The sequence below is a fragment of the Actinoplanes sp. GCM10030250 genome (genome assembly GCF_042666575.1).
Classification (GTDB): Bacteria; Actinomycetota; Actinomycetes; order Mycobacteriales; family Micromonosporaceae; genus Actinoplanes.
In genome coordinates this window covers 1-57,355 of the sequence record NZ_JBHTDO010000007.1, presented here as the reverse complement: position 1 = coordinate 57,355, position 57,355 = coordinate 1, and the positions used below count along the sequence as shown (strand labels likewise).

The window sequence follows — 57,355 nt, the reverse complement described above, 5'->3', positions numbered from 1 at the left end:
CAGCGCGGCGACCCCTACGTGTGGTCCGAGGAGGGCCCGGATCAGTACGACTGCTCGGGCCTGATGTACGCGGCCTACCGCTCAGTCGGCTTCTCGCTGGTCCGCGTCTCCCGCGATCAGTACTACCAAACACGCAACAAGGTGGTCGACCGCTACTCGCTGCTCCCCGGTGACCTGCTCTTCTTCAGCTCGTCCAACAGCTGGACCGGCATTCACCACGTCGCGATGTATGCGGGCGACGGCATGATGGTCGAGGCACCGCGGACCGGTCTCAACGTCCGGCTCGTACCGGTGCGGTGGAGCCGGCTCTTCCAGGCCACCCGGGTGTTCGGCTCGGTCGAGGGCGGATCGGAAGCCCCGGACCTCGGCGCCCCCGATCCGGAGGAGCCGGGTCCCGCGGCGCCGAGCCCGTCACGCACCAGCTCGCCGACGCCGACGCCGAGCAAGAGCACGACCAAGCCGCCCACCCAGCCGAGCCCGTCCAAGTCGGCGTCGGCTTCGGCCTCGGCGAGCGCATCGGCCAGCGCCTCCGCTTCGGCGAGCGCGTCGGCCAGCGCTTCCGCCTCGGCAAGCGCGTCGGCCAGCGCCTCGGCTTCGTCGACGACGCCGGCCACCACGCCGGTTCCCGATCAGACGACCAGCAAGCCGACGCCGGAGGAGACCACGAAGGCGCCGACCGGTTCGACCTCCTCGTCGAACGCGGCGGAGGCGACGGTGACCTCAGCGGCCGCGACAAAGGCGTCGTCGGCGAAGGCGTCCTCCCCGTCCGCTTCGCCCAGTGGTGGGTCGTCCGGCGATTAGTCCGGATATCGAGTAATCCACTAACCGGATAATTGTCCGAATCGGCCAGATGCCCGCCGGACTCGGGTTCCGGCCCGGCCGAGCCTGGTGCCGGGTGTGTTCACACCGGCTGATGTGGCACGGTTAAGGTCAGCGCCCGACGTCCGAACCGTCGGCAGCGGTGGTCGGGAGGACCCATGGACGAGCAGCAGGCGACCCGGGACGGCGAGATCGGAACGCCGTCCGCCGCGGGGCCGTCCGCGAGCGACAGTGAGGGCTTCGCTCCGCCGCCGCCACCCGCTCCGGGTGCGCTGTGGGCAGCCCCCAAGTCCGCTCCACCCGCCTCAGACAAACCTGCTTCAGATAAACCCGCCTCCGAGCCGGCGGACTCCGATGCCCCGGCCTCTGATCCGGCTGCCTCTGATCCGGCTGAGCATGCCGTCGCGAAACCCGTTGCCGACATGCCACCGGCGCCGAAGATTTCCGCCTCGGCCCCGGTGTCGAGCGCACCGGCTTCGACCGCACCGGCTTCGACCGCACCGGCTTCGAGCAACGGCGGATCCGCGCGCCCGATCTCCGCCGTCCCGGGCCTGGGTGCGGCGCGCGCTTCGGTGCCCGGTGCGATCCGGCCCGACTCCGGTGAGGTGCACTCCGCCGGCCGGCCGGCCGTCTACGGGGCTGCGGCCAAGCCCGCGGCTCCCGAGACCAGCCCCGAGCCGGCACCGGACCCCGCCGAGCCCGCTCCGCAGCCGGAAAAGCCCAAGCCGACCGAGCCGAAGCCGACCGAGCCGGAGCCGATCAAGCCGACGCCGAGTCCGATTCCGCCCACTCCCGAACCACCTGGACCGGTCCCACCAGGCCCTGGGCCGAGCCCTGTGCCGCCTGGTCCTGGGCCGAGCCCTGTGCCGCCCGGTCCCGGTCCGAGCCCTGTCCCACCCGGTCCTGGTCCGAGCCCCGTGCCGCCCGGTCCTGGTCCGAGCCCGGTCCCGCCCGGTCCGGGTCCTGCTCCGGCCCCGTTCGTTCCGCCTCCCATGATCGGGAGTGCGCTGCCCGCCTACACTTTGCCGCCCAGCGCCGGCCCGGCTGGTCTGCCACCCACGTCGTTCGGTAAGCCACCGGCGACCCGCTCCTCCCAGCCGGAGAACATCGACATGACCCAGCCGGTTCCCGACATGACGCAGCCGGTGCCAACCGGATACCCGACACCGTCCACCTACGGTCCGGCGCAGACCACCCCGGTGAACCCGGTGCCCGGTGGCGTGCCGCAGCAGCGTGGGCAGGGGACGGTTTACAGCACCGGCGGATATCCGTCGATCGACATGACGATGCCGGTCTCCGACCCGCTGGAGAACTCCGGTTCGCTGACCGGCCACATTCTGGCTCAGGGCTGGTACGACGCGCCCGTCGAGCAGCGCCGCAGCAATTTCAAGGTGGTCGTCGCCATGCTGGCCGTCCTGGGCCTGCTCGTCACGGTGAGCCTCATCTTCGTGTTCACGGCGGGTGACGCCTTCACCAACATGATCAAGAATCTCACCAGCTGATCCGCCGCTGAGCGGACGCTGACCGTACGGACGACCCCGGACCGGTGACCCCGGAATTTTGCCGCTCAACGTCCTGCGGCCTAAGCTGGCGAGGTTGCGCTCCGGGGTGAGCCTGCCCACTACCCGCCGGGAATGCGGTCGGTGGTGCAGACGTTGCCCCGTACACTGATGGTAGTTATTGAAGCGGCGTGCCCACCCGGTGCACGCCACGGGCGTTCTTGCGGGCATTTCAGCGAGCGGTCTTCAGGGCCGCGGCGGGCCATTTCGCGAGCATGCGCCCCCGTAGAGAGGTTCTCTTGACCACTTTCGCTGATCCCAGCACGTTCCCGTCCGTACTCGAGACCCCCAGCACCGAAATCCCGGAGCCGGAGACCGCGGCCGCCCCCGCCGCCCCGGTGCAGACCTTCGCCGATCTGGGTGTTCCCGCCGAGATCGTCCGAGTCCTCACCCGCGAGGGCATCACCACCCCGTTCGAGATCCAGTCGGCCACCGTTCCGGACGCGCTCGCCGGCCGTGACGTGCTCGGCCGCGGCCAGACCGGCTCCGGCAAGACCCTCGCCTTCGGCCTGCCGGTGCTCGCGCGCACGGCGCAGAGCGGCAAGGCTCGCCCGCACCACCCGAAGGCCCTGATCCTGGTTCCCACGCGCGAGCTGGCGATGCAGGTCGCCGACGCGCTGATGCCGATCGGCCGTTCGGTCGGCGTGTTCCTGAAGACAGCTGTCGGCGGCGTGCCGTACGACCGTCAGATGGACGCGCTGCGCCGTGGCGTCGAGGTGATCGTCGCCACTCCGGGCCGGCTCGCCGACCTGATCGAGCGCGGCGCCTGCAAGCTCGGCGACGTCGAGGTCACCGTACTCGACGAGGCCGACCAGATGGCCGACATGGGCTTCCTGCCCGAGGTCACCGACCTGCTGTCCAAGACGCCGGAGAACGCGCAGCGCCTGCTGTTCTCGGCCACTCTGGACGGCGACGTCGACACGCTGGTCAAGCGGTTCATGCACAACCCGGTGACCCACTCGACCGCGCCCGCCGAGGCGAGCGTGTCCACGATGGATCACCACCTGCTGCTGATCCCGCCGGCCGAGAAGTTCCCGATCACCGCGTCGATCGCCAACCGGGAGGGCAAGACCATCGTCTTCGCCCGCACCCAGATGGGCGTGGACCGGCTGGTCGAGCAGATGGCGGCGGTCGGCGTGCGCGCCGGTGCGCTGCACGGCGGCAAGACCCAGCGGGTGCGTACCCGCACGCTCGCCGAGTTCAAGGAAGGCCGGACGAACGTCCTGGTCGCGACCGACGTCGCGGCCCGGGGCATCCACGTCGACGGCATCTCGCTCGTGGTCCACGTGGACCCGCCGAAGGACCCGAAGGACTACCTGCACCGCGCCGGTCGTACGGCTCGGGCCGGCGAGTCCGGTGCGGTCGTCACGCTGGTTCTGCCGAAGCAGCGCCGGACCACGCAGGCGATGATGTCCAAGGCGGGCGTCAACCCCGGTGAGTACCGGGTGCGGCTCGGCGACGAGAAGCTCGCCGAGGTCACCGGCGCCCGGGAGCCGAGTGGCATCCCGGTCGTCGAGGAGCCGGAGTCCCGCCGTGAGCGTGGCGGGGACCGTCCGCGCCGGTTCGGGGACCGCCCGCAGCGTTCCTACGGTGACCGTCCGCAGCGTTCGTACGGTGACCGCAACGGCAGCGACCGCAGCTTCGGTGACCGCCCGCGACGTCCGTACGGTGACCGTCCGACCGGTGACCGGCAGTTCGGCGGCGACCGCCAGTTCGGTGACCGCCCGGCTCGCAGCGATGGCGACCGTCAGTTCGGCGGGGACCGCCCGTCCGGCGGCGACCGTCCGGCGAGTGACCGTCCGGCCGGCGGCGACCGCCAGTTCGGGGACCGTCCGCGCAGCAACTACGGTGACCGCCCGGCGCGTACCGAGCGGACCGGCGGCGGCGAGCGCCACTTCGGCGACCGTCCGTTCGCTGACCGCCCGGTCCGTAACGGTGACCGCCCGACCGGCGACCGCCCGATCGGCCAGCGGCGCGACAGCCACCGCACGGACCGCCGGGAGGGCCCGTCGGGTCGTTTCGGGCAGTCCCGCCCGGCCCGGAGCTACTGATCCGGCAGGCACGCCACTGATCTGACGACGCAGGCCCCGACACGCAATCGCGTGGCGGGGCCTGCTTCAGTATCGGCGGCCCAGAAGCAATGCTCCCGGAGGCAGCGGCAGGCAGAGGCAGCGGCAGGCAGAGGCAGCGGCGGCGGAGGCAGCGGCAGGCAGAGGCAGCGGCAAGCAGTGGCAGGCGGAGGCAGCGGCAGGCGGGGGCAGAGGCGGGTTTGTTGATTCAAGGGCGCCCACCCCCTCACGCCCGGCAGTCGCGGCATGGTCGGAACCGGGCAACCACCTCGCGTGGGCAGTGGAGAGCCGTTCGTCCGGCGTACAAAATCCGGATGAAGCGCAAGCTGCCCACCCAGCGCACCAAAAGCGGGAAAGCGGGTACGTTACCGGCATGCCGCTGCCTACCGCGCTGTTCTGGGAGCGCCGGGATGTGTCCGGTGCGGAGCATGCACTTCTCGAGTCACGGACCGGGCTTTACGCGCACGGCACGGCCCTCGCGGCCGGGCCTGTGCCGTATGCGTGTCATTACGAGCTGCAGACCGATCCTGATTGGGTGACCACCCGTCTGGACGTTCGCGCGGAGGGTGCCGGCTGGGCGCGGAGTGTGCGGTTGGAGCTGGCTGCCGGGCGCTGGCGGATCACTGCCTCCGAGCAGGGGGATCTGGACGCGGCGCTTGTCGCTTCCGGTCACGCTCGCGCCGGGCTGCCGGGCAGTGAGGATCCCGATCTGCTCTACGGTGCGTTCGACGCGGACCTGGGTGGCTCGCCGCTGACCAACACGCTGCCGATCCGTCGTCTGCATCTGGGCACGGCGGAGACCGGGGTCGCGCACCGGCTCAATGTCGCGTGGGTGCTGGTGCCGAGCCTGGAGGTGGTGCAGGCGGACCAGATCTACACGCCGCTCGGCGACAATCGGGTGCGGTTCGCGAGCGAGACGTTCAGCGCGGACCTGATCCTGGACGACGAGGGGTTCGTCGAGGAATATCCGGGCCTGGCGCGAAGGGTCAGACCCGGCTCTTGATCCAGCTCAGGCACCCCTTGTCGACGGTCTTGAACGGCTTGCCGTAGGCGGCCCTGGAGGCCTCGTCCGGCTTCTTCCCCTGCCGCAGGATCAGGTCGGCGAACTTCATCAGCCGAGGCTCGCCGAACTTGGTGGCCATGCACGCGCTGGCGTAGTGGCCCATCGCGTAGAGCGTGTTGACGGTCAGATCGTCGGACTTGTTGGTCAGCGAGGGCACCGCGATGGTCTTGGGAGCCCCGCGCTCACCGAACGCTTCGGCCAGGACGTAGCGGTTGTAGGTGTTCTGCGGCTTCTTCGGGTGGGCGCCGATGTACTCGGCGAGCCCTTCGACCAGCCACTGGTCGTCGTCGGTGTCACGGTTGGTTATGCCGGCGAGGGTGGCCACGTGGCCGAGCTCGTGCTGGACGATGACGGAGACGTCCTGTTCCTCGAGGACCTTGCTGATTCGCAGGACGACGTCGGTGCCGACGGTGTTGAGCGGTACGGCGTACCCGATGGCCCATTTGATCTTGTTGCCGCCGTACCAGGACTTCCAGGCCTTGTCGTCGGCGAGGTAGACCCGATAGCGGGCACCCTGCTTGTTGCCGATCATGGCGGCGTAGCGGTCGACGACCCGGGCGGCCTTCTCGGCGATCGGCAGGAACCTCTTCAGCTGTTTCTTCTGGCTCCCGGAGGTGGCCAGGACGACGCGTTCGCCCTGCGCGAAGGCCAGCTGCTGCTTCTGCCAGGGAGGGTTGACCAGGTAGTCGACGTTGCCCTTGTCCAGCGCGGTGATCACGTACTTGTCGCCGCGCAGGGTGAAGGTGATCACCTGGGCGATGCGGGGTGGCCCGTCGTGGCCACCGGCACGCCAGGGCGGGCAGGAGCCGCCCTTGAAGCAGTACGAGAGCGTGGCGTCGACCCGGACGCTGCCCGCCGCCGCTTTGTCCACGTGCGGCTTGCCGTGGTACTCGACGTGGCCGACCCCGAGACCGTGCAGGTTGCGGTAGATCGTGCGGAACGCGGCCACGATGGCGGGCTGCTTGGAGTCGATCGGCGCGAGCCACGCCTTCTCGTCCGCGGCGGTGAGCGCGGCCGCCTGCGCCTCGAGCCGGGTGAGGGACTGCTCGAACGGTGTCGGCGGGCGGGTCACGGCCGGGGCCGGCACCGCTTCGGCCGGTTCGTCCGGGCCCGGCCACAGGATCACTGCGAGGGCGCCGCCCACGACGAGGACGGCGGCCAGGAGGGCGGCGGCCACGGCCGACCTCGAACGTGAGTGATCTTCCACGACCGTGGATCTAATCACGGCCTGTCGATATGGGCTATCCCGGCCAGCCGCCGTCGTGCAGGAAGCGCTGAACCACTGCCGAATACGGTGCCAGGTCCAGGCCCTGCCCGGCGACCCAGTCGTCGGAGTAGTAGGTGCAGGCGTAGCGCTCGCCGCCGTCACAGATCAGCGTGACCACGGAGCCGGTGCGCCCGGCCGCGAGCATCTCGGCGATCACCCGGAACGCGCCCCACAGGTTGGTGCCGGTCGAGCCACCCACCCGCCGGCCCAGGACCTCGGAGCCGGTCCGCATGGCGGCGAGCGACGCGGCGTCCGGGACCTGCATCATCCGGTCCACCACCGAGGGCTGGAACGAGGGTTCCACCCGCGGGCGGCCGATCCCCTCGATGCGGGAGCCCTTGCCGGTCACGAGGCTGTAGTCACCGGCGAGGTAAGCCTGCCAGAAGGCCGACCCGTCGGGGTCGACAACGCACAGCTTGGTCGGAAATCGGCGGTACCGGGCATATCGGCCGATGGTCGCACTGGTGCCGCCGGTGCCCGCACCGACCACGATCCACGCCGGTATGGGATGCCGTTCCAGCTCCAGCTGGCTGTAGATCGACTCCGCGATGTTGTTGTTGCCCCGCCAGTCGGTGGCCCGCTCGGCGTGGGTGAACTGGTCCATGAAGTGGCCGCCCAGATCCGCCGTGAGCCGCCGCGCCTCGGCCACCACCTGGGTCCCGTCGGCCACCAGGTGGCACTTGCCGCCCTGGAACTCGATGAGCGAGATCTTCTCCGTGGAGGTGGCCGACGGCATCACGGCGATGAACGGCAGACCGAGCATTCGGGCGAAATACGCCTCGCTCACCGCAGTCGATCCGGACGATGCTTCCACGATCGTCGTCCGGGGCCCGATCCAGCCATTGCAGAGTGCGTACAGGAAAAGCGATCGTGCCAGGCGATGTTTGAGTGAACCCGTGGGGTGTGAGGACTCGTCCTTGAGATAGAGGTCGATGCCCCAGGACCGCGGCAGGGGGAACGGCAGCAGGTGTGTGTCGGCGGACCGGTTGGCGTCCGCCTCGACCATGGCGATCGCGTCGCGGGCCCAGTCGCGGGAGACGCCGTCGGAGCGGTCGAGCGAGGTGGGCTCCATGTCAGCCGAGACCGGGCTGGGGCCGGTGCTCCCACTTCGTGGAGAGCGCTATCGCGGTGCGCGTCGATGCGACACCCGGCGTCCGATTGATCCGCACGATCAGCTGCTCCAGTTCCGCGATCGTGCCGACCCGCACGATGAGCTGGTAAGACTCCACGCCGGCCATGAAATAGCAGCTCTCCACCTCGGGCATGGCACGGACGGCGGCGAGCACGTCGTCGGTGTCCGCACCGGAGTCCTCGATGATGCCGATCAGCGCGGTGACGCCGAGCCCGATCGCCTCGTGATCGATGTCCGCCCGGTAGCCGCGGATCGTTCCGGCGGTCTCGAGCTTACCGACTCGCTCGTGCACGGCGGGTGCGGAGAGCCCGACCTTGCGGGCGAGTTCGGCGTACGACGAGCGAGCGTTCTCTCGTAGCAGGTCGATCAGCCGGAGGTCGATGGAGTCCATGGTTCAAACCCTAATCGGGTGGAGCTCCCACCTTCACGCCCGGTAGCGGCGAATGGGCAGCAGGATAATGACCACTGTCGCAATCGGGGCTTTTTCCGCATTTCACGGACTTGGTTCAGGGGCGGTGCTCTAATGGCTTTACGTCCAGATCGAGCACGCCGCCACTCACCGTGACCACGGCCGCTCCAGATACCAAACCGAGGAGGGGGTTGTGGACACTGGAGATCGTCTGCTGACACCGGGCGAGGTGGCCGCGTTGTTCCGCGTCGACCCCAAGACGGTGACGCGTTGGGCCGCAGCCGGGCGCATCGGCAGCATCCGCACTCCGGGTGGACACCGCCGATTCCGCGAGTCCGAGGTACGCGCCCTGCTTGAGGGCGATGGCGTGATCGAGGAAATGCGCGAGGACGACGCTGCCAACAAGCCGCGTAACAACGGCCCGAGCAATCCGGGTGCGGGCTACGGCCCGCCCAACGGATTGCGCTGAGAGCGTCCCTCACCCAGATCGCCGGTCCATCTTCGGAAAAGCGTGTGGGGTACGCCTAAAGCGTCCACCACCTTGCCGGCGACAAAATCGATCAGCTGTTGTGCCGTCGCGTCAGCACCGGACCCGTAAAAGCCCGGGCTGGCCGGCAGCACCACCGCCCCAGCATCGTGCAGAGCGATCAGGTGCTCCAGGTGGCTTCGCGTCACCGGTGTCTCCCGAGGCACGACGACAGTTCGCCGTCGTTCCTTCAGGTTGACCTCGGCAGCGCGTTGCAGCAGGTCCTTGGAGAGCCCGATCGCGATGCCCGCACACGCCGCGGTACTCGCCGGCACCACCACCATGCCGCGCGCCGGGTACGAGCCACTGCTCGGCCCGGCCGCCAGGTCCCCGGCAGGCCAGTAGGCCAGATCGCCGAGGTCCCGGCCGAGCCACGCCGCCACGTCGTCCTTCCAGTGGGCGTCGCGGACCGTCGCGCCCGTCTCATCCAGCAGGGTCAGGCGGGCGGCACGGGAGACGACCAGGTCCACCGGCTCGCCGGCGTCCAGCAGAGCGGTGAGCACCGATTTCGCATACGGGGTGCCGGAGGCTCCGGAGACGCCGACGATCCAGGGTTGACGCATACCTCAAGTGTGCCTGGCGTCCGGGCCCGATGAGGGCGCCGGGCTGGTGACCGCAGGGGTGTCCGGGCGCTCGGCCGCAGTCCGGCCGGCGAACACCAGCGCGGCGATCGCGGCGACCACGGCCAGAGCGGTGCCGGCAGCCCAGGCCGCGGTGCGGCGGCGCTTGCGGCGGCGGCCGGCCACGATGATGTCGTCAACGCCGTAGCGCAGGGGCGGCGCGTCCTTCTGAACCCCCTGCAGGTCAGACATTCGCATGACGCATCGCGTCCGCGAGCCGGTCGTGCACCGCCCCCGTCTGGTCGGGCACGACCGGCTCCGGCAGATCGATTCCGCCGGCCCACTGCTCACGGGATATTGACGAGAACGAGGGCATGCCGGGTTACATCCGGACCGATGCCGGGAAGGCGTCGTCGACCGGGTACCAGGTGGACGGGTCGGTCAGGTCGGCCTGCAGGATCGAGTCGAAGATCTTCCGGAGCTCCGGCGCATCGATGCCGCGTCCGAAGACCTCCAGCCCGTACCTCTTGTCACCGGTCAGCATCGTGCAGCTCCCCGCCGTGCACGCCGGCTCGACCGATGTCTCCGGCAGGTCCTTCACCGGCGCGATCCTGATGCCGATCACCTCGTCCATCCTCGTCGAGGGAATCGACCGATCGGGGTCCGCAAGCAACGCCTCGGCCGCTGCGGCAGGCAGGAGGTAGGCGAGGGAGTCCGCCGCGCCGGACCGGCGGGACGCCGACACGTTGACCAGCCGATAGTCGTCCGGCACGTAGGACACCCGGAAGCCGAGCCGTGCGGGCTCCCCCGCACCGAGCGTGAAGCCCTCGGCGATCCGGCGGACGTCGGCGCGGCTGCCGCCCAGAAGTAGGTCCACCATGACTACCGTGCCGTCGGCGTATGTCCAGGCCAGTGCCTCGCCGCCGTAGCCGGTGGCCAGATAGGCGGCCGTCCGGCCGTGGACCGGCTCGGCCGCGGTGACCTTTCCTCCGTGGAGGCGGGCGAGCTCCGCACCCGGCGGGTACACGCTCAGGGTTCCCGCCTCCTTACCGTCCCGGTTGATGGCCGCGGACATCCGGCCCAGCCGTACCGTCTCCGGGTCCATCACCCGGTACTCCCCGGCGGTGTAACCACGGAACGGGAAGGTGAAGGAGTAGCGCGGCACCGGTGCGGCGGTCGCCGTGGCCGGTGACACCACCTGCCGCTCGCTGTTCCCGAGCAGGACCTGCGGCACCCCGATCGCCAGGGCCACCGCCACCAGCGCCGCGAACCCCCACTCGGTGGTCCTGCGCCGCACCCGGCGCTGTCCCGCGGCGACCATGTCGTCCACGTCGAAACGCGGCGGTGGGCCGCCCTTCCTCGCCTCCTCCAGCAGCTCAGACAGTGGTTTCATAGCGGGCCTCCAGCTCGGTGCCGAGGATCTGGCGCAGCGCACCGAGGCCGCGCGAGGTGTAGGCCTTGACCGTGCCGGCCGGGCAGCGCAGTGCCTCAGCGGTCTGCTGCACGCTGAGCCCTTCCAGGAAGCGCAGCACCAGCACCGCGCGCTGGCGGGGTGGCAGGCCGGAGAGTGCCTCACGCACCCGCAACCGCTCGTCCACGACGTGGGTGCCGTCCGGCTCCGCCGGGTCGGGCATGGCGTGGCTGTGCGACTGCTCGCGCCGCCACCACGGGCGGCGGGTCTCGTCGATTGCGGCCCGCACCACAGCGGTACGCGCGTACGCGTCATGGTTGCCGACGCGGTTCCACTTCGCGTACAGGCGGGCCAGCGCGGACAGGACGGCGTCCTCGGCCACCTGCCAGTCGCCGCACGTGAGATACGCCAGCCCGCGCAGCGACTCCATCCGCGCGCCGACGAACTCGCGGAACTCCGCCTCTCGATCGCTCACGCCGGTTAGACGGAGGGTCGCCGGAGATCGGTTACAGCAGGACGAGATCGAGCAGGGCGAAGACGAACAGCGCGATGCCGATGAAGCCGTTCGCCGTGAAGAACGCCCGGTTGACCTTGGACAGGTCGTTCTCGGTCACCACCACGTGCTGGTAGACGAGTCCGCCGGCGGCGAGGAGCAGGCCCAGCCACCACAGCCAGCCCAGCCCGACGAGCTGGCCGAACCAGACGAACAGGGCGAACGTGACGACGTGCGTGACGGTTGAGATGTGCAGGGCGGTACGCACGCCGAAGCGGGCCGGGGTCGAGTGCACACCGATCCGGCGGTCCACCTCCACGTCCTGGCAGGCATAGATGATGTCGAAACCACCGATCCAGAGCCCCACAGCGACGCCGAGTACCCAGGCCGGCCCGGAGCCCTCGAACGTGCCGGTGATGGCCAGCCAGGCGCCGACCGGGGCAACCGCCTGGGCCAGGGCCAGCACGTAGTGCGGGAAGTTCGTGAACCGCTTGGCGTACGGGTAGACGACCAGCGGGATCACCGCGAGCGGGGAGAGGAGCAGGCAGAGCGGGTTGAGCAGGCCGGCCGCGACGATCAGGACGACGAGCGAGACCAGCGCGCCGGTCCAGGCCGTCCGCACGCTCACCGCGCCGGTGACCAGTTCCCGGTTCTGGGTCCGCGGGTTCAGCGCGTCGATCTTGCGGTCCAGGATCCGGTTCGCCGCCATCGCGAACGTGCGCCCGGCCACCATCGCGATGGTGATCAGCACGAGGTCGCCCCAGTGCCGGCCGGTGCCGTCCCGGTCGATCGCCACCAGCGCCGCCAGATAGGCGAACGGCAGGGCGAAGACCGAGTGCTCGATCATGACCAGGCGCAGGAAGGACTTGACCTTCCCAGGCTGCTCGACCGTTGTCACAACCCGTATTCCTTCCACCGCTTGTCGACGAGCGACACGACCTCGGGTGCCATCACCATCTCCTCCGGCCACCCCCGGGTGTATCCCTCGGCGGGCAGCTTACGGGTGGCGTCGACGCCCGCCTTGCCGCCCCAGAACTGCTGGTAGGACGAGTGGTCCAGGTGGTCCACCGGCCCCTCGGTGAGCAGCAGGTCGCGGGCGTAGTCGACGTTGCCGAAGGCCCGGAACGCGACCTCCTGATAGTCGTGCACGTCGCAGTCCTCGTCCACCACCACGATGAGCTTGGTCAGCGACATCAGGTGGGCGCCCCAGATCGCGTTCATCACCTTCTGCGCGTGCTTCGGGTAACGCTTCTTGATCGACACGATGGCGCAGTTGTGGAACACCCCGGCGGCCGGCAGGTCGTAGTCGACGATGTCCGGGATCATCATCTTCAGCAGCGGCCGGAAGATCCGCTCGGTGGCCTTGCCCAGGCCGTGGTCCTCCTGCGGCGGCTGCGACGTGACGATCGAGTGGTAGATCGGCTTCTTCCGCATGGTCATGCACTCGATGTGCAGCACCGGGAACGGCTCGACCGGCGTGTAATAGCCGGTGTGGTCGCCGAACGGGCCCTCCGGCATCCGCTCGCCCGGCTCCAGGTATCCCTCCAGGATGATCTGCGACTCGGCCGGGACCTGCAGCGGCACGGTCACGCAGTCGACCATCTCGACCCGCTCGCCGCGCAGGTAGCCGGCGAACAGGTACTCGTCGATGTCGGACGGCAGCGGGGCACTCGCCGCGTAACAGACCACCGGGTCGGCACCGATCGCGATGGCGACCGGGAGACGCTGCCCGAGCCGCTCGGCGACCGCGTGGTGCGCTGTGGAGTCCTTGTGGATCTGCCAGTGCATGCCGAGCGTGTTCTTCGAGTGCTGCTGGAGGCGGTAGAGGCCGAGGTTGCGCTTGCCGGTCTCCGGGTGCTTGGTGTGGGTCAGCCCGAAGTTGTGGAAGACGCCGCCGTCACCGGGCCAGATCTGCAGGCCGGGCAGCCGGTCCAGATCGACCTCGTCGCCCTTGAGCACCACCTCCTGGCAGGGGGCGGTCTTGACCTTCTTCGGCGGCAGCGACTTGAGCTGCAACACCTTGCCGATGCCCTCACGGATTCCGGACCAGCCGACCGGCAGCTCCGGCTTGATCATCGCGCCGATCCGGTCACCGACCTCGTCGAGCGTCTCCACGCCGAGCGCCATGGCCATCCGCTTCTCGGAACCGAACAGGTTGATCGCCACCGGCATGTCGCCGCGCGTCGGGTTCTCGAAGAGCAGCGCCGGGCCACCGGCCCGCACGGCGCGCGTCACCACCTCGCTGATCTCCAGCGTCGGGTCCACCGGCACGGTGATGCGCCGCAGTTCACCGGCCTCCTCGAGGGCGGCGAGGAAGCTCTGCAGATCGGCATGGGGGAATCCACGGGACGCCATGACCCCAGTCTGGCACCGGGACCCCGCCACACCCCGCGCAGGCCCGTCACTCGTGATCGGTTTCTCGCGTTGAGCGAGGCGTGAGACTCCGCAACGTGGCCCGGTGGTTCGCCGCGACCGGGCTCGTCGCCGGCCTCGCGATAACCGCACCGGCGAACTCGGCCCGGTCGTCGCGCCTGCCGGAGTGCTCTCCGGGCAAGCAGTCGACCCGGCCACCGACCGGTCCGGCCGGGCCGAAGGCACCGAAAGCGTGCCGGGCCGCCGGCCGCATCCTCGAGTCGGGGGTACAGGTGAAGCGCCCCGGCGCCTTCACCCCGAGCGGCTACCACCACCTGGGCGCCGGGACGAGCGGGCAGTGGAGCGGGGTGTCCGGCCGCTTCTCGGTCGTCGACGGCTCGGTACGCCCGCACACCTACGACTTCGTGGCCGGCCGCTTCATGGCCAAACGGGACATGGGCCTGGGCCGGATCTCGTGGCTCGAGGCGGGCTGGGCGGAGACCGGCTGGGCCACCCCCGGCCGCCAGCACATCTACACGTTCAACACGAACACCAACGTCTGGCAGTTCTACGACCAGTACACGGTCCGCCCCGGCGACCAGATCTGGCTCGACCTGAACTCCGACGCGAACGGGGTCTGGCGCGCCTGGCTCTGGTGGAACAACAGGTGGAACCTGCTGACCACGCAGCAGCTGCCGATCGGCACGAACGCCAACATCGAGCAGTACGTCGAGGTGCACGTCGACTCCAGCCGCCCGACGCAGATCGACGTGCCGAAGGTCACCGTGGACAACGTCCAGCTCCGCCCGCCCGGCGGAGGGCCGGCCCGCTTCTGGCGCGAGGACGTCGGCACGCTGACCGGCGCGGAGGCCGATCAGCAGCAGCGCCGGGGCGGCTTCTGCCTCGACTGGGTCACCCGTTACGACACCTGGACCGCGGGCGACTGCTCCTGACACGGCTGAACCGAACCGAGGCGGGCGGCCGTACCAGCATTCGACGACACCGAGTAGTCACCATGAGTGACACTTGATCTGGTAACACACAAGGTGCACAGTCGTGCCGCGGTGTGCTCGCGCATTCGGCGCGGAACCGCAGAAGTGGAGCAGTAAGCGGTGCTTCAACGGGAAATCTACGACGAGCGGTACCTCGGGACCGGCTACGACGAGCGGTCGTCTGTCCGTGTTCTCACCGCGGAGGCATCCGCTCTCCGCTGTGCCGTGCAGAGGGCCGTCGAATCGCTGCCGGACTCCACGGCGCTGTCGCTACTGGACTTCGGTTACGGCACCGGACGGGTCACCAACACCTTCGCCGCCGAGTACCCCGTCGAACTTGGCGCTATCCGGCGTGATCTGCGGGTGGTGGCGTACGACGTCTCCTCAGTGGGGCTACGGAAAGCGACGACAGAACTCGTCAAGAGGCACGGCTTCGACGTGACACACCCGCTGGACTTCCATCCCGGCGCAACGGAGGGCTACATAGCCGGCTCGGTCTCTCGCCTCACGGAGGGTTGCACGGTGACCGTCACTTTCGTCCACGGCACCGAGCGGGCCGACCCGGACGAGGTACGCACGCTGGTCGAGAAGGCCAACGACGGTCAGCCCTTCGCCCTCACGACATCGTGGTACAGCGCACTCGCGCACATCCCCACAGCAGCACGACGGGCGGCTTACTTCCAGATGCTCGATGCCGTTACCGACAGTCGCGGCGAATTGTTGATTGCTCCGTCGGTATCCGGCGACCTGGTGCAGTTGCAGGCCGAGTGGACGAACCGGCTGCGCGCCGGCGACGTCGGAGAGTATCCGATCGAGCAGCCCGGCGACGTCATCTACGAGACCGAGATCGGCCAGAAGAACTTCTACCACGTCTTCGGCGCCGACCTCGCGGGCCTGCTCGACAGTATCGGCGGCCCCGGCCGGTACACCTGGATGGAAGCCATCCGCATGCCTGACCCCGAGTTCGACTCCAAGGCAGCCGAGCTGGACAACTACCGCCGAGTCCGCGAGTTCAACGAGCGGTTGGGTCGTCAGCGGTGGCAGGCAGAGGAATACCTGCAGGTCCACACCGCGCTGGCGGTTCGGAGCGGGAATCCTCATGGAGGGGCAGGCGCCCTGGCCGGCTCAGCGACGATGGGACCACCGGCAGGGGCCGGAGAGTGACGACGGAGCTGATCAGCGGCTGACCCTGCCTCACCTCCACCCGGAACAGGCACTCGAAGTCACGGAACTGAGAGGTCAGGCGAAGAAACTCGGGGTCGCGCGGCAGCCGGGCTGCCGCCCAGGTACCGAAGCCGTAGATGCCGGCCATGACGAACAACCGCCGATCCGGCGCGTACGGGTTCTGCCCGCGAATGAGAATGCCGAAGTCATGATGGAACCTCCGCGCAATGGGTGTGCCCTCAGGCCCGCGCGCGATGAACCAGCTCCGGTCGAAATCCCGGGGCTCGCCCCGCTCCAGCGGGTCGACATCCCATTCCGCGCTGTAGACCTCGCCCGTCGTCCGATCCTCGATGACCATCGCCTTGGCATCCACCCTGAACCCGCTGCCGATTCTTTCCAGCACGCCCGGCGTCAGACTGTTCACTTCGTCGAGTCCGAGCAGTATCAGGTTCTCCCGGACCTGCTCATCGGAGAAGTGGGATGCGTAAGCGATTCTGGGAGTTGAGCCCAGCTTGCCGAGCACCGTCGCCACTTCGTGCATCGCGTGGCTGTCACCCAGCCCGATGAAGTTCGATGGCTCCAGATAGTTGAACCTGGTGAACTCCCCGATGAAGAGGTAGATCCGGCCACGCAGCAGCTTGCGGCCCCAGAACGAACGGCCACGCCACGACCTGATCACTCCCAGCGCGGCGCGGGTGCTCACCCCGGCGACGAAGACGATGACCGCCGCCGCGATATTGATGACAAGGTCGTGCACACCGTCCATGGCCACCTCGAAACAGCAGCTCGGCGCGCGGCGTCCGAGTCACCTCACGCGTGTTCCCCACTGAACCATCACGCGATGTATCGATAGAGTAACCCAGAGTGGCAATGAGTCTCCGCGGCTGATCAGCCGGCGTTCGCGTACGAGTGCAGGCCCTCGAAGAACAGGTTGATGCCGAACAGGTTCATCAGCATCGTCACGAAGCCGAGCAGGGCGATCCAGGTCGCGACCGTGCGCTTCACGCTGGGCGTGGCCCGGGCGTGCAGGTATGCGGCGTAGACGATCCAGGAGATGAACGCCCAGACCTCCTTCGGGTCCCAGCCCCAGTACCGGCCCCAGGACGCCTCGGCCCACAGCGGACCGGCGATCAGCGCGCCGAACGTGAAGAGCGGGAAGGCGAAGGCGTGCAGGCGGAAGGTGAGCCGCTCCAGCATTCCGGCGTCCGGCACCCGCTTGCCGAGCGTGTACGGGAAGCGGCGCTTGCCCTCGTCGTACCCGTTCTTGATCAGGAACATCACTGCCGGTACGGCGCCGGCCAGGAAGATGCCGGACGAGATGATGATCGTCGAGACGTGGAAGATGTACCAGTACGAGTTGAGCGCCGGCACCAGCGGGCCGACCGGGGTGTAGGCGACCAGGCCGGCGGCGCCGAGCAGCACGACGAGGCTCAGCGAGGCGAACAGGCCCAGGTGCCGGACGGCCGGCGTACGCAGCAGGACGGTCACCCAGACCGCGGAGCCGATCAGCGTCACCGACAGGATGTACTCGTACATGTTGCCCCAGGGCATCCGGTCGGCGGCGATGCCGCGGGTGACCGTCGCGCCCAGGTGCAGGGCGAGTGCGATGAGGTTGAGGACGACAGCGATGCGGCCAGCCAGCTCACCCTTGCCGGGCTTCGCCGGCGCCGGGACCTTGATCACGGGCGGCCCGGACTCCAGCGGGGCGCCGGAACCGACCAGCTGCCTCGCCGGCCGGGCCGCGGCCTTGCCGATCCGGCTGCGCTGGCCGAACGCGTACTCGCCGGCGTAGCAGACCATCGCGGCCAGATAGGCCAGCACGGTCAGCGCCATCAGCTGGTTCGACAACTCCGCCATCAGGGCGTCCCTTCTTTCACGTCTCGGCTGAGCGCCGCCGCCTCTTCGGTGAGCGCCGCGAACTCGTCGGCGAACCCGGGGTGGTCGGTGCGGGGCAGACCACCGGCCTCGATCACGCTACCCCTCGCGTCCGGGCCGTCCGCCGCAAGCACCCGGAACCAGACCCGGCGCCGCCGGACGTAGAGCGACAGCATCAGCCCCATCAGACCCAGCACGGCTCCGACCAGCATCAGGACCTTCGTCGGGTCGTGGCGGACGGAGAGCGTCGCGACGTGCCGGGTACCGACGAACTCCAGCTTGGTGCCGTCGTCCAGGGTCCAGGTCTCACCGGGGCGCAGCACGTACGGGCGGTCGCCGCTGACCTTCGTCAGCTTGCCGCCGGCGATCTGGTCCCGGTCCAGCGCGTAGACCGAGCCGGGGATGCCCACGTCCAGCCCGAGGTCACCACGGTAGGCGGAGAGGTAGAGGACCGGGTTGTTCTCGGCCGGGAACTGGGACCGGGCACTCCCGTCGGTCCCGCCGGTGGGCAGGTAGACGCCCTCGAAGCCGACTTGGAGCCGGTTGTCGCGCTGGTTGGTCTTCGGGTCGATGTTGACGTCCGGGAACTGGACGACACCCTCGCTCGTCAGCATCCCGTCGGTGGGCAGGAACGGAACGATCTTGGTCTGCTGCACGCCGTACCGGTCGGTGAAGCGCAGCACCGGCGCGTACCCCTGGCCGATCAGGTTGACCGTCGCCCCGTCGAGCCGCAGCGGGTCGTTGACGGTGAACGAGCGGATCTCGTCGGGTCCGCCGTTCTCGCTGACGGCCACCGTCGCCATGAACGACTTCGGCTGGCCGGTGGCCTGGAAGGTGGCGTCGAACTCGGTCATCTTGAAGCAGATGTTCGGCAGGTCGGCCGGCGTCACCCGGGGGCCGAGCGTGAAGTCGTCGAACTGCGTGACCGTGTTGCAGAAGCCCTGCTCCGGGCCGGCCACCAGCAGGCGGTTCGCGTGCCAGCCGTACCAGTGCCCGAAACCGACGCCGACCAGGACCGCCAGCATGGCGAAGTGGAAGAGAAGGTTGCCGGTATCCTTCAGGAGGCCCTTCTCCGCGGCCACCGTCCATTCGCCGCCGGGCAGCTCACGCAGCCGGGTGCGATAGCGCCGGCGGCGCAGGAGACGCGCGATGTCGCCGGCCGCCACGGCCGGATCCACCGGCCGCGCAACCCCCGGGGAATGCTGCGGCAGGCGGTCCATCCGCTTCGGAGCATCAGGCGGTACGGTTCTCAGCGCCCGAATGTGATCACGTAACCGCGGCAGGACGCAGCCGACGAGTGACGTGAAGAGCAGCAGGTAGATCGCCGCGAACCAGGGTGACGCGTAGACGTCGAACGCGCCGAGCCGATCGATGACGGGTGCCAGGTCCGGATGCTTGGCGAAGTATTCCGCGACGTTCTCCCGGTTCACCGACCGCTGCGGGAAGACCGAGCCCGGCACCGCCGCCACGGCGAGCAGGAAGAGCAGGATGAGCGCTGTACGCATGCTGGTCAGCTGCCGCCACGAGTTGCGCAGCACCGCCAGCACCGGGTTGGGACGGCGTGGCGGCGGCGCCGCGGGCGCGTCCGGCCGGTCCTCGACCACTGTCACAGCAGCAGCTCCCCACCGAAGTTGAGGGTGGTCATGAGCCATGCCAGGAAGTAGTTCCACTGCCCGGTGATCAGGGCCAGCCCGGTGACGATGAGCAGGGCACCGCCGACCCGGGTCACCCACCGGCTGTTGCGGCGGATCGCCTGGAAGACGCCGAGCAGACGGCGGAAGAAGAGCCCGAAGATGATGAACGGGATGCCGAGTCCGAGGCTGAACGCCAGGGCGAGGATCACCGCGCGGTCGGTACGCCCGCTCGTGGTCGCCAGGGCGGTCACCGCGGCCAGCGTCGGGCCCACGCACGGGATCCACGAGACCGCGAAGATCGCCCCGAAGACCGGCGCGCCGAGCAGCCCGGCGGCCGGCAACCTGCTGATCCGCGCCTCCTGCTGGAAGCCCGGGATCCAGCCCAGGTAACCCAGGCCGAGCACGATGATCAAGACGCCGAGCACGATGTTGAGGGTGTCCCGGTGCGTCAGCAGGGTGAAGCCGATGTTGGCGACAAGCGTGGTGAGCAGGGTGAAGACCACCGCGAAGCCGAGCACGAACAGGCTGCTGCCGAGCAGCACCCGGCCCTTGAGGGCCAGCGTCCGGGAGCGGCTCACGGTGGCGACCGCACCGGGCTCCTCCGGTTTGGCGGTGGTGCCGATCGCCGCTTCCAGGTCGCTGCCGGCGAGCCCTGTGACGTACGACAGGTAGCCCGGCACCAGGGGCAGCACGCAGGGGGACAGGATGCTGACCAGGCCGGCGATGAGCGCCGCACCGATCGCCAGCAGCAAAGGGCCGTTGAGGGCCGTCTCCTTGAACGCTTCGCCCATCAGGGGTTCTCCTCCGCTGCCACCCGCTCCACCAGGGGCTGGAGCTCGCCCAGCGTCGTCGCGCGGCGCAGGGCGACCGCGATCCGGCCCTGACGGTCCAGGATCAGTGTGGCCGGGGTGCTGGTCTGGGTCACGTCGAACTTCAGCGCGACCTTGGCGTCGAAGTCGAAGAGGCTGGGGTACGTGACCCGGCCGCGCTCGAAGTTGATCGCCGCGTCCCGGTCGTCCCGCGAGTTCACGCCGATGAACGCGACACCCTTGTCCCTGGTCGCCTGGAAGGTCTTCTCCAGGTCGTCCGCCTCGGCCCGGCACGGCGAGCACCACGAGCCCCAGAAGTTGACCACGACGACCTTGCCGGACTCGGCGGCGAGGTCGTACGTCTTCCCGTCCAGCAACTCCCCGGTCACCGCGGGAACCTGTGGCCGGTCCGCCGGCGCGCACTCGATCACCAGGTCGGCCGTGGTATCGCACTTCTTCGCCCAGTTCTCCTCACCGCTGCACGCGGTCAGGACACCGGCGGCGACAACCGCGGCAGCGACGGCGACGAGGCGGCGCACGTCACGCCCCCTTGGCGGTTCTGGCCGTGGCGGAGAGGGCGACCAGGTGGGCGGCGGGTTCCGAGTAGTCGATACCGACCACCTTGGACCCCTCGAACCGGAACGAGGTGAGGCTCGCCAGCCCGCACTCGCGGCGGCGCGGGTCGTGCCAGAGGCGTTTGCCCTCCACGTACCGGCGGAGTGTCCAGATCGGAAGCTGGTGTGAGACGCAGACCGCCTCGTGTCCCTCGGCGGCGACGCGGGCGGCCTGCACCGCGGCGAACATCCGCTGCGCGATCACCAGATAGGCCTCGCCCCAGGACGGGGTGATCGGATCACGCAGCACCCACCAGTGCCGCGGGTTGCTGAACGCGCCGTCGCCGACCGAGACCTTCTTGCCCTCGAAGAAGTTCGCGCTCTCGATCAGGCGGACGTCCGTCGCGGTCTCGAGCTTGAACTCCGCCGAGATCGGGGCGGCCGTCTCCTGAGCACGCTCGAGCGGGCTCGCGACCACGTGCGTGATGTCATGGCCGGCCAGCGTCTCGGCTGCGGCCTTGGCCATCTGATGTCCCAGCTCGGAGAGGTGGAAGTCGGGCAACCGGCCGTACAGGATCCGGTCCGGGTTGTAGACCTCACCGTGCCGGAACACGTGAACCGTGGTCTTGGTCTGGTCAGACAAGTGGCACCCCCGCCGCCGCCCGGGCCGCGTGCGGAACCGCAGCGGCGATCTGCTCCAGCGCCGCGTCGTTCAACGCGGTCGAGACGAACCACGACTCGAAGGCGCTCGGCGGCAGGTACACACCGTGCGACAGCATCGCGTGGAAGAAGGCCTTGAACGCCGCGGCGTTCTGCGCCTTCGCGGTGTCGTAGTCGACGACTTCCGCATCGGTGAAGAAGACCGAGAACATGTTGCCCGCGTACGACAGCCGGTGCGGAACTCCCGCCGTGGTCAGCGCCTCGGAGACGACAGAGCCGACCGTGTTCGCCAGGTCGTCGAGCCGCTTGTAGACGGCGTCGTCGGCCAGCCGCAGCGAGGCGAGGCCGGCCGCGCAGGCCAGCGGGTTACCGGAGAGCGTGCCGGCCTGGTAGACCGGGCCGGCCGGGGCGAGCCGCGACATGATCTCGCGACGGCCGCCGAACGCCGCCGCGGGCAGGCCGCCGCCCATCACCTTGCCGTAGGTGAACAGGTCCGCGTCGACCGGATCCAGCCCGGTCCAGCCGGCGGCCGAGACCCGGAAACCGGTCATCACCTCGTCCACGATCAGCAGCGCGCCGTGCGCGTGGGCGATCTCGGCGAGCCTCTGGTTGAACCCGTTCAGCGGCCGGACCACGCCCATGTTGCCGGGGGCGGCCTCGGTGATGACGGCAGCGATCTCACCGCCGGCCCTCGCGAAAGCCTCTTCCACCGCGGCCACGTCGTTGTACGGCAGCACGATCGTCTCCGAGGCCGCCGCACCGGTGACACCCGGCGAGTCCGGCAGCCCCAGCGTCGCCACGCCCGAGCCGGCCGCGGCGAGCAGCGCGTCGACGTGACCGTGATAGCAACCGGCGAACTTCACGACCTTCGGCCGGCCGGTGTAACCGCGGGCCAGCCGGATCGCCGTCATGGTCGCCTCGGTGCCCGAGTTGACCAGGCGCACCTCGTCGATCCCGGTACGCCGGACGATCTCCTCGGCCAGGTCGACCTCACCCGCCGTAGGCGTACCGAAGCTGGTGCCCAATGCCGCGGCACGCTGCACCGCCTCGATGATCTCGGGGTGGGCGTGCCCGTGAATCAGCGGTCCCCAGGAGCAGACCAGGTCGACGTAACGCCGGCCGTCGGCGTCGGTCATCCAGGCACCGCTGCCGGACGCCATGAACCGGGGAGTGCCGCCGACCGCCCGGAACGCACGCACAGGTGAATTGACCCCGCCCGGCACGATGGCCTGGGCGCGGTCGAACAGGGCCTGGGAGACCGGGGCGTCCTCCGGGTACGGAAGACCCGCGGTGGGATATGTCGTGGTCACAGCGGTTCCCATTCTGTCAGCGGCGTGCGACGGGTGTTCCTGGAGGGTTCTTCACATCACCGGATGATCTCCCTCCGCGCCCGGCCTGACCGCGCCTGACAGGCCGAGTCGCCCTGAAGAGGATAGGCTGAGGCGCGTGGAACGACCGGAGCTGTCCATCGCGGTTCAGCGAGCCCCCGACGAGGTGACCATTCAGCTCACCGGGGAAATCGACGTGCTCACGGTCACGGAGCTGTCCACGATCGTCAACGATCTGCTGCCCGAACCGCCCGCCCGGATCGTGCTCGACATGGCAGGCGTCACGTTCTGCGACTCCCAGGGTCTCGGCACCCTCGTCGTGCTCAGCCGCAAGGCACAGCACGCGCAATCGGTGCTGTCCCTCAGCAACGTCGGCGAGTTCCTGATGCGTGTGCTCGACATCACCGGGCTTCGCAGCGCGCTGATGATCAGCAGCACCGCCTGAGCGACTCGGCATATCGCCGATGCTGCCACAGCACCGCTGATGGGTTCCTGTGAGCTACGTCGGCTGTGGAGCCCGGCTCGTCCCTCGTCGTGAGCCCGCTCGTCAGGAGAAGCCGCCGGTGATGGTCACCGTCTCCCCGCCGGCTGTCGTGGCGACCGCGCGATAGGTGTCCGGGTTCGCATCGCGCCCGCCGTCGGCGAAGGTGTACCGGGCGGAGAACGTGTAGGTCCCCGGCTCCACGTTGTCTCCGGACGAGAGCAGGAAGCGGTGCACGAGAGCATCCGGCTCCTCGGTGACGGTGCTCGTCACGCTCGCACCGGGCACCTGCTGGCTGCCGCCACGAGAGACAAGTTCGGGGGTACGGGTAACCCGGATCGTGACTTCGAGCGCGGTGAGCCGCTCGGTCGTCCTGACAGTCACCACGCTGCTGCCCTGCCGGCGGCCGTCAGGGGCGATCGTCCCGTTCGCCCGGACCGGTTCCTTGGCCCGCTGATCCGCGGGCGGCGGTCCGCTGAACCCGGATGCGGACGGTGCGACGGACTTCGAGGTACTGCGGCTGGGCGGCTGCGTCGTGATGCTGGTGGCGCTCGACGATGCCGGAGTGGTCGGTGTGGCCGACGACGGTGCCGGTGCGCTGGGTGTCGGCGCGACCGGCACGGTCACCGTCGGTACGGGTGGTTCGGGGCGGGGCTCGCCGTCTCCGGCCAGGGCCCACTGGGCGAACCCGCCACCGCCCAGGACCGTGGCCACGGCGACTGCCGCGGCGGCGATCCGGACCCGTGATGCGGGCCGGCGATGGGTGAGGTGGCTGCGCATCGCCGTCTGGGTGATCCGGTCGAGCATGGCCTCACGGTCCGGCAGGTGCGCGGCTGCCTCCACGCGCAGTGCCGCGCGCAGCTCTGATTCGATGAGCGTCATCGCGCCGCCTTCCCACCGTCGATTCGTGCCATGGCGACGCTGCTGCCCGTCTCCTGCGAGGGCCGTGGCCGCCGAGTTGCACCCCACGGCTGTGGCCGCCGAGTGGAACTCCGGCGGCCACGGAGGATCACTTGAAGGTGATGTCGGACTCGGCGTACTTGCAGAACGTGCCGTCCGGGCCGGTGCCGATCTTGGTCGGCTCCTTGCCGGTGTTGTTGCCGGTGAACTTGACGCAGATGTCCAGGCTCTTCTTGCCCACCACGGTGATCTTCGACAGCGTGGCCGAGTCGCCGTAGTTCTGGTTGATGCCGACCAGGCTGCCGGCCGGGGCGGTGGCGACCACGTTCTGCACCACGACGGCGCGTTTGTGCTGCGTGGTGCAGTTGCCGCAGGAGCGGTAGAGCTTGCCGAAGTCGGAGACCTGGAAGTTCTTGATGGTCAGCGTGCCGCCGCCGTTGTGCTGGAAGACCTTGTCGTCGGCACCCTTGGCACCGCCGCCGTCGACGGTGTAGGCCGCCGAGGTGCCGCCCTTGAAGGTGGCGGCGTCCTCACCGACGTTCTCCCACCACACGTTGATCAGCGTGCAGGAGCCGGAGCAGTGCACCCCGTCGGCCGCCGGCGCACCGAGGATGACGTTCTTCAGGACCGCACCGTCGGCGAGCTTGAAGAGCGGGTCCTGGCCCTCGTCCTGGCCGTCGCCGCCCAGGGCACCGCTGCCGAAGTAGCGGACGTTGCCGCCGTCGAGTGTGCCGGAGACGGCGATCGTCGAGGTGACCGCCTTGGTACCGGTCGCGGCCGGCCACGCGGACGACGGGGAAGACGTGGCCGTGGGGGTAGACGTGGCCGTGGGGGTAGACGTGGCCGTGGGGGTAGACGTGGCCGTGGGGGTAGACGTGGCCGTGGGGGTCGGCGACGCCGTAGCGGTCCTCGAAGCGGTCGGGCTCGCCGCCGCGGAGGACGTGGAACCCGCGCCGAGCGCCGCCACCGAAACATCGTCGAACTCGGCCGACGCGTAGCTGGTCATCAGGGCGATCCGGCCGGTGCCGGCCAGCGCACCGGCGCCGGAGGCCACCTTGGCCCCGTCGACGTAGCCGGTGATCGTGCTGCCCGAGACGTCCACCTTCAGCGTGTGCCATGCGGTGAGGTCGCCGACCGGGGCCGAGCCGATCGCGGTGACAGTGCTGCCCTTCACCGCCTGGAGTTCGGCCTTTCCGGCCAGAAGGGCGAGCCGGTACATCGTGGAGGAGCCGCCGGCCCGGGCCGCGATGCCGGCCAGCCCGGATCCGAGACTCAGCGGCTTGACCCTGGCCTCGACCGAGTAGTTCGCCCACGAGGTCTCGCCGGCGAAGACGCGGGCCAGCTCACTGTCGGCCTTGGCCTGCTGGTAGACCTTCGAGCCGTCGGACACCACCGTCCAGGACCCGCCCGACTTCGACCAGTTGCTCGCGCCGCTCTCGAAGTCGTCGCTGAACATGGTGCCGGCGGAGGCGGGCGGAACGAGGACTGCGACCAGCGCGGTGACAGCGCCGGCCGCGCCCGCCGCACCGAGGCCGGTGACCAGGCGACGCCGCCGCCGGCTGGGGGTTGCGCTATGCCGCATGTTGCTCCTACTCGGGGATCAAGATCGCATGATCAAGCGATCACGCCCCGGTAGTGGTGCGGCTGCCCAGCAAGGTTGTTCAGCGTGACCCAGGTCACACCCGATGCCTCAGCTCCCCCAACGAGCCTTCTCCAGCAGGTCCAACGCCTCGCCCGCGGCCTCCTCGCCGCCGGCCCGGAGCACACGCGCGGCCTCGTCCACCGTCTCGGTGAGCCGCTGCCACTGCGCCTCCCGTTCCCGGGACGCCTCGGCCTGTGCCTTCAGCTGCTGGTTCTTCGTCCACAGCTCCACGAAGATCGACACCTTGGCGCGCAGCACCCACGGGTCGAACGGCTTGGTCAGGTAGTCGACGGCGCCGACGGCATAACCGCGAAGTGCCAGCTGCGCGTCGCGGTCGGCCGCGGTGAGGAACAGGATCGGCACGTGCCGGGTCCGCTCCCGCCGCTTGATGTGGCTCGCCGTCTCGAAACCGTCCATGTTGGGCATGTGCGCGTCGAGCAGGATCACCGCGAAGTCATCGGTGAGCAGCTGCTTCAGCGCCGCCTCACCGCTCTCCACAGCGACGGCGGTCACCGGCAGGCCCTGAAGAATCGCCTCCAGAGCCAGCAGGTTGTCCCGCCGATCGTCGACCAGCAGCGCCTTGGCGCCCTCACCCACGCCCGTTCACCTCATTCACCGGTAGCTCCTTCCGCATTCACCCAGCGCGCCATGAGCTCGATCAGTTCGTCGAGGTCGACCGGCTTGGTGATGTAGTCGCTCGCGCCGGCGGCGAGGGCCGACTCCCGGTCACCGGGCATCGCCTTCGCCGTCAGGAACACTACCGGCAGGTCCTGGAAACGCTGATTGCGCCGGATTCCCCGGGTCGTCTCGTAGCCGTCCTGATCCGGCATCATCGCGTCCATCAGCACGATGTCCACCTCCGGATGCTCGGCCAGGATCCGCACGCCGTCCACCCCGTTGTCGGAGTAGAGGACGTTCAGCCCGTGCATCTCCAGAGCGCTGGTCAGGGCGAAGACGTTGCGCACGTCGTCGTCGATGATGAGCACTGTGGAACCCTCCAGCTTGCGGCCGCCCGGCGGGACGACGGGCTCCTCCTGGTGTGGCGACCCGAACTGCGGCATCTCCATCAGCGGCATGTCGAGCGAGGCGACCGGCCGCACCGCCACCGCCTGGGACGGGACCGCGGGCAGCGCCGGCATCGGGATCACGTCCGGCACGAGGGCTTCCGGCATGTAGAGGGTGAACGTCGAGCCGCCGTTCGGCACCGACGCGACGGTGATCGTCCCGCCGAGCAGCGCGGCGAACTCGCGGCTGATCGACAGGCCCAGGCCGGTTCCGCCGTACTTGCGGGTGGTGGTGCCGTCGGCCTGCTGGAACGGCTCGAAGATGATCGCCAGTTTCTCGTCCGAGATGCCGATGCCGGTGTCGGTCACCGCGAAGCCGATCACCTGACGGCCCGAGATCGGCATCGGCATTTCCAGGTCCGGATCCGGCGAGGCCGGGAAGATGCTCAGCGTCACCGAACCGCTGTCGGTGAACTTGACCGCGTTCGACAGCAGGTTCCGCAGGATCTGCTGGAGCCGCTGCGGGTCGGTGACGATCGAGTCGGGCAGCTCGGGCGCGACGTCCACCCGGAACCGCAGGCCCTTGTCCTCCGCCTGCGGGGCGAACGCCTGCTCGACATAACTGCGGATGCCGTCGAAGTCGACCACGTCCGGCTCGACGTCCATCCGGCCGGCCTCGATCTTCGACAGGTCGAGGATGTCGTCGATCAGCGAGAGCAGGTCCGAGCCGGCGCTGTGGATCGTACGAGCGAACTCGATCTGCTTCCCGGTGAGGTTCTGCTCGGTGTTGTCGGCGAGCAGCCGGGCCAGCAGCAGCAGTGAGTTGAGCGGCGTACGCAGTTCGTGGCTCATGTTCGCCAGGAACTCGGACTTGTACGTGTTCGCCCGGGACAGCTGCTGCGCCTTCTCCTCCAGGCCGAGCCGGGCGAGCTCGATCTCCCGGTTCTTCAGCTCGATGTTGGCCTTCTGGTCGCTGAGCAGCTTGGCCTTGTCCTCCAGCTCCGCGTTCGTACGCTGCAACTCGGCCGACTGGTCCTGCATCTCCCGGGCCAGGCGCTGCGACTGGGCCAGCAGCTCCTCGGTACGCCGGTTCGCCTGGATGGTGTTGAGCGCGACGCCGATCGTGGCGACCAGCCGCTCCAGGAACGTCAGGTGCAGCCCGGAGAACGCCGCCACCGACGCGAACTCGATCACGCCGAGCATCTCGCCCTCGAACAGCACCGGAAGCACGACCAGGTCGTTCGGCGGCATGGCGAGCATCCCGGAGCGCATGGTCAGTATGCCGTCGTGCGTCGCGCGCACCCGGATCGTCCGGCGCGACACCGCCGCCTGCCCGACCAGGCCCTCGCCCGGCCCGAAGGTGACCTCGTAGTCGCGGGCCACGTACCCGTACGCCGCGGCCAGTCGCAGCCGGGTGACCGCCTCCTCGTTGTCCACCAGGAAGAACGCTCCGAGCTGCGCGTCGACCAGCGGCGTCACCTCGGTCATGATCATGCGGCAGACCTCGCCGACGTCCCGCTGGCCCTGCAGCAGGCCACCGATGCGGGCCAGGTTGGAGTCGAGCCAGCCCTGCTCCGCGTTCGCCTTCGTGGTGTCGCGGAGCGTGACGATCATCCGGTTGATGTTGTCCTTGAGCTCGGCCACCTCGCCCTGCGCCACGACCGCGACGCTCTGCGTCAGGTCACCGCGGGTCACGGCGGTGGACACCTCGGCGATGGCGCGCAGCTGGATGGTGAGCGTCGAGGCGAGCTGGTTCACGTTGTCGGTGAGGTCGCGCCACGTACCAGAAACGCCCTTGACCTGGGCTTGTCCGCCCAGCTTGCCCTCTGAACCGACCTCGCGCGCCACACGCGTGACCTCGTCGGCGAACGACGACAGCTGATCCACCATCGTGTTGACGGTGTTCTTCAGCTCCAGGATCTCGCCGCGGGCGTCGACGGTGATCTTCTGGCCGAGGTCACCCTTGGCGACGGCAGTGGTGACCGAGGCGATGTTGCGGACCTGGGCGGTCAGGTTGGACGCCATGTAGTTGACGTTGTCGGTCAGGTCGCGCCAGGTGCCGGCGACGCCGCGGACCTGGGCCTGGCCGCCGAGCTTGCCCTCCGAGCCCACCTCGCGCGCCACACGCGTGACCTCGTCGGCGAACGACGACAGCTGGTCCACCATCGTGTTCACCGTCGACTTCAGCTCCAGGATCTCGCCCTGCGCGTCGACCGTGATCTTCTGCGACAGGTCGCCCCGCGCCACGGCCGTGGAGACCTGGGCGATGTTACGAACCTGGCTGGTCAGGTTGGAGGCCATCGAGTTGACGTTGTCGGTCAGGTCACGCCACGTGCCCGCGACGCCGCGGACCTGGGCCTGGCCGCCGAGCTTGCCCTCGGTGCCCACCTCGCGGGCCACGCGGGTGACCTCGTCGGCGAACGAGGACAGCTGGTCGACCATCGTGTTGACAGTCGATTTCAGCTCGAGGATCTCACCGCGGGCGTCGACCGTGATCTTCTGCGACAGGTCACCCTTGGCGACGGCCGTGGTGACCGAGGCGATGTTACGCACCTGGCTCGTCAGGTTGGACGCCATGTAGTTGACGTTGTCGGTGAGGTCGCGCCACGTACCAGAAACGCCCTTGACCTGGGCTTGTCCGCCCAGCTTGCCCTCTGAACCAACCTCGCGCGCCACACGCGTGACCTCGTCGGCGAACGACGACAGCTGATCCACCATCGTGTTGACGGTGTTCTTCAGCTCCAGGATCTCGCCGCGGGCGTCGACGGTGATCTTCTGCGACAGGTCACCCTTGGCGACGGCCGTGGAGACCTGGGAGATGTTGCGGACCTGAGCGGTGAGGTTCGCGGCGAGCTGGTTGACGTTCTCGGTGAGGTCGCGCCACGTACCAGAAACTCCCCTGACCTGGGCCTGACCACCCAGCCGGCCCTCGGTGCCCACCTCGCGCGCCACACGCGTGACCTCGTCGGCGAACGACGACAGCTGGTCCACCATCGTGTTGACGGTGTCCTTGAGCTCCAGGATCTCGCCCTGCGCGGCCACCGTGATCTTCTGCGACAGGTCACCTTTCGCCACCGCTGTGGAGACCTGGGCGATGTTTCGCACCTGACTGGTCAGGTTCGACGCCATCGAGTTCACCGAGTCAGTGAGGTCCTTCCAGGTGCCCGCCACGTTCGGCACCTCGGCCTGGCCGCCCAGCTTGCCCTCGGTGCCCACCTCGCGCGCCACCCGGGTCACCTGCTCGGCGAAAAGGCGCAGCGTGTCGGTGAGCCCGTTCATCGTGTCGGCCAGCTCGGCGACCTCGCCGCGGGCCGACACGGTGATCTTCTGAGACAGGTCACCGCGGGCCATCGCGGTCGCCACCTGCGAGATCGAGCGCACCTGGTGTGTCAGGTTCGACGCCATCGTGTTCACCGAGTCGGTGAGGTCCTTCCAGGTGCCCGCGACGCCCCGCACGTCGGCCTGGCCGCCCAGCTCACCCTCGGTGCCCACCTCGCGGGCCACTCGGGTGACCTCGTCGGCGAACGACGACAGCTGATCCACCATCGTGTTCACCGTGCGGCCGATCCGGAGGAACTCACCGCGCAGCGGCCGGCCGTCCATCTCCAGCGCCATGTGCTGCGACAGGTCACCCTCGGCAACCGCCACGATGACCCGGGAGATCTCCGTCGTCGGGCGGGCCAGATCGTCGATCAGCGAGTTGACCGAGCGGACGCTGTCCGCCCAGGAGCCGTCCAGGCCCTCCTCGTCGAGCCGCTCGGTGAGCCGGCCGTCGCGACCCACGATCCGGCTTATCCGGCGCATGTCCAGGTTCTGCCGCTCCTGCAGGGAGACGACCTCGTTGAACGCCTCAGCGACCGCCCCGGCCACCCCGCCCCGGCGCGGCAGCCGGACCTTGAGATCACCGCGTCGCACACGCCGCAGGGCATCGGTGAGCTCACCGAGCAGAACGGTCTCGTCGGGCACGCCGACGCTGGCCTCTTTCGCCGCAGTCATGCTGTCCTCACTCGCTGTCCAACTGAGGTTTGCTCAGGACCTGCCTCGGGTCGCGTCCAGCCGAACATCAGCACTTGAAATCCACCCGTCCTGAACAAACCCCATCGCCGGGGGGTTACCTATCCTCCCTCGCCCGACCGGGTCAATGCGAGAGACGACTTTGTGCATACACCCGTCCACGGGAGAGGATGCATGGGTGCCAGCCGAGGTCGGAACCAGGACGAGCATCCCATCAGGGGCCCCGTCCGAGGCACTCGTGCGCCGGACCCGGCTCCCCAACGACCGCCGGACACCCGCGGCGGCCCGCGCGCTGGTCCGTGCCGTGCTCGAGGAGACCGGGCTCGACGCCCTGCTGAACGAGGCTCTGCTGCTCACCACCGAGCTCTCCACCAACGCCGTGGTGCACGCCAACACCGACCTGGAGATCGAGGTCACCGCCGACCCGGGTGGGCTCACCGTCACCGTCACCGACTTCGCCACCGGCCCGGTCGAGCAGCTCGCCGTCGGCCCGCGCAACGAGAGCCCCGACATCGGTGAGGTCGCCGAGCGGGGCCGCGGCCTGCTCCTCGTCGACCACTTCGCCAGCCGCTGGGGCACCGTGCACGCGGGCGACGGCAAAGGGGTCTGGTTCCGCCTCGACCAGCGGGACACCGGCCCCGGCGGAGCCCAGATCCAGATGCCCGCTCCGGCCGAGGCGCCCAGCCTCGGCGCGCTCACCGGGCTCCTGCGCAGCGGCTCCGACCGGCAGACCGACGAGGGCATCGGCGAACTCGCCGCCGACCTGCTGGCCCGCCTCGCCCGGCTGACCGGCGCGGCCGGCAGCATCATCCGGCTCGACCGCGGCGACGGCATGGGACGGCAGCTGCTCGCCCGGTACGGCCGGGCCCCACGGGACAACGCGGACACCATCCGGGTCCCCCTGACCACACAGCGGCCGTATGCCGGTGAGCTCGAACTGGACGCCTCCCCCGACGGATACGCCCAGGACCTCGCCACCATGGTCGCCGAACGGTTCTCCCTGCACCTGGAGAACGACCGGCTCCGCCGCGCCGACATCCGCCGGCAGACCTGGATCACCTTCCTCGCCGAGGCCAGCGAGCTGCTCGCCCAGTCCCTCGACGTCAACCTGACGATGGCGCTGATCCCGCAGCTCGTGGTGCCCCGGCTCGGACAGTGGTGCGCCGTGCACACCACCGACGCCTGGGGCCGGCTCCAGCTCGCGGCCGCCACCCACGCCGAGGAGTCGACCCTCGCCCAGCTGCACAACGTGCTCGCCGAGTCCGGCCCCGAGTCGATCCTGGCCCGGCTCGAGGAGGCGTCCCGGCTGGGCACCCAGGTGATGTTCGGCGCCCCGATGGAGGGCTACGCGGTTCCGCTCGTCGCCCGGGGCGCCCGGCTCGGCACACTCGCCGTCGGCCGGCACCCCAAACACCGGCACGACGCGGACGAGGTCGCGGTCCTGGAGGACGTCGCCCGGCGCGCGGCGCTCGCCATCGACAACGCGCGCATCCACGACGAACGCCACCGGGTCGCGCGGACCCTGCAGGCCTCGCTCCTGCCACCGGCCCTCCCCCACGTCGACGGCATCGGCTTCGCCGCCGAATACGTACCCACCGGCTCCGAGGTGGGCGGGGACTTCTACGACGTCGTCCCCTTCGGCGAACAACAGTGGCTGGTCGTCGTCGGCGACGTCTCCGGCAAGGGCGTCCAGGCGGCCACCGTCACCGGCCTCGTCCGCGACGTCATCCGCATCCTGGTCGACGACGGCAAGGCGATGAGCGAGATCCTGTGGCGGGTCAACCGCACCCTCGTCCAGCGCGGCGGTGGCAGATATTGCACACTCGCGATGGCCTCTGTCACCCGGAAGGGTCCTGATCAACTCAGCGTCTGCCTGCATCTCGCGGGGCATGACCGGGCGGTTCTGGTCCGGGCGGACGGCAAGACGGGGTTCGTCGGTGAGGGTGGCACGGCTCTGGGACTGCTGGAAACGATCACCTCGCCGGATGTGGTGGTGACGCTCGGCCCGGGCGACTCGCTGATCTTCTACACCGATGGGGTGACTGAGCGGCGGCGGGGGCGGGAGCTGTTCGGGCCCAGCCGCCTTCGGGAGGCCGCGGCGCCGCTTGCGGGGTATCCGGCTGATGTGATGGCGGCCCGGTTGCGCTCCACCACGATCAACTTCTCGGTGGAGGAGCCTCGCGACGACATCGCGATTCTGGTTCTTCGCAACGACGCATAAACCCCTTTTTTCGTACGATGGACGCAATGTCCCGGCGGGCCCTCCGAGCGGGATCGTCCGGGCGGTTCGTCGGGCTCTCGTGCGGCGGAGCCAGGCACACGTTGTCGCGGCGCCACGGGTGTAGGCGCACACGTTGAGGTGGCGGCGCGGCTAGGCGCACTGAGGTGGCGGCGCGGCTAGGCGCACACGTTGAGGTGGCGCGACGGGTGTAGGCGCACACATTGGGGTTGCGTGCGCGTTTACCCACGTCATTGGCCCTGTCAGCGCACACGCAACCTCAATGTGTGCGGCTACCCCCGCGGAATCCGTGCTGAGCTCAACGGGCCGGCTCACGGGATCGCGGGGTGGAGGCGGCGGAGCGGGGGTTTCGGCGGGTGGACTCGGATTCGGTTCTACTGTCCTGATCGATCCGCCCTTTTTGTCGGCTGTCGCATGGCATCGTGTGGGTCATGGCGAAGACGCAGTACTACACCGCCACCAGCATCGACGGCTTCACCGCCGACAAGAACAACTCGCTGGACTGGCTCTTCGAGGTCGACGAGGGCACCGAGAACCCGTTCGGTGAGTTCTTTTCCGGTGTCGGCGCGTTCGCCATGGGCGCGAGAACCTACGAGTGGGTGCTGGAGAACGACAACCTGCTCGAAGAACCGCAGAACTGGCACGACATGTACGGCGACGTGCCCTGCTGGGTCTTCACCCACCGTGATCTCCCGCCGGTCGAGGACGCCAACGTCTTCATGATCAGTGGTGACGTACAGCGGGTGCACGAAGCGATGCTGGTTGCCGCTCAGGGCAAGAACGTCTGGCTCGCCGGCGGAGGCGACCTGGTCAGCCAGTTCGTCGCCGAGGGACTGCTCGACGAGATCATCCTCGGCATCGCGCCGGCCATCCTCGGTGACGGCATCCCCATGCTGCGCCGCCGCGTCCACGTCGACGACCTGATCCTCACCGGCGTCCGAGAGGTCGGCCAGTTCGCCTACCTCACCTACGCGGTCGGCGACGTGGCCCGCCTCGGCCGCCACCTGGCCGCCGAATCAGTGACCACCATCCCGGCAATCCGCTGACACACCACCACGCGACTCCCCCGAGCCGTCATCGAGCAGGTGCCGAAGACCGGCACAGAACTCAGAAGAGTTCCTGCCGGCGGGCCATCTCGATCTCCGTGGCGAGTTCGGGGGGTGCGGCCACCACGACCAGCCGCCCCCGCCGCGCCAACAGCACCTGGCGCACCGCGTCCACGATCTCTGCGACCCGGGCCCCGCTGAGCCCGCGCGGCAGAACCGCGTGCACCATCCCCACCCCGGCCGACCCGCGGATCGGCACCGCGGCCCCGGCGCTGTCCCGCAGCGCATAGGCCACCGCCTGCAGATCCCGCGGGCGCACCGAGATGCGCAGGACCACGTCGTCGCGCTCGAACGGGTACCGCCCCCACCACGACGGCCCGGCCGGTGCGATCACCGCCTGGGCGCCCCAGGACCGGGCGATCTTCTCCGCGTTCGCCGACGCTGACGCGGGGCTTCCCTCCACGAGCAGAGCCAGCATCCCGCCGCCCTCGACCGGCAGGTCGACCTCGACGGCGCTGGGCTCCTGCTCCTGGAGGACGACCTGGGCGACCAGCTCGCTCACCTCGGCGGGCGTCGACACCGACCGGCCCACCCAGAGGCGCGCCTCCGGCAGCGGCTCGAGGCGGAGCACCGCCGCGGTGATCACCCCGTCGATCTCGGCTATACCGGGGCGCCCGTCCTCACCGTCGGACTCCGCGGGGACGCCGGCCCGGTCCACGTACTCGATCTTCTCGGTCTGTGCGGCGGGGCTGCCGAACCGGTGCCGCAGCGGCCCGGACTCGTTGACCGCGAGCATGCCGCCGATCGTGGCTGTTGCCGAGGGCGGGTCGACGGCGAGGCGCTGCCCGCGGAGGGCGAGGGCGGCCTGCACAGCCGAGACCGGGGTGCCCGCGGCGATCACGGCTGTCGAGCCGTGGTGGTCCCACATGCCGTTGAGCCGGCCGGTGTCGAGGATCAGGTCGATGGCTTCCGGAGGCGTACCCCAGTCGATTTTGCTGCCTGAACCGCGCGCCCGGACGCTCAGGTCTCGCTCGACCGCGAGCCGAAGGCTCTCCGCGACCGCGCCCCTGGTCGCCGGGACCGCGACCAGACCGGCTCGCCGGCCCGCCACCTGGTCGGTTGCTCGCGCCGGGCGCGCGAGACCCGGTCCGCAGATGTCCACGAACGCATCGAGAAGAGAGTCACCCACGCCCGAAGCCTCCCCACAAGATCGCAGCGTCCCACAAAGCCCAGCCCACAAAGCCCGGCCCACAAGGCCCGGCCCAGAAGCAGCCCAGAATGATCAGAGCTGCAAGATCAAAGGATGGAGATCCCTGAAGATCGTCCACTCTGGCACATCGTACACATGTTCGAATGCCCGAGGTCGACCCGTGTAAGAAACTCATCGCGGACCAATCGGCCGGTAACGTGTTCACGGTGACAATTGACGGCCCACCCACCGCTCACCAGACGCCCTCCGAGCGCACCTTCCACGGCGATACGGTCACCGACGAGTTCGCCTGGTTGATGGCCAAGGAGGACCCCGCGACCATCGCCTATCTGGAGGCGGAGAACGCCTGGACCGAGCAGGCGACGGCGCACCTGGAGGGCCTGCGCGAGACCGCGTTCCAGGAGATCAAGAGCCGGACTCAGGAGACCGACCTGTCGGTGCCGAGCCGCAAGGGCGACTTCTGGTACTACACGCGCACCGTCGAGGGCAAGCAGTACGGGATTCAGTGCCGCGTCCCGGTGCGCCCCGGTGAGACGGCCCCGCCGCTGGACGACGAGGAGAAGCCGGGCGAGGAGAACCCCGGCGGGGAGAAGCCCGGCGAGCAGGTCCTGCTGGACGGCAACGAGCTCGCCCAGGGCAGGGACTTCTTCGCCATGGGCACGTTCGACGTCAGCCCCGACGGCGACTGGCTCGCCTATTCGACCGATTTCGCCGGGGACGAGCGGTTCACGCTGCGGGTGAAGAACCTGCGGACCGGCGAGGTGCTGGCCGACGAGGTGGCCGACACGTTCTACGGCAGTGCCTGGTCCGCCGACGGCAGCGTGCTCTTCTACATCACCGTCGACGAGGCCTGGCGGCCGTACCGGGTGTGGCGGCACGTGATCGGCACGCCGGCGACCGACGACACCCTTCTCTACGAGGAGCCGGACGAGCGTTTCTGGGTCGGTGTCGAGCTGACCCGCAGCGAGAAGTTCATCATCATCGACACCCAGAGCAAGATCACTTCTGAGGTACGGATCATCCCGGCCGACGAGCCCACCGCCGAGCCGGTCGTGCTCGCCGAGCGGCAGCAGGGCGTCGAATACTCGGTGGAGCACCACGGCCACCGCTTCCTGATCCTGCACAACCGGGACGCCGAGGACTTCGCGCTGTCCTGCACGTCGGTGGACAACCCGGGCGAGTGGGTCGAGCTGATCCCGCACACGCCCGGCACCCGGCTGGAGTCGGTCGACGCGTTCGCCCGGCACATCGTGGTGTCGCTGCGCCGCGACGGGCTGACCGGCCTGCGGGTGATGACCGACGGCGGCACCGACGCGTACGACATGACGTTCCCCGAGCCGCTCTACAGCGTCGGCCTGAGCTCCAACCCGGAGTACGACACGAGTTCCGTGCGTATCGGGTACACGTCCATGGTCACGCCCGACTCGATCTACGACGTCGACCTGGTCAGCCGGGCGATGACGCTGCGCAAGCAGAAGCCGGTGCTGGGCGGTTACGACCCGGCCGACTACGAGCAGTTCCGGGAGTGGGCGACCGCCGCCGACGGGACCAGGGTGCCGATCTCGCTGGTGGCGCGCAAGGGCGTCGTGCGGGACGGTTCGGCGCCGGCGCTGCTCTACGGCTACGGCTCCTACGAGCACTCCATCGACCCGTACTTCTCGATCGCCCGTCTCTCGCTGCTGGACCGCGGCGTGGTCTACGCGATCGCGCACGTGCGTGGCGGCGGCGAACTCGGCCGCGGCTGGTATGAGAACGGCAAGATGCTGACCAAGAAGAACACCTTCACCGACTTCGTGGCCTGCGCGGAAGCCCTGGTCCGCAGCCGGTGGACCTCAGCGTCGCGGCTGGTCGCCCGGGGTGGTTCGGCCGGCGGCCTGCTGATGGGCGCGGTCGCCAACATCGCGCCGGAGGCGTTCGCCGGGATCGTCGCCGAGGTCCCGTTCGTGGACCCGCTCACCTCGATCCTCGACCCGAGCCAGCCACTGACGGTCACCGAGTGGGAGGAGTGGGGCAACCCTCTCGAATCCGCCGAGGTCTATGCGTACATGAAGTCCTACAGCCCTTACGAGAACGTGGCGAAGCTGGCGTACCCCAAGATCTTGGCCGTGACCAGCCTCAACGACACCCGCGTGCTCTACCACGAGCCGACCAAGTGGGTGGCGCGCCTGCGCGCGACCGTCCCGCAGGGCGAGTTCCTGCTGAAGACCGAGATGGGCGCCGGCCATGGCGGCCCGAGCGGCCGCTACGACTCCTGGAAGGAGGAGGCCTTCGTCCTCGCCTGGATCTTGGACGTGGTCAAGGCCGTCTAGAAAAGGCGGGGGTACGGTCAACGCCGCTCTCCTCAGCCGGACATGTCGGAGCGCCCACATCGGGTGGGATGTGGGCGCACGCCTCAGCCGACCCTGAGTTCCTCGAGATCCGTGCTCGACCGCAGCACCAGCAGTCCGATTCCGGCCACCCCCACCATGATCACCGCCGCGCCACTGCCGAGCAGCAGAAGCTCGCGCACCGGCACCGGAACGGGCATCACCACCAGCGGGTCCACGACGACGTTCGCGCAGGTGGCCGGCTCACCGGCGCAGGACTCCCCGATCGACCCGCCGCCCACCTCAACATCGGTGATCAGCGACCGGCTGAGCGCCACGCCGGATCCGATCGCGAGCAGCAGCGCCGGGACCAGCGGCGCGAAGGTCTGCCCCAGTACAGCGGCGGAGAGCGTCCGGCGCGGAACCCCGGCCGCGGTGAGGGCGGCGTGCGTGCGCCGCCGCGCCACGATGCTCTCGGCGAGTGCGACCAGCAGGCCCGCCGCCGCGATCACCACGGCCACCGCGACCGCGACCATGATCAGGTTGACGGCGCCGAGGTAGAAGTCCGGGTCCTCCGCCGTCCCGTACCCCTGTGAGCCGGTCAGTTCGTTGTACCGCGTGTGCGCCGCGAAGTCGGTCCGGAACTGCGACCGCACGGCCAGCGCCAGGGTTCCGGCGATGACGATCGGGTGAGGCAGCACGTCGGTCGGCAGCAGCAGCCGGTTCTGCGCGTCGCGCATCTCGAGCGATCGCCGCAGCAGCAGGTGAATCCCGAAGCCGCCGAGCGAGCCGAGCACGCTGGTGACAGCTGTCTCCACACCGCCGATCAGCACCGCCTGGCGCGGGGTGGCGCCGTTGAGCCGCAGCGCGGCCAGCCGGCGGTCCCGTGCCGGGGCACCGAGCACCGCCTGGACCATCGCGCCCAGCACCTGCTCGCCGCTGAGCTGGTCCAGCGCACCGGTCGGCTCGTCGGCGAAGACCACCCGCGGCTCGGTGACCATGGCCCGGGCGACCGCGCAGCGCTGCTGCTGCCCGCCCGACATCGTGCTCGGCCGTTTGTCGGCCAGCTCACCGACCCCGACCCGGTCCAGCCAGACTATCGCCGCCGCCCGCGCCTCTCGCCGCCGGCGAACCGGCGAGAAGCAACGGGAGCGCGACGTTCTCCGCAGCGGTCAGCTCCGGCACCAGCTGACCGAATTGGAACAGCACGCCGAACTCGGTACGCCGCAGCCGCGACCGGGCCGCCTCGGACCACGACGAGATGTCCTGGTCGCGGTAGCGGACCTCGCCGGAGCCGGCGTCAAGGAAGCCGTCGATGTCCCACCGGAGGTTCAGCTGCGGCGCAGCGCGACGACCGCGATGTCGTCCGCCTTCTCGCCGGCCCCCGCGAGCTGCGTGAGCAGGCGACGGCAGAACACGTCGAGGTCCGCTTCCACCTCGCCGGCGCAGGAGGCCAGTGCCGCCAGGCCCTCGTCGATGTCGGCGTCCCGGCGCTCGATCAGGCCGTCGGTGTAGAGCACGAGCGTCCCGCCGGGCGGCAACGTGTACTCCAGTTCGTGGCGCGGCGGCCCGTCGATGCCGAGCAGCGTCCCGCGCGGCTCCAGGAAGTGGACCTCGCCGTCGACGTGCACCAGCGGTGGCAGGTGCCCGGCACCGGCCATGCGGATCCGGCCGGTCGCCGGCTCCATGGTGAGCAGGCAGAGCGTGGCGGAGTCCTCCGGCAGCACGGTGCGCATGAAGCGGTTGGCCAGCTCCAGGACCGCGCCCGGCGGGTGACCCTCGACGGCGTACGCCCGGACGGCGTGCCGCAGTTCGGCCATCACCGTGGCCGCGTGCAGCGAGTGCCCGGCCACGTCACCGATCGCCACCATCAGCTGGTTGTTGAGCACGGTCAGCTCGTAGAAGTCGCCGCCCACCTCGGTCTGCGCGCCGGCCGGCTCGTACAGCACGGCCCGCTCCACACCGGGAACGTCGGGCAGCTGCGACTGCAGGAGGCTGCGCTGGAGGGTGACCGCGATCCGGTGCTCCTCGTCGAACGACCGCTGCGCCTCCACCGCCGCCGCGACCGCCTGGGAGAGCTGCCGCAGCACCGGGAATCCGGGCGTCTGCGAGCTGCCCGGTGCGGCCACGTAGACCGGGGGCCGGTCGATCCGCAGCCGCGCCGCCGCGACTGCCACCGTCTCGCCCTCCGGCCACTGCGCGACGTCCCAGTCAGCGGTCTCGTCGGTACGCACGAGCGACCCGACCGCCACCCGATGGCTGGGCACCGCCCACCGGCGTACCGCGGCGGGTTTGCCGACCGCGGCCAGACTCTCGCCCTCGGAGGTCTCCGCCACCACCGCGACCGGGCCGCCGAAGATGTCATTGGCGCCCTCGGCGGCCGCCGCCAGCAGCGCGGGAAGGGTGGAGGCCGAGTTGATCGCCAGGGTGGTCTCGGCGAGCCGGACCATCCGCTCGGCGAGCAGTTCGGCCCGCTGGCGCGCCCGGTAGTAGCGGAGGACCGCCTGCGCGGTCGCGATCAGCTCGTCCGGCTCGATCGGTTCCACCAGGTACGCGTCCGCGCCCCGGTTCAACCCCTGGGTCCGGTCGTTGACGTCCACCGCGTGCGCCGAGACGTGGATGACCGGCAGTACGCCGTACCGCGGGTCGGTCTTGATCCGTTCGCAGACCTCGAAGCCGCTCATGTCCGGCAGCTTTACGTCCAGCACGACCAGATCGGCGTCGGACTCGAGCAGCCGGCTCAGCGCCTCACCGCCGGTCTCCGCCTCCAGCACCGAGAACCCGGCCCGGGTCAGCCAGCTGACCAGGAGGTACCGCTTGGTGGCGCTGTCGTCGACCACCAGAACGGTGGCCCGCCCGTGGGTGTCCACCGGCCGTGTGCCGCGGGTCGTCTCGTTCATGACTCGGCCGGCAACTGCAGGGTGAAGACGCTGCCCGAGCCGGGTACCGAGTCGACCCGCAGGCCGCCGCCGAGGATGCCGGCCAGCCGCCGGGCGTAGGGCAGGCCGAGGCCGGTGCCCTTGCCGCTCACCGGCTTGCTGCCCGGCACCTGGTAGAACTCCTCGAAGATCCGCTCGTGCAGCTCCGGCGGGATTCCCGTACCGGTGTCCGAGACGATGAACTCCAGGTCGCCACCGCTGGGGCGCACGCTCAGCCGCACCTCGCCGGACGCGGTGAACTTGAGGGCGTTGGTCAGCAGGTTGCGCAGTACCTGGGCGAGCAGCACCTCGTCAGAGCGGATACCCGGCACGGCCGGCTCCTCGACCACGAAGTCCACCTCCGAACGGGTCACCAGCGGGCGCAGGGTGCCGCGCAACTGGCCGAACATCGCCCTCAGGTCCACGTCGGACCAGTTCGGCTCCATCCGGCCGGCTTCCGCCTTGGCCAGGTCGAGCAGCCCGTTCACCAGGGTCAGCAGGTCGCTCGCCGAGGTGCGGATCAGCTCCACCTGGCGGTCCTGCTCCTCGGTGAGGTCGTCCGAGCCCGAGTCGGTGAGCAACCGTCCCAAACCGATGATCGCGGTGACCGGGGCACGCAGCTCGTGGCTGACGTTCGCCAGGAACCGGCTCTTCGCCTCACTCGCCGCCCGCAGCTGCACCGACTTCTCGTCCAGCTCCGCGTAGAGCGCGACCACACCGCGGTTCGTCTCCTCCAGCTCCTCGGAGAGCTGGTTGTAGAGGGCCATCACGCCGCGGTTCGTCTCCTCCAGCTCGGCGTTGAGCCGGGCCAGGTCGTCGCGCTGCGCACGCACCTCGTCCAGCGCCGCGATGAGCTGCTGATTCTGCACCGCGAGCTCGTCGAGGGGGGTGCCGGGCACGTGCTGGGCCAGCCCTGCGCGGATGTCGTCCATGCGGCCGGGAGTCAGCCGAGGTGCACCCGGCGGCAACCGCCGAGCCATCCGGACGACCGTACCGGAACCACCATCGTCGACCTCCATCGTGTCGACCAGACGGCCGACCTGCTGCAGCTGCTCCGCCAGCCGGCCCGCCTCGCCGGGAGCGGGGTGCTCCATCGTCACCTGAAGGGTAGGTACCCCGTGGAGGTCGACGGTGAACGCCACCTCGGTGTCCTGCCCCGCGGCGAGCAGCACACGGCCGACTTCGCTGAGCGCGGTCGCCACCCGGGTCTGGTCCTGTGTCTCCAGTCCGACCGCCCGTGCCACTTCCCGTCCGAGCTGCCGGACCGCGAAGACGTCCTGCGCGACCCGCAGACGCATCCGCATCAGCGACTCGGCGGCGCCGGTCATGACGATCGCGCCACAAGAACGCCGGCGTCGTCACGGCGGGTCCCGGCGTCGCGCAGCACGGTGGCGGCGATCACCTCGGGAGACCGGCTGAACAGGCCCGGGTACTCGGCGGGCCGCCAGCGGTCGACCACGCCGTCGCTGTGCATGAGCACGATCGAGCCGGGAGCCAGCGGGTAGTCGTACTCCCGGATCTGCCGGCGCTGGTGCCCCGCGATGCCGGGCATCGAGACCATGCCGCGCCGGGTGCCGTCCGGCCCGAACACCGTGCCGGAGATGTTGCCGAGGCCGGCGTAGTGGACCAGGCCGGCCTCGCGGTCCAGTTCGGCGACCGCGAGTGCGGCGCCGCGGGTGTGCCCCAGAGCCCGGTGCAGTGCCTCCACGACCACGGCGGGCGGGGCGGCCGGTGTCTTCAGGAACTTGTGGACCGCTTCGGTGGAGGCCGCCGCGGCCAGGCCACCGTGCCCCAGGCCGTCACAGACCAGCAGTTGCCGGCGGCCGTCGGCCTCGCGGACGGCGAACGCGTCACCGCTGACCGTCTCACCGGTGATCGGCCGGGTCAGTCCCGCGGCCCAGGAGGGCTCCGGCGGATCGGTCGGCCACACCTGCACGGCCAGAACGGTGCCCTTGCCCGGAATCGAGTGCAGATCGGACCGGCTGGCCTGGCGCAGGATGGCGCCGAGCCCGATGCCTAGAGTGCCCGCCGTGGAGTGGCCGTCGCCCAGCGCCCGCTCGACGTCGGCCATACCGGGCCCGCTGTCGATCACGATCAGCTCGACGCCGGCCTGCTCGGCGGTCCGCACCGTCCGGACCAGGACCAGGCCCTGATCGGCGTGCTTGACCAGGTTTCCGGCCGCCTCGGCGGCGACTATCGCCAGGTCGGCGATGCGCTTCTCCGGCATGCCGAGCGCACCGGCGAGCCGTTCGGCCGCCCGCCGTACGGAAGCAGCCGTCTCGGCGGCCTCGACCCGGAACCAGACCCCAGCGTCCAGGAGTCCCTCGGGTAACGACGCCACCGCGCCTCCGCTCATCGGCACCACTTGACAACGGTAATGGTCGTACCCTTACCCGGCTCCGTCTGGATGTCGAACTCGTCGACGAGACGACGCGCACCACTCAGGCCGAGACCCAGACCGCCGCCGGTGGTGTACCCGTCGGTCAGTGCCAGCTCCAGATCGACGATTCCCGGACCCTGGTCGGCGAAAACAATACGGATGCCGGACCGGCGATCGTTGTGGACCCGGGTCACCTCGACGAAGCCGCCGCCGCCGTACACCAGCGTGTTGCGGGCCAGCTCACTCGCGGCGGTGACCAGCTTGGTCTGGTCCACCAGCGACAGCTTGACCGCTACCGACACCGTACGCACCAGTTGCCGGACGCGGACGACATCCTGGTCGGTGACGACCGGGATCTGCTGGCTCTCCTCGTTCACGGCGTGGTTACCGCTGCCGGGTCGGCCTCATCCTCGTCGTCGTCGAACTCCAGGTCGGCCTCGCGGTTACGGGCGAGCATCTCGATGCCCAGCTCGACGTTGAGCGCCGTCCGGATGCCGGGCAGCGACAGGCCCAGCTCGACCAGGGTGATCGCCACCGCCGGGCGCATGCCGACCACGACGGTCTCGGCGTCCAGGACCCGGGAGACCGAGGCGATGGTCGCCAGCGTACGGCCGACGAACGAGTCCACGATGTCGAGCGCGCTGATGTCGATGATCACGCCGTGACAGCCGGTCGCCACGATCCGGTCGGCCAGGTCCTCCTGCAGCTGGAGTGCGACCTGGTCCTCCATGTCGATCTGGATGGAGACCAGCAGGATGTCGCCGATCTTCAGGACCGGGACGCGCTCCACCTCAGCGCTCCGTTCGCTTGGACGCCACGACCCTGTAGCTGGTCCGGCCGAGCACGTAGCGCAGCGCGTCGGCGAGCGAGGCCTTCGTCGCGATGTCGCCGAACTCGATGCCGAGCGCGACGATGGTCTGCGCGATCTGCGGCCGGATGCCGGAGATGATGCAGTCGGCGCCCATCAGGCGGGCGGCCACCACGGTCTTCAGGATGTGCTGCGCCACCTGGGTGTCGACAGCGGGCACGCCGGTGATGTCGATGATCGCGTACGGCGAGCCGGTGTCCACCAGCGTCTGCAGCAGGCGCTCCATCACCACCTGGGCCCGAGCCGAGTCCAGCGTCCCCACCAGCGGCACGGCCACCACGCCGTCCCACAGCTTCACCACCGGTGTGGAGAGCTCGAGCAGCTGCTCGGCCTGGTCGGCGATGAGCGCCTCGCGAACCCGGACGTAGCTGTCGAACGTGAAGAGCGCGGCCCGGTCCACGAACGCGGAGAACGCCACGTAGTCACGGAGAGTGGCGACGTTACTCTGGTCGCCGAGCACGGCCAGCATCGCTTCCTTGAGCGCGTAGACGCTCGTGGCCGTCTCAGTGGCACTGAAACCCTGCCGGGCGCGGCTGCTCGACAGCTCGCTCAGCTGAGCCCGCAGCTCGGTGGCCGCCTCGTCGTTCAGATCCCTGGATCCCGAGCCGATAGCCTGCTGGAAGCTCTTATGCAGGTCGGCGGTCTGCCGCTGAAGTTCGGCACTACTGAGCCGGCCCTTCAGACCGGCAGCGGACAATTCGGTCCAGCGGGCCGCAAGCGGCTCCGCGTGACGCTCCAGCAGGTCGGCGAAGCGATTCGCCTCCTCCGGACTCAGCGGCATCGCTTGTCTCCCCACCACACGATCAGTTCACAACGGCCGGACTTTACCATCAGAGGGTTCATTACTTGCTGTAGACCAAGTAATGGCTCGATCAAGGTTCGTCCCGTTCTGCGCATCCCCCGGTACGTGGAGTACCGTTCAGCAATAACTGGAGGTCGGCGAATGTCCCTGACGGTACAAACGGAACAACGCGGCGACGTAGTAGTCGTGTCAGTCGCCGGTGAGCTGGACATGGCAACCGCCCCCCAGCTCCAGGATCAGATCAGTGATCTGTTGGAGAAGGGCCGGACCCGCCTGGTCTTCGACCTCGCCGAGGTGTCGTTCTGCGACTCCACCGGGCTGTCGGTCTTCGTCCGGGCGAAGAACAGCACTGACGACGCCGGCGGCACGGTCCGCCTGGCCGCCCCGCAGCGTGGCGTGCTGCGCATTCTCGAGGTGAGCGGGCTGGTCGAGGTGCTGCACACGTACCCGTCGGTCGACGAGGCCGTTGCGGCCGACGAACCCGCGCTCGACTGACCTCGATATTTCCCGGGCCGACCGGTCGGCGTAGTTTGTCGCCGACCGGCGGCGGGCACCCGTTGCCGGACGACAACCGCCCCCCGGGAGAGTGCCCGTGAGCAAGATGTTCCAAGGTTTCAAAGACTTCATCATGCGTGGCAACGTCGTCGACCTCGCGGTCGGCGTGGTCATCGGTGCCGCCTTCACCACCGTGGTGACAAGCTTCACCAACGCCTTCCTGAAGCCGTTGATCCAGCTGATGGGCGGCGGCTCCGGCCTCCAGGCCGGCAAGTTCACGGTCGACGGAGTCGACTTCGACTATGCGTCCTTCATCAACGCGTTGATCACCTTCGCGCTGACCGCGGCCGTCCTCTACTTCCTGGTCGTCTTCCCGCTGAACCGGCTGGCCGAGCGCCGCCGCCGCGGCGAGGAGCCGCCGCCGAAGTCGCCCAGCGAGGAGGTCAAGCTGCTCACCGAGATCCGTGACGCGCTGCTGCGCGATCAGGGCCACCAGGTTCCCAACAGCGCCCTGGACGAGGTGCTCGGCCGGCACCACCAGGAACCGCCCCGCTGACCCGGGTCAAAAAGATCCGCCCTCCCGGCACTGTTCGAACAGATGTTCGATACAGTGCCGGGATGGAGCAGCGAAAGCACTGGTGGAACGGCAAGTGGGGACGTCTCGCCCGCAAGGATGTGTACCTGCGGACGAGCGGCGACCAGTGGTATGTCGAACAGCGCGCCGGTGGCTCCGACGGCGTCTCCCACTTCTTCGAGTACGACAGTGAGGACGCCGCTCTCGACATGGTGCGTGCCCTGCTCGCCGGGCCGGACGAGTGGCGCGAGCTCTCCGTCCGACCACCCGCCCGCTGAACCCGCCCAGCTGACGCTAGGCCGCGCGGCGATCCTCGTGCGAGGCGGTCAGCGGACCGGACGGCGGCGGCAACAGCCGCAGCCCCGGTCGTGGTGCCGCCTCTTCCGGGACATCGTCGGCGGGCGCGTCGAACCGGACCCGCCAGCCGGTTCCGACCCGGTCACCCGGCGGCCGGACCGCTCCACCGGCACCCCGGGACAACGCCACCACCAGTAGATAACCGACGATCACGAAGCCGTGGCCGACCAGCCGGGTCACGTCCACCCGGCCGCCGGTGAGATCGTTGACCGAGAGCAGCAGCAACATCGCGACGAACGCGCTCAGCATCGGCACCAGGCCGGTCGGCCGGGTCCGGCGTAAGGCGATGAAGAGGTAACCGGCACCCACCGCGACGTTCCAGGCGGCCGACTCGTGCCACAGGTGCCCCGGCGTCGCGTTCAGCCCGGTGTGCTCGTGCCCGGCACTCACCCCGCCACCGACCTGCGTCAGCCCCAAGATCAGCTGAACCGTCCCGACCAGGGCCAACGCCACGTAGAGCGCGGCACCCACCGGGAACCGCCACCGGCGCCGCGGCTGCTCGGTGACCGGGAGCGCCGCCAGGATCGCCGCGCTCAGATCCGGCACCGCCGCCACCGGCGCGGTCCGCGTCAACCGGTTGACCGCCGCCGCCCGGTCCAGCCACTCCCGGCAGCCGGCACACCCCGCCAGGTGCTCGTCGACCAGCGGCCGCATGACCGGGTCGTCCTCGCCGTCCAGCTGCGCGGAGAGCATCTCGCGCCACCGCTCACATCCCATGTCCCCATAGTCGTCCCAGGACACGCTCTGGTTCCACCCGAGGTCAGCGGGTTTCCGGCGCCCGCATCATTCCGGCCTGCTGGTCGCCGGTGTGGCCCAGCAGCCGGCGGCGCTCCCGGAAGGCCCGCAGGTTTGCCGTGTTGCCGCAGGTGCTGACGTCGTGCCAGACGCCGCTGTTGTTGCGGGAGGTGTCGAAGAAGGCAGCCCGGCAGGCGGCGTTGTGGCAGAGCTTCAGCCGCGGCCAGAGCCCCGCCTGCTGCGCCAGGAGCGCCTCCGCCCAGAGCGCCGAGGCCAGCCAGCGGGTGCCCCGTCCGGTCGGCACCAACCGGACCCAGCCGTCGGCGGCCGGCACCAGGCTGACCTGCACGTCGGCGGGTGGCAGTGCACCGTCGGGCTCGGGGTTGGCCCCGGCGAGCACCACGTTCTCGAAGGCGGTACGCAGGCGGCGCAGCGAACGCAGATCGGTGGCGGAGAGCAGCAGCGTCGGCGCCGGCAGACCGGAGACCCGCGACCAGGTGCCGAGCGCCTCGGTCACCCACCACTGGGCGTCCTCGGCCGCGCCGAGCAGATCAGGCCCGTACGCCATCGCGGTGCGCGTGTTCAGCAACTCCTGGACGAGTGCGAACCCACCGGGCGCCTCCCGGACGCCGTGCCGGGCGCTGGCCTTCCATGACATAGCCAAAGGGTACTCGGCTCTTTTTACGCCTGTCCCTCGCGGGCCACCCTGCCGAGTGGATGATCACCAATTCGCCGTGGACCATTGTGAATGGGTCTCTACAATGACCCGACCACCAGCAGGGGAGGGCCCGTGCGGAGAGTCCTGGCGATGACCGTCGCCGCAGTGACGGCGCTGACGCTAGCCGCGGGTTGCGACTCAGGCAATTCGGGCGACTCGGGCGGCACGGCCGACTCGGGTAACTCGGTCGCGGAGGGTACAGCTCCGACCGTACCCGAAACGCCCTCAGCAAGCGTGCCCACCGCCTCGGCCGAACCGTCCTCGCCCAGCGCTCCCCCCTCGGCCGTGCCCACCTCGGCGCCTGCGGCGAAGCCGAAGAAGCTCAAATCCGGTGCCAAGGGCGCCGAAGTCCTCGCGCTGCAGAACCGGCTCACCGAACTCGGCTACTGGATGGGCAAGGCCGACGGCAAGTTCGGCTCGACCACGCAGCAGGCGGTCTACGCGCTGCAGAAAGCCGCCGGCATCGGCCGCGACGGCACGGTCGGCGTGAAGACCCGGAAGGCGCTCGACGCGGGTGTCCGCCCCAAGGCGAAGTCCACCAGCGGCAAGATGGTGGAGATCGACCTCAAGCGCCAGCTGCTGCTTCTCGTCGACAACGGGCAGGTCAGCCAGGTCTTCAACACGTCGACCGGCTCGATGGAGCATTACGAACAGGAGGGCCAGACCTACCTGGCCGACACACCCCGCGGCAAGTTCAAGGTCAGCCGCCAGATCGACGGCTGGCGCAACGCCCCGCTCGGCATGCTGTGGCGCCCGAAATACTTCAACGGCGGCATCGCCGTGCACGGTGCCCCGAGTATCCCGCCCTATCCGGCGTCACACGGTTGCGCGCGCGTCTCGGTCGCCGCGATGAACTGGATGTGGAAGAACGACGCACTCCCTATCAAAACGCGCGTCTGGGTCTACTGAATAACCAGCTCTTCGGTGCGGCGGCGCGGACCCGGGATGACGCTCATGCTCGGCGGCCACGCCGTCCCGTAAAGCTCGGAGCAGATCACCACGCCCAGCCACGGCACCCACGGCCCGCGCATCGTCACGGCCTCACGCGAGCCGTGCACCTCCAGGACCAGCGTCCACTCCTCCGGCCGGGGCCGCAGCGAGGCCACCGACCGCAACAGGTACTCCTGCGACCCGACGATCAGCCGCTGACTCGTGATCACCGCAAGCCGCCGGCCCGCGCCGGCCACATAGACCGGAAACCACCCGTACTGCTGCTCCCCGGGCCGCAACACCACCGTCGGGCTGACCGCCGCCGGCCGCCCGCCCCGCTCCACAAGCCCGGCCAGCATGCTCATCGACCGAAACCCGGCCGCAAGCTGTTCAGGTTCGTACTCGGACACCCGACTCTCCGATCTCGACCACCCGGCGCGGCCTACTCGACCCTGGCACGCCCGGCCCGCCGAAACCAGTGAATACACCCCTACGGTGAGTGAATTGTCGGTAAGCACTGCGTTCTACCATTCCGGGCTAATCCGACAGAGTCCCCCGGTCCTCCCGTCGCATGTCGCCCGTGCCGGGAGTTCCGGCGCCGACGCCGTACCTCAGGAGCACGGCGCCCTTGGCCGAGGTCACCGGGGGCTCGAGGAGTTCGAGGTTGGCGGGCACCGCACCCCCGTCGAACACCTTCTTTCCCACGCCCAGCACAATCGGGAAGATCCACAGGTTGAGCCGGTCGAAGAGGCGCTCCCGCAGGAGGGTCTGCACCAGGTCCAGGCTGCCGATCACGTGAACGTGCTGATGCCTGTCCCGCAGATCCCGGACGGCGCTCGCCAGGTCGGCGCCCAGCTGCGTCGAGCCCGCCCAGCTCAGATCGGGCCGGCCGCGCGAGGCCACATACTTCGGGATGCTGTTGAACAGCGTCGCGATCCCACCGTCCACGCCGTCGACCTGGCCGGGCCAGAACCCGGCGAAGATGTCGTAGGTCCGGCGGCCCAGGAGCAGGGCGTCCATGCCCTGCATGCCGGCGCCCATATGCTGCCCGACAGTCTCGTCGAACAGAGGCGCCTGCCATCCACCGAACGGGAAGCCCTCCGGGTCCTCCTCTTGATCCCCCGGCGCCTGCGCCACCAGATCGAGCGTCGCGAACAGGTCGATGTGGATCAGGCCCATGGTGTCCTCCAGGTGTCGCGGTTCGTTCCCGTCACCATTGAAGACCCCGGTACGGGCGCGAACTAATCGCGCCGGCCGCGGTCATTCGAGGAGGTGACGGGCGAGGCGTTCAGCGTTGAGCCGGCGCATCGCATCGCCGACCGCGCCCTCGTCAGACAGGTCGACGCCACGCGCGGCGAGCTCCGCGGTGATCTGTTTGGCGGGGCCCCAGGTCACGGTGTCGTCGAAAGACTCGTTGAACTCCGCGAGATGGGTGTCGACGGCCTCGACCACCGGACTGATCCACCGCGGGTCAACCCCACGGCGTTCGAGGGCGAACCGGATCCAGCGCCGGAGCACGTCAGGCAGCGCGGCACGCTGCTCGGCGTCCAGGACCGCCTTCCGCGGCAGCCAGTAGGTCAGCAACAACTCCACCTGATCGGGGCTCCAGAACAAGGCGCCACTTCTCATGTAGCCGTCGCCGTAGTCCAGGAACAGGTCGGCCAGCGACCTCGCCACCGTGTCGTCCGGCGGGCTGAAGTCGTCAAGCAGCTGGTTCCGCTCGGCGTCACCCATCGGCTGCCAGTCACGTATCCCCGGAAGGTGAGGCCGGCACCTGGACCAGGCCAGTGCGCGCAGATTGACGAACTCGTCGTCATCGTTACGGGGCCAGGTCATGTCCGTGGTCCGCAGTGCATCGGCCAATTCCGTCAGCACCTCGTCGACCGGGCACTCGACGGCGGGCATCGGGATGTCATCCTGGCCGCGAAGCTGACCCCAGGTCGATGCCGCATCAGGCGGCAGCACCGCGAGCTTCTGGACCAGCACACCGCCGGCGAGCGAGATCTGGGCGACCAAACTGTGTGGAGCGGGACCGCCGTACTCGACGAACAGCACCCGCTCACTGTCCCAGACGTCCACCGCGCGCCACGCCCGAACCGCCTCGAAGGCAGGCGCCTCGAACCACGACGGCGGCGGCTGATCCTCTGACAGGATCTCCACCGTGCCGTCGAGCACCGCGAAATCATCCGGCGCCGCCACACGCCGCAGCGCCGCCAGAGCAGCCAAACCGTCCGCCGACGGCCGATTCGACGCCCTGACCACCACCTCCATCTGGAGGAGTCGCTCCGGCTCTCGTTCACCGATGCCGGCGGCCCGCCATGCCTCACCGAGCCACACGCTGGCCCACTGCTCGACCTCGAGCACGTTTCCCTCGGACGTGATGACAACCGCGTCACGCATCAACCGGTCCGCCAACAGCAGCTCGCGCACGGGACGCTGTGGACGCTTCGGCTTTCTCCGTCCCGTGGGACGACCACGACTTTTGGGCATGAACCCGTTTACCACATCGTCCATGTCGCGGTCGATCAGCCCGCCGTGTCTCCTTGCTGGAGGATTCGGATCGCGTTGCCCGACGGGTCCCGCAGGCCCATGTCGGTGCCGTAGAAGTGGTCGGCGGGCGCCTGGGTGAAGTCGGTGAACCCGCGAGCCTTGAGGGTCTCGTACAGTCCCCGGACGTCATCGGTGTTGAGGACGAGACCCTGCAGTGCGCCCTTCGCGATCAGCTCGCGGAGCTGCTCGGTCGTCGCCTCGTCGTGCAGCGGCGGGCCCGGCTGCTCCAGGGAGATCTCAGTGCCGCCGTTGCCGGGGACGCGGACGGTCAGCCAGCGGTAGGAGCCCTGCTGGACGTCGTTGCCCTTCTCGAGCCCGAGCATGTTGACGTAGAAGTCCAGCGCTTCGTCCTTGTCGAGGACGTAGATGGAGGTGACGTTCAGCTTCGTAATCACCCCGTCAGGCTAGAGAAGACGACTCGGCGGCGGCTTCTCCGAAACTGCCCAGTCGTGTCGCGTCCCGCGGCCGGGCGTTCGCCATCTGGACGCAGGTCGGCACGACGAAGGGTCCGTGATCGCGGCGGTAGCCCGACGGAGTCTCCCCGACGATCTCCCGGAACGTACGGCTGAACGTGCCGAGGCTGTTGAAGCCGACTTCGGAGCAGACGTCGGTGACGCTACGGCCGGTCTCCCGCAACAGGAACATCGACCGCTCTATCCGCCGCCGCTGCAGGTAGCGGTGCGGTGTCTCGCCGAACACCGTACGGAAACAGCGGCTGAAGTACGCCGGCGACAGGTGAGCCACCGCGGCGATGGCCCGAACGTCGAGCGGCCCGGCATACGCCAGATCGATCGTGTCACGGGCCCGGAGCAGGCGGCGATTGAGATCCTCGACCTCTCGACTCACGCCACAATGCTAGATCGACGGTCGCGGTGGAAGTGTGGAACTTTATGTTCTACGGCGCCTGCTCGACTGCGCCAAGGCAGCGGGATTACCCACCGCAAGTCCCGGTCAGAACTGAGTCACGTCTCAACAGATTACGGTCTCGGGAGAGTCGGCTGCCGATTGCTGGAGAGCCAGCAGGCGCGACACACCGTCGGCGGTCATCGGCTCGGCAAGGTGGAAGCCCTGGCCGACGGTGTAGCCCAGTTCGCGGAGCGCCGCCACCTGCTCGGCGCTTTCGATCCCCTCGGCGACGGTGTCCAGGCCCAGTGCGTGAGCGAGTTGGATCACCGCGCGTGCCACCGCCTGCCGGGCGTCGACGGCGGCGGGACGGCCGTCGTCGATCTCGATGCCGTCCACGAACGACTTGTCCAGCTTGACGATCGCGGCGGGGAAGGCACGCAGCAGGCTCAGCGACGATTCGCCGGTGCCGAAGTCGTCCAGGGCCAGGCGAATGCCCATCCGATCGAGCTCGTACAGCGCTCGGGACACCTGCTGGCCGCGGAGCACCGCCGATTCGGTCACCTCGAGGACCAGCCGTTCACAGGGCAGACCGCTGTCGGCGAGCACGCTGACCACGTCGTGCACGAAGTCGGGGTCGTGCAGCTGCCGGGCGGACACGTTCAGCCCGGCCTCCTTCAGCGCGTCCGGACCGAACTCCGCCAACCACGCTGCCGCCTGGCGGCACGTCTCGCGCAGCACGAACCGGCCCAGCGGCACGATCAGGCCGGTACGTTCGGCGGCCGGGATGAACTCGGCCGGGCTGACCACGCCACGGGTCGGGTGATGCCACCGCACCAGGGCCTCGACCCCGATCAGGCGGTTGCAGTCCAGTCGCACGATCGGCTGGTAGACCACCCGGAACTCGTTGTTGTCCAGGGCCCGCCGCAGTTCGCCACCGAGTTGCATGTGCGCCAGGACAGGCTCGCCCATACCGTCCACATAGCGTACGAAACTCGCCTTCCCTCGCTGCTTGGCCGTATACATCGCGACGTCGGCGTCCCGCAGCACCGAGTCCGCGGTGGCGCCAGGCTCGGCGGCCGCGATACCGATGCTCGCCTGCACCAGCAGGCGGTGCTCACTGATCGGGTGGGAGAGTGCGGCCAGCAGCCGCTCGGCGAGGTCCTCGGGGTCGGCGCCGGCACCGCTCAGCAGCACCGCGAACTCGTCGCCACCCACCCGTACCGGCAGGCCGTCGTTGCCCACCTCGGCCCGCAGCAGGCGCGCGACCGAAACCAGCAGCCGGTCCCCGACACCGTGCCCGAGCAGGTCGTTGACGGTTTTGAAGTCGTCCAGGTCGACGAGCAGCACCGAGACCGAGCCGGCCGTGGCGAGCGCGCTGGTGAGCTGGTCGCGGAACAGCGCCCGGTTGGCGAGGCCGGTCAGACCGTCGTGGCTGACCTCGTACTGGAGCCGGTCCTCCTGAACACGCGAGGTTCGGAGCAGCCGGGCGTTCTCCCGGGAGGCCAGGTACTGCCGGACCATGACAAGCGCGGTCACCACCACGGCGGCGATCAGAACAACCCGGACCGGCCAGCGCAACGGCGCCCCGAACGCAACGGCGATCAAGGGAACATCAACCAAAATCATGGCAAGGTACGGCAGAAGCACGCCAACCCGGGCCGGATCGCGTCGCAGCCCGTGATCGGCCCGACTCTGTGCCGCGACGCCGAAGGTGACAAGCACCGGGGCCAGCGGCATCACGATCGCCTGAGCCGGGACACTGGCGATGTAGCCGAACTGCACCGCGAGCACGGCGACGACTCCGGCCGGAACGCCGCCGGCGGCCGCGATGAGCCGCATCGCCACCCGGTCGACGGGGCCGCCCGCGATGTACGAAACCTTCGTCGCCGCACCGACCGCGACCAGGAAAGCGAGTCCGACGAGCAGCATCGCCTGCCGGCTCCACGGCTCGCGTGCGGACAGCATCGGAGCCAGCCCGACGTACCACAATGCGGCCGCGCAGCCGAGGAACGCGATCATCCGGTCCAGCACCATGCGCCACCGCTCGACACCGCCGGACGGGACGACCGGGACCCGGGCCAGCGCCCAGAAGGCGATCAGGAAACCGATGGCCACGCAGGCCGCGGCAGGCGCCGGCATGCTCCGGGTACGGGCCTCGGCAGCGTGGGTGAGCATGTCCAGAGCCAGCCAGGCGTACCCGATGGTGATCACACCGACGGCAAGCATGATGGCCCGCCAGAACCGCGCGGCGACGGGATCAAAGCCGAAATTCCGGCGAGAGAGGTGATGGACGGACACGGCCGCGAGCGCGCCACCGACCGGAACGAAAACATACGCGAGCGCTTCGGTGCCGGCGCTGCCCGCCAGGTAGGCAACACACCAGACGGTGCCCAGCACGGCGACGGCGATGGTGGCCCGCAGATAACGCTGGGCGGTTCCGTCCTCCAATGTGTCGACTGAATCGGCGGTCGGGCGAGCCGTCGGCTGAAGCACTTCCCGCGTCACGGCCCGACAGTAGCGAGCACGATGTGAAGCGGATCTCCCCCGAACGTTTGACGTTCACCGATACGTCCGGCCTCTGTTGCGAAGGGGGCCGCCGGCCCGCTCAGAGGGGAAGGGTGATGATGCTGCGGCCCTCGTCGCGGAAACCGCGGGCGGCGTAGTAGCGCAGCAGATGCGACACGTCGAGGCCGTTCGGGGCGATGGTGATGTTCAGGTGGGGCGCGCCGAGAGCGCGGGCCCAGTCGGCACTGTCGTCGATCAACTGCTGGGCGAGGCCCCGGCGGCGGGCATGTGGTGCGACGTACAGATCCTCGAGCTCAGCGACCAGGCCGTTCTCGAGCCCGAACACCGTGGTGGTGATGCCGAACGCGACAACCGCGCCGTCGAGGTCGATCACGGCCACCCGGGCGGTCTGGGCCGCCATTAGAACGCGCAGGTTGGCGGCGAGTTCGGCCCGGGGTGTGGCAAAGCCGTCCTCGGCGTAGAAGGCGGCAGCCAGCTCGACCACGGCGTCGTGGTCGGCGGGTGTTGCGGTGCGCGGGGTCATCGGAGCTCTCCCAGGGAAAAGAACCGGCTGAACTCAAGGCAGCCTAGGCAGCACATCCTCATGCGGCCAGACCTCTGTCAGCACCTTGGCCAGACCAGGATCAGAACTGGACACGCAGTACGGCGTCTGCTCCGGGTCGCGCACCTCCAACGCGACCGGGGCGGACTGCAGGCCCCAGACGGGAAGTGCGTTCGCGAGCCGGCCCTGAAGCCGCAGGTCTTGATACTCCGGTTGTGACCACACCGCGGAGGCCCGCTCGAGGTCAGCGGAATCGACAGCGACCCAGACTCCGAACGTGGCACTGAAGTCACCGGTCAACGTCACCGGAAGCAGCGCCCGCAGAAAGTCGCCCACCCCGGGGATCTGCATCATCACCGAGACATCCGGGTTTGCATGACTCAGCCGGGCGCCTCGTACCCGGTGCTGCCGGCGGGTTTCCAGGACGGCGTCAGGCAGCTGGAACCGCGCATGCCGGTCACGAATATCCCTCGGCTGCCCGCAGCAGGAACACAGATCGGCGGCCTGCCGCATTCCCGCCGCGGTCGCACCGTCGCGCTTGTGGAACCAGTCACGGATTCTGCTCACAACGCCTCTCCCACCTCATGCGGCGCACAACGTATCAGCCGCTGCTGTACGGGTCCCGGAAACAGAACTGGCCAGCGCCGAGGAATCAGCACTGACCAGGCATTACAGTGGGCCGCCGGGGATTCGAACCCCGAACCTAAGGATTAAAAGTCCTCAGCTCTGCCATTGAGCTAGCGGCCCGCGGATGTCAGGGTACCGGCCCGTGTTCCGCACGGACATCATGCACCCTCCCCCTTGTCGCGCGCGCGGTGTTAAAGCCGCGGCCACCCTGAGGTCAGGTTCATCCGGAACGCTTCGATCTTATGCATCGTACTGCCGGCCTTGCCGCTCTGGTCGCACTGACCACCCTTGCCGCCGCACCTGCTCAGGCCGCGCAGCGGCCCGCCCGGGAGATCAGCGCGACCGTCGAGACTCCCTCGCTCTTCGACGACGAGGCGGGTGGTGACGCGGATGCGGACGACCCCGCGATCTGGATCAACAAGGCCGACAAGCGGCGCAGTCTGGTGATCGGGACCGCCAAGAACGGTGGGCTGCGTGTCTACGATCTGGGTGGCCGTGAGGTGCAGTCGATCGCGACGCCTGCGGGTGGGCGGTTCAACAACGTCGACATCCTGTCCGGCTTCAAGCTGGGCCGGCGTCTGGTGGACATCGCTGTGGTGACCGATCGCGGTCTGGACAAGCTGCGGGTCTACCGGATCGAGGCGAGTGGCCTGACCGACATCACCTCGGCTGACGTGCCGTTGCTCTTCTCCAAGGACGAGGCGGAGGTGGAGGAACAGGCGACCGGTTACGGTCTTGCCCTCTACGACCGCTATGCGGTGGTCAGCCGCCGGCACAGCACCCGGCTCGGCATTTTCCGGCTTGAAGAACGAAACGGCAAGGTCTCTTATCGTACGACGGACACGCTCGACCTTCCGCGGGAGTTCCGCCTCCCGGACGGCACGAGCTGGTCGCCGTGCGCCGAGCCGGGCGAGGACCCCCAGGTGGAGGGCATGATCGTCGACGCGGCCGCCGGCGTGCTGTACGCCGCTCAGGAGGACGTCGCACTGTGGCGGATCAGCCTGCGGGGTGGGACCTTCAGCAGCCTCCCGCGGATCGTCGAGAGGGTCGCCGAGTTCGGTGTCCCAGGCGCCTATGACCCCGAGTCCGAGGAGTGTGTCCTCGACACCGCGAATGACCCCGGATTCGGCGGGCGTATCAGCGCTGATGTGGAGGGCGCCACGATCTACCCGACGGGTAAGCGGGACGGCTACCTGATCGTCTCGAGCCAGGGTGACAGCCGCTTCTTCGTTTACGACCGTCGCACCAACCGCCCACTGACGATCTTCTCGGTGACGGATGGCCCGCGCGTAGACGGCGTCCAGCACTCTGACGGAGCCGCTGCCACCGCGGAGCCGCTGCCGGGCTACCCGAGAGGCCTACTGGTCCTCCACGACGGCGAGAACGTGCCGAACGACGACCGCACCAGCACCAACTTCAAGTACGTCGACTGGCGCCGCCTCGGACTCCCGTCCTGATCCCCACAACACCCCTCCCACGGCCAGCCGACCAACCCAGCTGGGCGTGAGGGGGGCCTTTCCGCCCGCAAGGCCCCCCTGGACGCCAGCCGAGCAACCCAGCTGGCCGTGAGCGGGGCTTTCCCGGCCGTGAGGCCCCCCTGGACGCCAGCCGAGTAACCCAGCTGGCCGTGAGCGGGGCCTTTCCGGCCGCAAGGCACCCCTGGGCGCCAGCCGAGCAACCCAGCTGGCCGTGAGGGGTGCCTTTCCGGCCGTGAGGCCCCCCTGGGCGCCAGCCGAGTGAGCCGGCTGGGCGTGAGGGGTGCTTTTCGGGCCGCAGGACCCCGCTGTGAGCCAGCCGGGTGAGCCGGCTGGGTATGAAGTGCTGTTCCGCGGACCGGGTCGCCTGTTTTTGGGCAAAAAGAAAGGCCCACCCCGTCCGGGGTGGGCCTTTCTTTCATGTTTGAGTCCGGCGGCGTCCTACTCTCCCACACCCTCCCGAGTGCAGTACCATCGGCGCTGGCGGGCTTAGCT

Annotated in this window: 53 protein-coding genes, 1 tRNA gene and 1 pseudogene (1 of these 55 cut by a window edge); 16 read left to right on the top strand and 39 right to left on the bottom strand. The window is 69.3% G+C overall.

What is annotated here, in order from left to right; genetic code table 11:
• The 4 genes from ACFQV6_RS12120 to ACFQV6_RS12105 form a co-directional block, all read left to right on the top strand.
• On the top strand, positions 1-801 hold the 3' end of the coding sequence (locus ACFQV6_RS12120; RefSeq protein ID WP_378027508.1) for an NlpC/P60 family protein. The gene continues 852 nt to the left of window position 1, outside the view; only the last 801 of its 1,653 coding nucleotides appear in the window; its start codon lies off the left edge, out of view; it ends in the stop codon at positions 799-801.
• A 1,010-nt stretch (positions 802-1,811) separates the two neighbouring features.
• The gene (locus ACFQV6_RS12115) at positions 1,812-2,321 is read left to right on the top strand and encodes a hypothetical protein (protein WP_378027507.1); all 510 of its coding nucleotides are present in this window, start codon (positions 1,812-1,814) and stop codon (positions 2,319-2,321) included.
• Between the two features lie 296 nt (positions 2,322-2,617).
• Positions 2,618-4,429: a DEAD/DEAH box helicase gene (locus ACFQV6_RS12110; RefSeq protein WP_378027506.1), complete on the top strand. Its 1,812-nt coding sequence runs from the start codon at positions 2,618-2,620 to the stop codon at positions 4,427-4,429.
• Positions 4,430-4,820: 391 nt separating this feature from the next.
• Positions 4,821-5,450: a putative glycolipid-binding domain-containing protein gene (locus ACFQV6_RS12105; protein ID WP_378027505.1), complete on the top strand. Its 630-nt coding sequence runs from the start codon at positions 4,821-4,823 to the stop codon at positions 5,448-5,450.
• Here the strand turns inward: ACFQV6_RS12105 and ACFQV6_RS12100 are convergent.
• The 3 genes from ACFQV6_RS12100 to ACFQV6_RS12090 form a co-directional block, all read right to left on the bottom strand.
• Positions 5,434-6,687 carry a hypothetical protein gene (locus ACFQV6_RS12100; RefSeq protein WP_378027504.1) on the bottom strand — a complete coding sequence of 418 codons (1,254 nt, stop codon included), beginning with the start codon at positions 6,685-6,687 and terminating at the stop codon, positions 5,434-5,436. The two genes, ACFQV6_RS12105 and ACFQV6_RS12100, sit on opposite strands and share 17 nt — an antisense overlap.
• 64 nt (positions 6,688-6,751) lie before the next feature.
• The gene (locus ACFQV6_RS12095; RefSeq protein ID WP_378027503.1) at positions 6,752-7,849 is read right to left on the bottom strand and encodes a PLP-dependent cysteine synthase family protein; all 1,098 of its coding nucleotides are present in this window, start codon (positions 7,847-7,849) and stop codon (positions 6,752-6,754) included.
• 1 nt (position 7,850) lies between these two features.
• Positions 7,851-8,300 carry an Lrp/AsnC family transcriptional regulator gene (locus tag ACFQV6_RS12090; protein ID WP_196417080.1) on the bottom strand — a complete coding sequence of 150 codons (450 nt, stop codon included), beginning with the start codon at positions 8,298-8,300 and terminating at the stop codon, positions 7,851-7,853.
• Between the two features lie 211 nt (positions 8,301-8,511).
• Between ACFQV6_RS12090 and ACFQV6_RS12085 the strand changes: the two genes are divergently transcribed.
• The gene (locus ACFQV6_RS12085) at positions 8,512-8,787 is read left to right on the top strand and encodes a BldC family transcriptional regulator (protein ID WP_045740459.1); all 276 of its coding nucleotides are present in this window, start codon (positions 8,512-8,514) and stop codon (positions 8,785-8,787) included.
• On the opposite strand, the gene ACFQV6_RS12080 is transcribed toward ACFQV6_RS12085, so the two are convergent.
• The 6 genes from ACFQV6_RS12080 to ACFQV6_RS12055 all read right to left on the bottom strand — a co-directional run bounded on the left by ACFQV6_RS12080 (position 8,760) and on the right by ACFQV6_RS12055 (position 13,663).
• Complete coding sequence (locus ACFQV6_RS12080) at positions 8,760-9,407, bottom strand: UbiX family flavin prenyltransferase (RefSeq protein WP_378027502.1); 648 nt, start codon at positions 9,405-9,407, stop codon at positions 8,760-8,762. The genes ACFQV6_RS12085 and ACFQV6_RS12080 overlap by 28 nt on opposite strands.
• 3 nt (positions 9,408-9,410) lie before the next feature.
• On the bottom strand, positions 9,411-9,656 hold the full coding sequence (locus ACFQV6_RS12075) for a hypothetical protein (RefSeq protein ID WP_378027501.1): 246 nt from the start codon (positions 9,654-9,656) through the stop codon (positions 9,411-9,413).
• Between the two features lie 130 nt (positions 9,657-9,786).
• Positions 9,787-10,797 carry a hypothetical protein gene (locus ACFQV6_RS12070; RefSeq protein WP_378027500.1) on the bottom strand — a complete coding sequence of 337 codons (1,011 nt, stop codon included), beginning with the start codon at positions 10,795-10,797 and terminating at the stop codon, positions 9,787-9,789.
• Complete coding sequence (locus ACFQV6_RS12065; protein WP_378027499.1) at positions 10,781-11,290, bottom strand: SigE family RNA polymerase sigma factor; 510 nt, start codon at positions 11,288-11,290, stop codon at positions 10,781-10,783. The genes ACFQV6_RS12070 and ACFQV6_RS12065 overlap by 17 nt, the downstream gene beginning before the upstream one ends.
• Before the next feature lie 31 nt (positions 11,291-11,321).
• Complete coding sequence (mqnP, locus tag ACFQV6_RS12060) at positions 11,322-12,206, bottom strand: menaquinone biosynthesis prenyltransferase MqnP (RefSeq protein ID WP_378027498.1); 885 nt, start codon at positions 12,204-12,206, stop codon at positions 11,322-11,324.
• A complete protein-coding gene (locus ACFQV6_RS12055; protein ID WP_378027497.1) occupies positions 12,203-13,663 on the bottom strand; it encodes a menaquinone biosynthesis decarboxylase in 1,461 nt (486 codons plus the stop codon). Before ACFQV6_RS12055 ends, mqnP begins: the two co-directional genes overlap by 4 nt.
• 80 nt (positions 13,664-13,743) lie before the next feature.
• Between ACFQV6_RS12055 and ACFQV6_RS12050 the strand changes: the two genes are divergently transcribed.
• Entirely contained in the window at positions 13,744-14,613 is an 870-nt protein-coding gene (locus ACFQV6_RS12050) for a hypothetical protein (RefSeq protein WP_378027496.1), read from the top strand.
• Positions 14,614-14,772: 159 nt separating this feature from the next.
• Positions 14,773-15,816 (top strand): hypothetical protein, encoded by a 1,044-nt coding sequence (locus ACFQV6_RS12045; protein WP_378027495.1) that lies wholly within the window; start codon positions 14,773-14,775, stop codon positions 15,814-15,816.
• 888 nt (positions 15,817-16,704) lie between these two features.
• Here the strand turns inward: ACFQV6_RS12045 and ccsB are convergent.
• From ccsB to hemL, 6 genes are read right to left on the bottom strand one after another with little or no spacing between them, the layout of a single operon-like run.
• Positions 16,705-17,673 carry a c-type cytochrome biogenesis protein CcsB gene (gene ccsB / locus ACFQV6_RS12040; protein ID WP_378027494.1) on the bottom strand — a complete coding sequence of 323 codons (969 nt, stop codon included), beginning with the start codon at positions 17,671-17,673 and terminating at the stop codon, positions 16,705-16,707.
• Positions 17,673-19,301, bottom strand: a complete 1,629-nt coding sequence (locus tag ACFQV6_RS12035; RefSeq protein ID WP_378027493.1) for a cytochrome c biogenesis protein ResB — start codon at positions 19,299-19,301, stop codon at positions 17,673-17,675. Before ACFQV6_RS12035 ends, ccsB begins: the two co-directional genes overlap by 1 nt.
• Positions 19,298-20,116, bottom strand: a complete 819-nt coding sequence (locus ACFQV6_RS12030; protein WP_378027492.1) for a cytochrome c biogenesis CcdA family protein — start codon at positions 20,114-20,116, stop codon at positions 19,298-19,300. Before ACFQV6_RS12030 ends, ACFQV6_RS12035 begins: the two co-directional genes overlap by 4 nt.
• Positions 20,116-20,673, bottom strand: coding sequence for a TlpA family protein disulfide reductase (locus ACFQV6_RS12025; RefSeq protein WP_378027491.1), 558 nt, complete (start codon positions 20,671-20,673; stop codon positions 20,116-20,118). The genes ACFQV6_RS12030 and ACFQV6_RS12025 overlap by 1 nt, the downstream gene beginning before the upstream one ends.
• 1 nt (position 20,674) lies before the next feature.
• Entirely contained in the window at positions 20,675-21,331 is a 657-nt protein-coding gene (locus tag ACFQV6_RS12020) for a histidine phosphatase family protein (protein ID WP_378027490.1), read from the bottom strand.
• Entirely contained in the window at positions 21,324-22,670 is a 1,347-nt protein-coding gene (gene hemL / locus ACFQV6_RS12015) for a glutamate-1-semialdehyde 2,1-aminomutase (RefSeq protein ID WP_378027489.1), read from the bottom strand. The genes ACFQV6_RS12020 and hemL overlap by 8 nt, the downstream gene beginning before the upstream one ends.
• 124 nt (positions 22,671-22,794) lie before the next feature.
• Between hemL and ACFQV6_RS12010 the strand changes: the two genes are divergently transcribed.
• Positions 22,795-23,121 (top strand): STAS domain-containing protein, encoded by a 327-nt coding sequence (locus ACFQV6_RS12010; protein WP_378027488.1) that lies wholly within the window; start codon positions 22,795-22,797, stop codon positions 23,119-23,121.
• 102 nt (positions 23,122-23,223) lie between these two features.
• Here the strand turns inward: ACFQV6_RS12010 and ACFQV6_RS12005 are convergent, their stop codons facing one another.
• The 4 genes from ACFQV6_RS12005 to ACFQV6_RS11990 all read right to left on the bottom strand — a co-directional run bounded on the left by ACFQV6_RS12005 (position 23,224) and on the right by ACFQV6_RS11990 (position 30,699).
• A complete protein-coding gene (locus tag ACFQV6_RS12005) occupies positions 23,224-24,039 on the bottom strand; it encodes a hypothetical protein (RefSeq protein ID WP_378027487.1) in 816 nt (271 codons plus the stop codon).
• A gap of 127 nt (positions 24,040-24,166) precedes the next feature.
• A complete protein-coding gene (locus ACFQV6_RS12000; protein WP_378027486.1) occupies positions 24,167-25,639 on the bottom strand; it encodes a pectate lyase in 1,473 nt (490 codons plus the stop codon).
• A 108-nt stretch (positions 25,640-25,747) separates the two neighbouring features.
• A complete protein-coding gene (locus ACFQV6_RS11995) occupies positions 25,748-26,296 on the bottom strand; it encodes a two-component system response regulator (RefSeq protein WP_378027485.1) in 549 nt (182 codons plus the stop codon).
• Positions 26,297-26,307: 11 nt separating this feature from the next.
• Positions 26,308-30,699 (bottom strand): HAMP domain-containing protein, encoded by a 4,392-nt coding sequence (locus ACFQV6_RS11990; protein ID WP_378027484.1) that lies wholly within the window; start codon positions 30,697-30,699, stop codon positions 26,308-26,310.
• Positions 30,700-30,895: 196 nt separating this feature from the next.
• Between ACFQV6_RS11990 and ACFQV6_RS11985 the strand changes: the two genes are divergently transcribed.
• Together ACFQV6_RS11985 and ACFQV6_RS11980 are read left to right on the top strand one after the other, a co-directional pair.
• Positions 30,896-32,938 (top strand): SpoIIE family protein phosphatase, encoded by a 2,043-nt coding sequence (locus tag ACFQV6_RS11985; RefSeq protein ID WP_378027483.1) that lies wholly within the window; start codon positions 30,896-30,898, stop codon positions 32,936-32,938.
• A 449-nt stretch (positions 32,939-33,387) separates the two neighbouring features.
• Positions 33,388-34,002: a dihydrofolate reductase family protein gene (locus ACFQV6_RS11980; protein WP_378027482.1), complete on the top strand. Its 615-nt coding sequence runs from the start codon at positions 33,388-33,390 to the stop codon at positions 34,000-34,002.
• A gap of 61 nt (positions 34,003-34,063) precedes the next feature.
• On the opposite strand, the gene ACFQV6_RS11975 is transcribed toward ACFQV6_RS11980, so the two are convergent.
• A complete protein-coding gene (locus ACFQV6_RS11975; RefSeq protein WP_378027481.1) occupies positions 34,064-35,191 on the bottom strand; it encodes an FAD-binding oxidoreductase in 1,128 nt (375 codons plus the stop codon).
• A 227-nt stretch (positions 35,192-35,418) separates the two neighbouring features.
• Here ACFQV6_RS11975 and ACFQV6_RS11970 point away from each other — a divergent pair, with 227 nt between their 5' ends.
• The gene (locus tag ACFQV6_RS11970) at positions 35,419-37,521 is read left to right on the top strand and encodes a S9 family peptidase (RefSeq protein WP_378027480.1); all 2,103 of its coding nucleotides are present in this window, start codon (positions 35,419-35,421) and stop codon (positions 37,519-37,521) included.
• Between the two features lie 83 nt (positions 37,522-37,604).
• On the opposite strand, the gene ACFQV6_RS11965 is transcribed toward ACFQV6_RS11970, so the two are convergent.
• The 8 genes and pseudogenes from ACFQV6_RS11965 to ACFQV6_RS11930 form a co-directional block, all read right to left on the bottom strand.
• A complete protein-coding gene (locus ACFQV6_RS11965) occupies positions 37,605-38,435 on the bottom strand; it encodes an FtsX-like permease family protein (RefSeq protein ID WP_378027696.1) in 831 nt (276 codons plus the stop codon).
• Positions 38,427-38,814: pseudogene (locus ACFQV6_RS11960) on the bottom strand (ABC transporter ATP-binding protein); the annotation flags it as partial. The pseudogene ACFQV6_RS11960 and the gene ACFQV6_RS11965, both read right to left, overlap by 9 nt.
• A 35-nt stretch (positions 38,815-38,849) precedes the next feature.
• Entirely contained in the window at positions 38,850-40,418 is a 1,569-nt protein-coding gene (locus tag ACFQV6_RS11955) for a SpoIIE family protein phosphatase (protein WP_378027479.1), read from the bottom strand.
• Complete coding sequence (locus ACFQV6_RS11950) at positions 40,415-41,764, bottom strand: sensor histidine kinase (protein WP_378027478.1); 1,350 nt, start codon at positions 41,762-41,764, stop codon at positions 40,415-40,417. Before ACFQV6_RS11950 ends, ACFQV6_RS11955 begins: the two co-directional genes overlap by 4 nt.
• Positions 41,761-42,792 (bottom strand): SpoIIE family protein phosphatase, encoded by a 1,032-nt coding sequence (locus ACFQV6_RS11945; RefSeq protein ID WP_378027477.1) that lies wholly within the window; start codon positions 42,790-42,792, stop codon positions 41,761-41,763. Before ACFQV6_RS11945 ends, ACFQV6_RS11950 begins: the two co-directional genes overlap by 4 nt.
• Positions 42,789-43,193 carry an anti-sigma regulatory factor gene (locus ACFQV6_RS11940; RefSeq protein ID WP_378027476.1) on the bottom strand — a complete coding sequence of 135 codons (405 nt, stop codon included), beginning with the start codon at positions 43,191-43,193 and terminating at the stop codon, positions 42,789-42,791. The genes ACFQV6_RS11945 and ACFQV6_RS11940 overlap by 4 nt, the downstream gene beginning before the upstream one ends.
• Entirely contained in the window at positions 43,190-43,606 is a 417-nt protein-coding gene (locus ACFQV6_RS11935; protein WP_378027475.1) for an STAS domain-containing protein, read from the bottom strand. Before ACFQV6_RS11935 ends, ACFQV6_RS11940 begins: the two co-directional genes overlap by 4 nt.
• A gap of 1 nt (position 43,607) precedes the next feature.
• Positions 43,608-44,465, bottom strand: a complete 858-nt coding sequence (locus ACFQV6_RS11930; protein ID WP_378027474.1) for an STAS domain-containing protein — start codon at positions 44,463-44,465, stop codon at positions 43,608-43,610.
• Between the two features lie 162 nt (positions 44,466-44,627).
• Here ACFQV6_RS11930 and ACFQV6_RS11925 point away from each other — a divergent pair, with 162 nt between their 5' ends.
• The 3 genes from ACFQV6_RS11925 to ACFQV6_RS11915 all read left to right on the top strand — a co-directional run bounded on the left by ACFQV6_RS11925 (position 44,628) and on the right by ACFQV6_RS11915 (position 45,833).
• Positions 44,628-44,981, top strand: coding sequence for an STAS domain-containing protein (locus ACFQV6_RS11925; RefSeq protein ID WP_378027473.1), 354 nt, complete (start codon positions 44,628-44,630; stop codon positions 44,979-44,981).
• Positions 44,982-45,087: 106 nt separating this feature from the next.
• Positions 45,088-45,537 (top strand): large conductance mechanosensitive channel protein MscL, encoded by a 450-nt coding sequence (mscL, locus tag ACFQV6_RS11920; protein ID WP_378027695.1) that lies wholly within the window; start codon positions 45,088-45,090, stop codon positions 45,535-45,537.
• Between the two features lie 62 nt (positions 45,538-45,599).
• Positions 45,600-45,833, top strand: coding sequence for a hypothetical protein (locus ACFQV6_RS11915; protein ID WP_364235719.1), 234 nt, complete (start codon positions 45,600-45,602; stop codon positions 45,831-45,833).
• Positions 45,834-45,849: 16 nt separating this feature from the next.
• Here ACFQV6_RS11915 and ACFQV6_RS11910 read toward each other — a convergent pair whose 3' ends face one another.
• Positions 45,850-46,629, bottom strand: a complete 780-nt coding sequence (locus ACFQV6_RS11910; RefSeq protein ID WP_378027694.1) for a zf-HC2 domain-containing protein — start codon at positions 46,627-46,629, stop codon at positions 45,850-45,852.
• A 43-nt stretch (positions 46,630-46,672) separates the two neighbouring features.
• Positions 46,673-47,305 carry a CGNR zinc finger domain-containing protein gene (locus ACFQV6_RS11905; RefSeq protein WP_378027472.1) on the bottom strand — a complete coding sequence of 211 codons (633 nt, stop codon included), beginning with the start codon at positions 47,303-47,305 and terminating at the stop codon, positions 46,673-46,675.
• A gap of 132 nt (positions 47,306-47,437) precedes the next feature.
• Between ACFQV6_RS11905 and ACFQV6_RS11900 the strand changes: the two genes are divergently transcribed.
• Entirely contained in the window at positions 47,438-48,274 is an 837-nt protein-coding gene (locus tag ACFQV6_RS11900; protein WP_378027471.1) for a L,D-transpeptidase family protein, read from the top strand.
• On the opposite strand, the gene ACFQV6_RS11895 is transcribed toward ACFQV6_RS11900, so the two are convergent.
• The 9 genes from ACFQV6_RS11895 to ACFQV6_RS11855 form a co-directional block, all read right to left on the bottom strand.
• On the bottom strand, positions 48,268-48,705 hold the full coding sequence (locus ACFQV6_RS11895) for a hypothetical protein (protein ID WP_378027470.1): 438 nt from the start codon (positions 48,703-48,705) through the stop codon (positions 48,268-48,270). The genes ACFQV6_RS11900 and ACFQV6_RS11895 overlap by 7 nt on opposite strands.
• A gap of 127 nt (positions 48,706-48,832) precedes the next feature.
• Complete coding sequence (locus tag ACFQV6_RS11890) at positions 48,833-49,474, bottom strand: dihydrofolate reductase family protein (RefSeq protein ID WP_378027469.1); 642 nt, start codon at positions 49,472-49,474, stop codon at positions 48,833-48,835.
• Between the two features lie 81 nt (positions 49,475-49,555).
• On the bottom strand, positions 49,556-50,695 hold the full coding sequence (locus ACFQV6_RS11885) for a hypothetical protein (RefSeq protein ID WP_378027468.1): 1,140 nt from the start codon (positions 50,693-50,695) through the stop codon (positions 49,556-49,558).
• A gap of 125 nt (positions 50,696-50,820) precedes the next feature.
• Positions 50,821-51,240: a VOC family protein gene (locus tag ACFQV6_RS11880; RefSeq protein WP_378027467.1), complete on the bottom strand. Its 420-nt coding sequence runs from the start codon at positions 51,238-51,240 to the stop codon at positions 50,821-50,823.
• A 4-nt stretch (positions 51,241-51,244) separates the two neighbouring features.
• Entirely contained in the window at positions 51,245-51,691 is a 447-nt protein-coding gene (locus ACFQV6_RS11875; RefSeq protein ID WP_378027466.1) for a helix-turn-helix transcriptional regulator, read from the bottom strand.
• Between the two features lie 123 nt (positions 51,692-51,814).
• Complete coding sequence (locus ACFQV6_RS11870; RefSeq protein ID WP_378027465.1) at positions 51,815-54,196, bottom strand: putative bifunctional diguanylate cyclase/phosphodiesterase; 2,382 nt, start codon at positions 54,194-54,196, stop codon at positions 51,815-51,817.
• Positions 54,197-54,296: 100 nt separating this feature from the next.
• On the bottom strand, positions 54,297-54,740 hold the full coding sequence (locus ACFQV6_RS11865) for a GNAT family N-acetyltransferase (RefSeq protein WP_378027464.1): 444 nt from the start codon (positions 54,738-54,740) through the stop codon (positions 54,297-54,299).
• 33 nt (positions 54,741-54,773) lie between these two features.
• On the bottom strand, positions 54,774-55,325 hold the full coding sequence (locus tag ACFQV6_RS11860) for a DUF2199 domain-containing protein (protein WP_378027463.1): 552 nt from the start codon (positions 55,323-55,325) through the stop codon (positions 54,774-54,776).
• A 108-nt stretch (positions 55,326-55,433) separates the two neighbouring features.
• Positions 55,434-55,505, bottom strand: a tRNA-Lys gene (locus tag ACFQV6_RS11855).
• Positions 55,506-55,627: 122 nt separating this feature from the next.
• On the opposite strand from ACFQV6_RS11855, the gene ACFQV6_RS11850 reads away from it, so the two are divergent.
• A complete protein-coding gene (locus tag ACFQV6_RS11850) occupies positions 55,628-56,842 on the top strand; it encodes a phytase (RefSeq protein ID WP_378027462.1) in 1,215 nt (404 codons plus the stop codon).
• Positions 56,843-57,355: the final 513 nt, after the last annotated feature.

Coding starts and splice junctions, on each gene's coding strand:
- ACFQV6_RS12115 (WP_378027507.1), top strand. CDS start 1,812: ATGATCGGGAGTGCGCTGCCCGCCTACACTTTGCCGCCCAGCGCCGGC.
- ACFQV6_RS12105 (WP_378027505.1), top strand. CDS start 4,821: ATGCCGCTGCCTACCGCGCTGTTCTGGGAGCGCCGGGATGTGTCCGGT.
- ACFQV6_RS12095 (WP_378027503.1), bottom strand. CDS start 7,849: ATGGAGCCCACCTCGCTCGACCGCTCCGACGGCGTCTCCCGCGACTGG.
- ACFQV6_RS12090 (WP_196417080.1), bottom strand. CDS start 8,300: ATGGACTCCATCGACCTCCGGCTGATCGACCTGCTACGAGAGAACGCT.
- ACFQV6_RS12080 (WP_378027502.1), bottom strand. CDS start 9,407: ATGCGTCAACCCTGGATCGTCGGCGTCTCCGGAGCCTCCGGCACCCCG.
- ACFQV6_RS12075 (WP_378027501.1), bottom strand. CDS start 9,656: ATGTCTGACCTGCAGGGGGTTCAGAAGGACGCGCCGCCCCTGCGCTAC.
- ACFQV6_RS12070 (WP_378027500.1), bottom strand. CDS start 10,797: ATGAAACCACTGTCTGAGCTGCTGGAGGAGGCGAGGAAGGGCGGCCCA.
- ACFQV6_RS12055 (WP_378027497.1), bottom strand. CDS start 13,663: ATGGCGTCCCGTGGATTCCCCCATGCCGATCTGCAGAGCTTCCTCGCC.
- ccsB (WP_378027494.1), bottom strand. CDS start 17,673: ATGGCGGAGTTGTCGAACCAGCTGATGGCGCTGACCGTGCTGGCCTAT.
- ACFQV6_RS12030 (WP_378027492.1), bottom strand. CDS start 20,116: ATGGGCGAAGCGTTCAAGGAGACGGCCCTCAACGGCCCTTTGCTGCTG.
- hemL (WP_378027489.1), bottom strand. CDS start 22,670: ATGGGAACCGCTGTGACCACGACATATCCCACCGCGGGTCTTCCGTAC.
- ACFQV6_RS12005 (WP_378027487.1), bottom strand. CDS start 24,039: ATGACGCTCATCGAATCAGAGCTGCGCGCGGCACTGCGCGTGGAGGCA.
- ACFQV6_RS12000 (WP_378027486.1), bottom strand. CDS start 25,639: ATGCGGCATAGCGCAACCCCCAGCCGGCGGCGGCGTCGCCTGGTCACC.
- ACFQV6_RS11990 (WP_378027484.1), bottom strand. CDS start 30,699: ATGACTGCGGCGAAAGAGGCCAGCGTCGGCGTGCCCGACGAGACCGTT.
- ACFQV6_RS11980 (WP_378027482.1), top strand. CDS start 33,388: ATGGCGAAGACGCAGTACTACACCGCCACCAGCATCGACGGCTTCACC.
- ACFQV6_RS11965 (WP_378027696.1), bottom strand. CDS start 38,435: ATGGTCCAGGCGGTGCTCGGTGCCCCGGCACGGGACCGCCGGCTGGCC.
- ACFQV6_RS11955 (WP_378027479.1), bottom strand. CDS start 40,418: ATGAACGAGACGACCCGCGGCACACGGCCGGTGGACACCCACGGGCGG.
- ACFQV6_RS11950 (WP_378027478.1), bottom strand. CDS start 41,764: ATGACCGGCGCCGCCGAGTCGCTGATGCGGATGCGTCTGCGGGTCGCG.
- ACFQV6_RS11945 (WP_378027477.1), bottom strand. CDS start 42,792: ATGAGCGGAGGCGCGGTGGCGTCGTTACCCGAGGGACTCCTGGACGCT.
- ACFQV6_RS11930 (WP_378027474.1), bottom strand. CDS start 44,465: ATGCCGCTGAGTCCGGAGGAGGCGAATCGCTTCGCCGACCTGCTGGAG.
- ACFQV6_RS11925 (WP_378027473.1), top strand. CDS start 44,628: ATGTCCCTGACGGTACAAACGGAACAACGCGGCGACGTAGTAGTCGTG.
- mscL (WP_378027695.1), top strand. CDS start 45,088: ATGTTCCAAGGTTTCAAAGACTTCATCATGCGTGGCAACGTCGTCGAC.
- ACFQV6_RS11915 (WP_364235719.1), top strand. CDS start 45,600: ATGGAGCAGCGAAAGCACTGGTGGAACGGCAAGTGGGGACGTCTCGCC.
- ACFQV6_RS11910 (WP_378027694.1), bottom strand. CDS start 46,629: ATGGGATGTGAGCGGTGGCGCGAGATGCTCTCCGCGCAGCTGGACGGC.
- ACFQV6_RS11905 (WP_378027472.1), bottom strand. CDS start 47,305: ATGTCATGGAAGGCCAGCGCCCGGCACGGCGTCCGGGAGGCGCCCGGT.
- ACFQV6_RS11890 (WP_378027469.1), bottom strand. CDS start 49,474: ATGGGCCTGATCCACATCGACCTGTTCGCGACGCTCGATCTGGTGGCG.
- ACFQV6_RS11885 (WP_378027468.1), bottom strand. CDS start 50,695: ATGCGTGACGCGGTTGTCATCACGTCCGAGGGAAACGTGCTCGAGGTC.
- ACFQV6_RS11865 (WP_378027464.1), bottom strand. CDS start 54,740: ATGACCCCGCGCACCGCAACACCCGCCGACCACGACGCCGTGGTCGAG.
- ACFQV6_RS11850 (WP_378027462.1), top strand. CDS start 55,628: ATGCATCGTACTGCCGGCCTTGCCGCTCTGGTCGCACTGACCACCCTT.